A 55,229-nucleotide genomic window follows, 5' to 3' on the forward strand; every position below is an offset into this window, starting at 1 on the left:
AATTAATAATTAAATGGGGTCGCAAAATCAAAAATAAGGGTAATGATTGTATCACAGTTTAAATGTGCAACAGCTTACTAATTAGTATAAGTTGCCTGAGTGAGGTAATTCAGAGAGTTTTTAATAGATTTTTTGCAGGGACACGGTATTGCCGTGTCTTTGTTGTATACAGTTCAGAAAATTAGAGTTACAAGATTATGACACTTATATTTGCACAGAAACACATGAATTTACCAAAGGCGATCGCAGTTACTTGTTGTGCGATCGCCCTAGCATCATGTGGAAATAGACCTTCGGAGTTGGCCGCACAGACGCAACCGGGAAACAGTGTACGAACATTTGCCGATTGGTGTCGCCAAAAAGCTTCTTTGAGCCGTGAAGCTAAATATACAGTTGAGGTGCTGTTGAAGAAAGCAGGGGCTACCGAGTGCGATCCGGCTAATCAGAAACTTTCGAGTCTCGCGGGACTCGATCTCAGAAACAATCAAATCAGCGACATCCAACCCTTGGAATCCTTGACTAACCTGACTGCGCTTCTCCTCGGCGACAATCAAATCAGCGACATCAAACCGCTAGAATCCTTGACTAACTTGACTGGACTCGACCTCTTCAACAATCAAATCAGCGACATCAAACCGCTAGAATCTTTGACTAACCTGACTTGGCTCCACCTCGGATTCAATCAAATCAACGACATCCAACCCTTGCAACCTTTGACTAACCTGAGTCTGCTCTACCTCTTCAACAATCAAATCAGCGACATCAAACCGCTAGAATCCTTGACTAAACTGACTTCGCTCCACCTCGGATTCAATCAAATCAACGACATCAAACCGCTAGAATCCTTGACTAAACTGACTGAAATCCGTCTCGACTACAATCGAATCAGCGACATCAAACCGCTAGAATCCTTGACTAAACTGACTGAACTCGACCTCAGCTTGAATCGAATCAGCGACATTAAACCGCTAGAATCTTTGACCAACCTGACTGTGCTCAACCTCAGCGACAATCAAATCAGCGACATCAAACCCCTAGAATCCTTGACTAAACTGACTGCGCTCAAACTCAGGGGAAATCCGATCCCTCCCAAAACTTGCCCTATGAAGCCAGACTCTATTTGTGACTGGGGACATAGACTTTCCGCGAAGGCCTCCGAGACGCAACCGAAAAATAGTGGACGAACATTTGCTGATTGGTGTCGCCAAAAAGCTGATTTGACTCCTGAAGCTAAACATACTGTTGAGGTGCTGTTGCAGAAAGCAGGGACTACTGAGTGCGATGTGGCTAATCAGAAACTTTCGAGTCTCACGCAACTCGACCTCGACTACAATCAAATCAGCGACATCAAACCGCTAGAATCCTTGACTAACCTGACTTCGCTCTGGCTCCGCGGCCATCAAATCAACGACATCAAACCGCTAGAATCCTTGACTAACCTGACTCGGCTCTGGCTCAATAACAATCAAATCAGCGACATCAAACCGCTAGAATCCTTGACTAACCTGACTTGGCTCTTCCTCGGCAACAATCAAATCAGCGACATCAAACCGCTAGAATCCTTGACTAAACTGACTTCGCTCGAACTTAACAACAATCAAATCAGCGACATCAAACCGCTAGAATCCTTGACTAAACTGACTTCGCTCGAACTCAACAACAATCAAATCAGCGACATCAAACCGCTAGAATCCTTGACTAACCTGACTCGGCTCCGTCTCAACAACAATCAAATCAGCGACATCAAACTTTTGCAATCCTTGACTAAACTGACTTCGCTCGAACTCAACAACAATCAAATCAGCGACATCAAACTCTTGCAATCCTTGACTAACCTGAATGGGCTCGAACTCAACAACAATCAAATCAGTGACATCAAACCGCTAGAATCCTTGACTAAGCTGAATGTACTCACGCTCGACAACAATCAAATCAGCGACATCAAACCGCTAGAATCTTTGACTCACCTGACTTGGCTCTGGCTCAATAACAATCAAATCAGCGACATCAAACCGCTAGAATCCTTGACTAAACTGACTTGGCTCGGCCTCAGCGGAAATCCGATCGCTCCCAAAACTTGCCCACTAAAGCCAGAGTCTATCTGTAAGTGGGAACCCTGAAATTAAATGCTCAAACTTTACTGTTGGGGAAATTAGAGGTACAAGATTATGACACTTATAGTTGCACACAAACACATGAAGTTACCAAAGTCGATCGCACTTACTTGTTGTGTGCTTCTAGCATTATCTGCAAATGGAGTGTCGGCGAAAGCAGCAGAAGTGCGATCGGGAAACAAAACATTTGCTCAATGGTGTCGCGAAAAAGATTCTTTGAGTCCAGAAGCTAAACATACTGTTGATATGCTGTTAAAAATAGCAGGAACTACTGAGTGCGATGAGGGCGCTCGCCAACTTTCTAGTATCACAGGAATTAGCTTTACGAAGCAAGGAATCAGCGACCTCAAACCGCTAGCATCCTTAACTAACCTGAACGTTCTCCGGCTCATCAACTGTTCTATCAGCGACATCAAACCGCTAGCATCCTTGACTAACCTGACTTTGCTCAACCTCAGCAGCAATCAGATCGTTGACATCAAACCGCTAGCATCCTTGGTTAACCTGAAAGTGCTCAACATCGGGAACAATCAGATCCGCGACATCAAACCCCTAGCATCCTTGACTAACCTGACTGGCATCGTCCTCATCGAAAATCAGATCGATGACATCAAACCGCTAGCATCCTTGACTAACCTGAAAGAGCTTTTCCTCCGCAGCAATCAGATTGACGACATCAAGCCACTAGCATCTTTGACTAACCTGGCTAAGATTGATCTCAGCAGCAATCAAATTAGTGACATCAAACCGCTAGCATCTTTGATGCAACTGACTTTTATCGAGCTCAGTAGCAATCAGATTAGTGACATCAAATCACTAGCATCCTTGACTAACCTGGAAGGAATTAACCTCAGCTCCAATCAAATCGTTGATATCAAACCGCTAGCATCCTTGACTAACCTGGAAGGGCTATCACTTAACAAGAATGAGATCGCTGATCTCAAACCGGTAGAATTCTTGACTAAACTGGAGATTCTCTGGCTCAACAACAATCAAATCGTTGATATCAAACCGCTAGCATCCTTGACTAAGCTGACTTTGCTCTCACTCGAAAACAATCAAATTGGCGACATCGAACCGCTAGCATCTTTCACTAAACTGACTGAACTCTACCTCAGCGGAAATCCGATCGCTCCGAAAACTTGCCCACTCAAGCCAGAGTCTATCTGTCAGTGGGAACCACAAACTGAACCCTAAAAATTTAGTAGAATTACACCCGATCGCACTTAAATACTTACGTTACGATTGAAGGCGCCTTTTATATTACTATGCAACTCCAAAGCCTGTATGTTCCCGTGCATAAGTTGGCTGAAGTCCTAGCACAATATCCTCTTTGGGTACTCCCATTTCTACCAATTCCTCAGCAATCTGCCTGTCAGTTTGATTTCGCTGAATCCAGATTTTGCCATTTTTAATATCCAAATGAAACACACAGTTATACACGCGGCGGTGTCCGTCCCATCCTAAATCGACGGCTAGATAGCGATCTTTTTCTTTATCAAAAATTGTTTCTACCTCAATTTCTCCGTTAATTGGTGCTATCTTGCTATCTTCAATGAGGAGTTTTTGAATGCACTGACGGTAATGCTCTAGTCGATCCATTTGACTATTGCCTCCTGAACAGGGTTATACACAATAAGCTTGACTTGGTGTTGTCGAACCGACGCTTGAGGTAACTCCCGACTGAAAAAAGATTCGTAAGTCGCGATGGGAACTGCCAAATATAAAGTGCGATCTGGTTCGAGCTTTTCTAAGACTAAACGGTAATTTAAAAATTGTCCCAACGCAGTATGAAAATCAGAGAGAGCTGAAGCGCTTAAAAAACTCTTGACTTCTACTGCAATTTTTTTTCCTGATTTTTCCGCACCGATGAGTCGTTCAGCTCCCAAATCGATTTCGACTCTCTCATTCTCTGCAAATTCTAGCCTGAGAGGATCGTGAGTAACCACCCACTCAGATTTTTCAAGACCTCGCTTCACAGCATTATGAAATAGATCCTTAGCTGACACTGGTTATACCTCACCTCTAAACCTATTTTAACTGATTGGAGTCAACTTGTAGGGTGGGTCAGTGAAAAACGCCTGAAGTATTGAAAAAATAACGCCAACTGACGCACCCTACAGTTTGTATAAGAGCGCGATCGCCCGTTAGCGAAAGCGTTGCGATCCGAAGGAAAGCCCGCCCCTACGGGGGCTACGCCAACGAAGAGGATCGCACACCAACATCCTCCTACAAATCAGCAGCGTGCTGCTTCAATTCATCCAAAGAAACGTATTCCAAAGTCAAGGCGTGAGTCGCGGCCAAAACCACAGGCGGCGCAACTCCTGCATCCATTGCTTCCTTCCACCGAGAAGCGCACAAACACCAGCAATCCCCAGGCTTCAAACCGGGAAAGTTAAATTCGGGAACCGGAGTGCTCAAATCATTTCCATTCGACTTGGTGAATTGCAAAAACTCTTCTGTCAGTTGAGCACAAACAGTGTGAGCCCCAAAGTCGCCACCACCTGTATTGCATTTGCCGTCCCGATAATATCCTGTCATTGGCGAAGTGCAGCAAGTCTCTAACTTTCCGCCCAGCACATTTGTAGCTTCCGTCACCATCGCAACTCCTGAGTAAAACTCTTCAATCTAATTTTACACAAATCGTTGTTTATATATTTTTTTCCATGACAAAGTTGATGAATTTTTGTCCTCTGCGTTCTACTTCTTGTTTTGTAATCACAATAAATCCCTGGCTTTCAAAAAAAGGTCGAGCTGTAATGCTGGCTTCGGTAAATAACTTGTTAATTCCTAAGTCTTTGGCTTTTGACTCAATTTGTTTTAAAATTAGCCTGCCGACGCCTTGCCTTTGAAAATCTTGATGACAGTAAAAGCGATCGATATGGCCGCTTGCTTCTAATTCCCCAAAACCTGCAATTTTATCACCTTCTTCTGCTACGAAAGTAAATTTAATGCTTAAACTTTTAGTCCAACGTTCGATATCGATATCTGCTGGAGCCCAAGCATCTACTTGTGCTTTTGTATAATCGCGGATGTTTACTTCGTGTACCGTGTCGTAAAACAGTTTTACAATTTGTTGGGTATCACCGATTTCGTAGGTTCGTACTCTCATAAATTATCTCACTGCGATCGCTTCTTTAATATTAATTTGGGATTGTTAACCGCTTCGGAACGCCGATGGATGTTGGCTTTTACCATTTTGTCTCATTTCTTGCAGGGCGATCGGCAAAAAATTTCTCTCCCACCCCTTGACAAACTCTCTTACTCTGTGTTGTAGTAAATATAACGATTGTTCGATATAAATATCGACCCGTTCACCGACAGCAAAAAATCAATTGTGTAGTCGCTTATACTATATCGACCGTTCGATATAGGATTATCGAACCAATAAATTTTAGACTTTAGGTAATCTAAAATCTAAAATCTATTCACCCATGCCAAAAATAGTTGACCGCGATCGATACCGTAAAGAACTACTAAACAAATGCTTTGACATATTTGCCGAAAAAGGTTACTCATCAGTAACTATGCGGGAAATTGGGTCAGAAATCGGAGTTTCTACAGGAACCCTTTATCACTACTTCCCGAGTAAAGAAAGTTTGTTCGAGCAGTTAATTGAATACTTGAGCTATGAAGATACAAAAGAAGAAGCAATTTCCGAACTGGGAAATCCGCCAACTTTAGCAGAAAAACTTGAAAAACTGATGGATTACTTCAGCAAAAATGAAGATTACATCCTGAAAAGTCTGTTAATGATATTTGAGTTTTGCCAACAAAAAACTCGTCAAGAGATTGAGAGCAATCAAGCACTTCAGGAATCGGGAAAGCGTTACGAAGAGGCACTCAGTTGCTACTTAGGTATCTCCGATCCAGCAATCGCTAGATTTATTATCTGTTATGGTGACGGTTTGCTGGTAAGAAGGTTTTATCAAGGTGAAAGAATATCTGTTGCAGAACAATGGACTTTATTAAAAGAGATGTTGCTCGCTTATTTAGACAAAAATAGCTGCAAGTAGAGGACAAGTATGAATTTTCAATCTTGGATAGAACCTAAAAATAGATTAGTAATCGGAATGGCAATTGCTGCCAGCATCATTACCAGCGGTACAGCTTTTTACGGGATTTCTCAGTTTGCACCGTTGGCTAAAAATACGGAACCTTTGCCAGCAGAAATACCACCACCGAGGAAAATAACGGCATTAGGAAGATTGGAACCGCAAGGAGAAGTGGTTCGCTTGGGAGTATCGCAAACTTTAGATGGCGATCGCATTTCCCAGCTTTTAGTCAAAGAGGGCGATCGAGTCAAAGCAGGACAACTAATCGCGATTTTGGATGCGCGCGATCGGCTGCAATCTGTTTTAGATGAAACTCAAGAAAAAGTCAAAGTTGCTCAAGCCCGTTTAGCACAAGTAAAAGCTGGTGCAAAGTCGGGAGAACTTGCAGCACAATCTGCCACAATTGGCAAGCTAGAAGCGGAACTGCAAGGCAACAAAACTGCACAACAAGCAACAGTCGATCGCCTGCAAGCACAATGGCAAGGCGACAGAATCGCACAGCAGGCAACTATCAGCCGAATCACGGCTCAGTGGCAAGGGGAGAGGAAAGCACAACAGGCAACAATTAGCCGCATAGCGGCACAATGGCAAGGAGAAAAAACAGCACAAATAGCAGCGATCGACAAATTGCAAGCCGAGTTTAATAATGCTAAAACTGAAGATTCCCGACATCAGCAACTCGCGGGTGAAGGTGCAATTTCTCAATCCGTAAGAGATACTAAGCGGCTGGCATTAGAAACAAGTCGCCAGCAAATTAAAGAAGCACAAGCTAATCTCAGCCGAATCAATAATACGGCAAAGCAGCAACTTGAAGAAGCAGAAGCAAACCTGGATCGAATTAACAATACAGCCAAACAGCAAATTAACGAAGCAGAAGCAAACCTAACTCGCATTAACAGTACATCAATCCAGCAGCTTAACGAAGCTCAAGCAACACTCAAACGCATTCAAGAAACTGGCATCGAACAACTAGAAGAAGCGAAATCAACTCTTGACAAAATAGCCGAAGTGCGCCCCGTGGACGTACAAGCAGCCGAAGCTGAGATCGAAAGTGCGATCGCCCAAGTGAAGCGCGCCCAAACCGAGTTAAATCAAGCTTCCATCCGCGCGCCCAATGCTGGAAAAATCCTGAAAATTCATACTCGTGCTGGGGAAAAAATCAGCGATGACGGCATTACAGACTTAGGAAAAACTGACCAAATGGTAGTCGTTGCAGAAATTTATCAAACCGACATCAGCAAAATTAAGCTAGGACAAAAAGCAGCGGTGATCGGCCAAGCATTCTCAGGAGAGTTGCAGGGAACTGTCAAAGAGATTGCGTTAAAAGTAAGTAAACAAAATGTGTTTAGTAACCAACCGGGAGAAAACTTGGACAGCCGAGTAGTGGAAGTAAAAATTCACCTGAATCCTGAAGCTAGCAAACAAGTTGCGGGATTGACCAATTTGCAGGTACAAGTAGCAATTAAACAAAACTAAAGTCTTTACTAAAAACCTTGGAGGATTGAAAGTTATGGTAGAATTTGGCCCCGATCCGAACCGACCTTATCCGATGGCAGACCAGCGCAGGGTTTGCTTTATCAAAAACTTCATAAAATCCCCCAATATTATCGTCGGCGATTACTCATATTATGACGATCCAATCGAGCCAGAAAACTTTGAAAAAAATGTACTTTACAATTACGGAAGTGACAAATTAATTATTGGTAAATTTTGTGCGATCGCCACTAACGTCAAATTCATTATGAGCGGTGCAAATCACAAATTAGACGGCATTTCTACCTATCCTTTTCCCGTCTTTGGGAATGGTTGGGAAACAGCCATGAATCTATTAATCGAACTGCCAAGTAAAGGCGATACTGCGATCGGTAATGACGTTTGGATCGGCTATGAATCGGTGATTATGCCAGGAGTCAAAATCGGCGACGGTGCAATCGTTGCCGCCAAAGCAGTTGTAGTAAAAGATGTTCCCGCTTACACCGTTGTCGGTGGAAACCCCGCACGTTCAATCAAACAGCGTTTCAGCGATGCTGAAGTTGCACAACTATTAGAAATTCGGTGGTGGGATTGGGAAATTGACAAGATTTCTCGCAACATTAACTTAATTATGCAATCTGATATTAAAGCGCTCAGTAATGCTGAGTAAACTCGCAAATATAGCGATTTAAAATTAACAACCTGGAGGTTTTCCAATGCTTCAACTTGCATACTTAGTTCTCTGTATTCTGGGCACTGCTTTACCGTATTCCCAGTTTGTCCCGTTTCTGTTAGAAAAAGGGTTGAATATTAACGCTTTCTTCGGACAATTGTTTGCAAATCAAATTTCCGGCTTTTTTGGCATGGATGTAATCGTCTCTTCCGTGGTTTTTTGGTTTTTTGTATTTAGCGAAGGTTCGCGTCTGAGAATGAAAAACTTGGGGATTTATATTGCCACTAACTTACTGGTTGGTGTTTCCCTGGGTTTGCCTTTATTTCTTCTAATGCGGCAACGCAAACTTGAAGAAACAGCTTTAAATAACCAACAATAAATTCCCAATTCACAATTCCCATTTCCCAATTCCCAAAACTTATGTTTCGCAAAACACCCCTTGCGTGGTTGCAAGTAACTAGAGAAAAAACCCGCCTCGCTGTTGCTATAGCAGGAATTGCCTTTGCAGATATTCTGATTTTTGTGCAACTGGGATTTCAAGATGCACTATTCGATTCTGCCGTTAAGCCGCACCTAAGTTTACAGACAGATTTAGTTTTAATCAATCCTCAATTTGAAACTTTTGCTGCGGTAAAAGATTTTAACCGAGAGCGACTTTACCAAGCACAAGGAGTAGAAGGAGTAAAATCCGTTACTTCCTTATATATTGGTATGGGACAGTGGCGAAATCCCACAACCCGCACTACTCGATCGATTTTAATTTTTGGAATCGACCCCGGCAACATAACATTTAATTTGCCTGATGTCAATCAAAAATTACCTCAAATTCAAATGTTTAATCATGTGTTGTTTGACCAATCTTCTCGACCTGAATACGGCGAGATTGCCAATATTTTTCACAAACAATCTACCCTCGAAACAGAACTCAATAAACGCAATATTCAAGTAGGAGGAGTCTTTACTCTCGGTACTTCCTTCGTGGCTGACGGCAATGTCATTGCCAGCGATTCTACCTTCATGAACTTATTTCCCGATCGCACACCCGATCAAGTTGATGTCGGCTTAATCAACCTACAACCCGATGCCGATGTCAAAAAAACCCAGTCAATGCTCAAAGCTATATTGCCCGATGATGTCAAAGTTTTAACCCTAGCAGAATTTGCAGAAATTGAAAAAGCTTATTGGGCAAATGCTACTCCGATCGGCTTTATTTTCGGATTCGGTACAATTATCGGATTCGTTGTTGGTCTGATTATTGTTTACCAAATTCTTTACTCTGACGTTTCCGATCACCTAGCGGAATATGCGACTTTAAAAGCAATGGGATATAGCGATCGCTATTTAGTCGGAGTTTTAATTCAGGAAGCTCTGCTATTAGCTGTATTAGGTTTTATGCCGGGAATTGTTTTAGCCAACGGACTGTATTCGCTAGCACAATCTGCCACTTTACTGCCAATTTCTATGACCACAAATCGAGCGGTTGTAGTGTTAAGTTTGACGATCGTGATGTGTACTGGTTCCGGCGCCCTCGCCCTCCGCAAACTCCAATCAGCCGACCCCGCAGACATATTCTAATCTGCGTTCATCAGCGTCAATCTGCCTGCATCGGTCGGTCAAACTGATATTTTTAAGAACAGGCAAGATGCCTGTTCCACACAACTGATATTTTTAAGAACAGGCAAGATGCCTGTTCCACACAACTGATATTTTTAAGAACAGGCAAGATGCCTGTTCCACACAACTGATATTTTCTTGTGGGGTGGGCTTCTAGCCCGCCCATAAAAAGCTTCTTGATAATATAGCAATCCTAAGTGATTTTCTAGATATGTAAAATCTGAAAGTCTTGCTATATAAGAAGTCTAGGAAGACAAGAAGGCGTGGTGTTGTGAGACTCAGATCGGATTGCTATAGTGCAATATGTCATGTCAAAAAAAACTCCCGAAAATCACCATGCAAACCCTAAATTTTCCCGCTAACCCAACTACCGCAACCGAACCAGTAATTTCAGTCCAAAACCTCAACCATTACTTCGGTCAAGGCTCTCTCAAAAAACAAGCCTTATTTGACATAAATCTCGACATTAACCCCGGAGAAATAGTCATTATGACGGGGCCCTCTGGTTCCGGCAAAACAACTTTATTGACAATGTTAGGCGGGCTGCGTTCTGCTCAAGAAGGCAGTCTCAAAATTCTTGGGCAAGAAATACACGGAGCTAGCAAAACTCAGTTAACTAAACTCAGAAAGCAAATTGGCTATATTTTTCAAGCACATAACTTGATGACATTCTTGACAGCCAAGCAAAACGTGCGAATGTCTTTGGAACTGCACAAAGAAATGCTAAATCAGAATATGGATGCTTTGTCAATAGCAATGTTAGAAGCAGTTGGTTTGGGAGAGCGGGCTAATTATTACCCCGAAAATTTGTCGGGAGGGCAAAAACAAAGAGTTGCGATCGCCCGCGCGTTAGTTAGCCGCCCTAAAATAGTTTTAGCGGACGAACCAACCGCCGCTTTAGACAAAAAATCCGGGCGAGATGTCGTAGAAATTATGCAAAAACTAGCAAAAGAACAGGGTTGCACGATTTTGCTAGTCACGCACGACAACCGCATTCTCGATATTGCCGATCGAATTATCTACATGGAAGACGGCCGTTTGGCAACAAATCCGCGTCTGGTAATTAGTCCTTAGTCACTTTATTTGCCGGGCCCACAGCCTCCATCGCAGCTTCAAGAGCTATCGATACATGAGTCCAATGAGTCCCCCCCTGACAAAAAGCCACGTAAGGCTCCCGCAGAGGCCCGTCAGCCGAAAACTCCGACGTACTCCCATCAATAAAAGTACCCCCAGCCATCACTAACTGACTTTCATACCCGTGCATCGGAGCAGGCACCGGATCTAAATAGGAACCGACGGGGGAATTTTGCTGAACAGCCCGACAAAAAGCAATTAACTTATCAGCAGAACCGAATTCGATCGCCTGAATCACATCTCGTCTTCTAGCCAAAGGCATAGGATTCACTCGATAACCCAACTTATAAAAAACATAAGCCGTCAAATGATTTCCCTTCATCGCCTCCCCCACAAAACCGGGAGCCATAAACAAACCCTGAAACAGCAACCGATTCAAATCAAAAGTTGCGCCGCCACTGCTGCCGATTCCCGGCGCCGTCAAGCGACAAGTTGCCGCCTCCACTAAATCAGCCCTCCCAGCGACGTAACCTCCAGCAGGGACGATCGTACCCCCCGGATTTTTGATTAAAGAACCAGCCATCAGATCCGCACCCACAGCAGTAGGTTCGCAATCATCAACAAACTCCCCGTAACAATTATCAACAAAGCAAATTGTGCTAGGATTCTGATGTTTGACTATGGCGACGATTTTTTCAATCTCAGAAATAGACAAACTCGACCGCCAAGAATAGCCGCAAGAGCGCTGGATAAAAACCAGGCGAGTCTTTGCTGAAATAGTAGAGCTCAATGCCTGCCAATCCAAACTTCCTTCGCGAGTTAGAGGCAACTCACGGTAACTAATGCCAAACTCAACAAGTGAACCTTGACCTTGCCCCCGCAAGCCGATCACTTCTTCTAAAGTATCGTAGGGAGAACCAGCCACTGCCAACATTTCGTCACCAGGACGCAGGATGCCAAAAAGAGCACAGGCGATCGCGTGAGTACCCGAAACAAACTGTACCCGGACAGCCGCGGCCTGGGCCCCTACCACTTCGGCAAATAACCCGTCCAAAGTCTCCCGACCCAAATCATCGTGGCCGTAACCCGTAACCCCTGCAAAATGGTGGACTCCAACCCGGTGGCTGCGAAAAGCTTTTAAGACTCGTTGAAGATTTTGCTTGACTGTAGTGTCAATACCAGAAAAAATCTGAAAGAGTGCCTGTTCTGCTTCCTGTAGCCGTGAAACGCTATTCATCTATACCTCGCTCACCCTTTGCGTGCGCGCTGTCCATTATGGCGTAGATGCGGCCCCTAGTTTGTAAACATAATATATTCATGACGATTGCAACTTCCAAAAAAACTTCTCCTGATTGGCCTGTCGTAGGCTTTATGGCCTTTCTGCACATCGGTGCTTTATTTGCTTTGCTGCCGGGTAATTTTAGCTGGTCTGCTGTCGGGCTAGCAGTATTCCTGCATTGGGTAACAGGTGGTTTAGGAATTACTCTCGGATTTCACCGCCTCGTCACCCACCGTAGTTTTCAAACACCGAAATGGCTAGAGTATTTTCTAGTTATTTGCGGTACCCTTTCCTGTGAAGGTGGTCCGATCGACTGGGTAGGAATGCACCGGTTACACCACATACATTCCGACACCGAAACAGATCCCCACGATTCCAATCAAGGCTTCTGGTGGAGCCACATGGGCTGGATGCTCTCGGATCTCCCGATCAGAGTGGAAATCCCCCGCTTTACTAAAGACATCGGCGACGACCCAGTATACAAGTTTCTCCAAGCATATTTTATCCCCATCCAAGTTGTCTTCGGTGTGTTGCTTTATTTATTAGGCGGCTGGTCTTTCGTGGTTTGGGGTGTGTTTCTGCGGATCGTGGTGGTGTTCCACTGCACTTGGCTGGTTAACAGCGCTACCCACAAATTCGGCTACCGCACCTACGAGTCGGGCGATCGATCGACCAACTGCTGGTGGGTGGCTCTGCTTACCTACGGCGAAGGCTGGCACAACAACCACCACGCCTTTCAATACTCGGCTCGCCACGGTCTCCAATGGTGGGAAATCGACTTCACCTGGATGACAATTCAATTGCTGCAATCGCTGGGTTTGGCAACCAAAGTGAAATTAGCCGAAAAATAGCCATCGGCAATTAGTCATTGGTTGTAGGTCATCAGTTCTGGACTAATGGCTGGTGACCAATGCCTCATCCTGTTTTTGCGATGGTAGAGGTTGGGTTGAACAGAGATCGACTCCCCTGGTGCGATCGACCCAACCAAAACCAGAATCAGTTATAATATAATTGGGAACAAAAAAATTTGTTTGGCAGCCAAATTTTTTATTTTCAGAATACAACCGTAAATTTTTTTCAATCCTAATCCCAAATCTATCATTGATTCTTTATTAGTTTGGGCAAGAGTGCAGCAAAAAAGTTCACTGCTCAATCCAAACTATTATGCGTGAATCTAGCTCGGCATCTCATCAGAAATCAAAAAGAGAATGACAATTGCAACGCAAGAAAAACTCCAATACAATTGGAAGCACGTTATTAGTTTAGCAGGACTTCATATCGGCGCTTTGTTCGCACTGCTACCCAGTAACTTCAATTGGACAGCAGTTGGTTTAACAGTATTCATGCACTGGATAACCGGCGGTTTGGGAATAACTCTCGGATGGCATCGTATGCTCACCCACCGCAGTTTTCAGACACCAAAATTCGTAGAATATTTTCTAGCATTTTGCGGAGCCCTTGCCTGTCAAGGAGGAATAATTGATTGGGTTGGGCTGCACCGATTGCACCACACCAACTCTGACCAAAATGCGCTCGACCCTCACAATGCCCAAAAGGGTTTTTGGTGGAGTCACATCGGCTGGATGCTATATAAAGGTCCAGCTCACGCTGAAATTGCCCGCTGCACAAAAGACATTTCGAGCGATCCATTTTACCAATTTTTGCAAAACTACTTTCTCCCGATGCAAATCGTCTTTGGCGTCTTGCTTTACTTAGCAGCAGGCTGGCCGTTTGTAGTGTGGGTAATTTTTGTACGCTTAGTTTTGGTGTATCACTGCACCTGGTTTGTTAACAGCGCCACTCACAAATTTGGCTACCGCACCTACGAAACAAACGATAGTTCTACTAACTGTTGGTGGGTGGCTGTCCTGACTTACGGCGAAGGCTGGCACAACAACCACCATGCTTATCAATACTCCGCTCGTCACGGGATGGAAAAGTGGGAAATTGACTTCACTTGGATGACAATTCAAGTCTTGGAAGCACTAGGTTTGGCTACTAAGGTGAAATTACCTGCCAAGTAGCAGCATGGGGCATGGGGCATGGGGCATGGGGCATGGGGCATGGGGCATTGGGCATGGGGCATTGGGCATGGGGCATGGGGCATGGGGCATTGGGCATTGGGCATTGGTAACAACTCACAAATAACCAACTGTCAACTGCCCACTGTCAACTGCCCACTGTCAACTGCCAACTGCCCACTGCCAACTGCCAACTGCCCACTGCCTAATGAGTCCGTTTTTGCTCGCCCCGGCCGCGCAAATATTCCGCTAAAAACGCCAATCCTCCCGAACCTACTATCAACAGCACGCTGAGAGCATTAATATCCGGTTTTACCCCAGTCCGAATCCGGCTAAAAATTTCCATCGGCAGAGTTGTAGTCCCGCTACCTGCGGTAAAACTCGCAATCAAAAAATCGTCCATGCTGAGGACAAAAGACAGCAGACAACCCGAAACAATTCCGGGTATTAATTGAGGGAGCAAAACCTGAATAAAAGCTTCAACAGGCGTTGCACCCAAATCCAAGGCAGCCTCTTCTAAATACGGGTTTAAATCTGCCAATCTAGTAGAAACAGCTAGGGCGATGTAAGCCAGACAAAACACAATGTGAGCGGCGACAATTGTCCACAAACTCAGAGGAATAGCCAGCGCCGCTAAAAATACCAGAGTAGCAACTGCGGTCGCAATATCTGGAATAATAATCGGCAAGTAGGAGACTCCCTGATATAAACTCTTGCCTGGAAAGCGGTAGCGGGCTAAACCAACGGCCATCAAAGTGCCAAGTACAGCCGAGATTGCAACTGCACAAACAGCCACTGTTAAACTGTTTCTCAGGGCAATTAAAATCCGCGTATCGCTAAATAATTTAACGTACCAATCTAAAGTAAATCCTTCCCAACCGGCGCTAAAACGCGATTTGTTAAAGCTGTAAAATGTGAGTACCAGGATAGGCAGGTACATATAAAAAAACATCAAAACGGCAAATATTACCTGCCAAGAAACCTTAAATTTAGGTTTTAAGTACATATCGGCTTGTATTTCCTCCTGTGGATTGTCGGCGGTATTTTCCATTTCTCGGTAATCGGTAATTAGTAATTAGTAATTGGAACAGTCACCAGTCAACAGTCAACAGTCAACTAACTTAGATTGCATTACGATCGCCATATTTGAGCAAAAGGGCAATTCCGATACTCACTACAAAGATTAATACCATACTCAAAGCCGAACCCAGACCCCAATTTTGAGTCGCCCCCAAAAACTGATTGTAAATTAAACGAGCCGCGGTCATGCTCGAAGCTCCACCGAGCAACTCTGGATCGACAAAATCGCCCAAACAGCTAATAAATACTAGCAAAGAACCCGCAGCAATTCCCGGCATCGTCTGAGGTACTGTCACTTTCCAGAAAGTTTCCACTGGGTTCGCACCCAAATCCTGAGATGCTTCTAGCAACCTGCGGTCTAACTTTTCCAAAGAAGCGTAGAGAATTGTCACGATATAAGGCAAATAACTGTAAGCCATGCCGATTAGAACGGCGGAACTTTGATTGAGCAATTCCAGAGGAGGAATGCCTACAAGTGCCAGCAGCGAGTTGAGAACCCCCGTAGGACGCAGAATTGTAATCCAAGCATACGATCGCAACAGTGAAGAAGTCCACAGCGGCAACACAAAGCCTAACAAAGTTAAATTCCGCCACTTTTTCGAGACATTGAGGGCGATCCAGTAAGCCACTGGAAATCCCAGCAGCAAACACAGAATAGTAGTCCCCGTTGCGAAAAAGAGCGATCGACCCATCACCTGCAAATTCAGCGGCTCAAACACTCGCAGGTAATTGCCGATTCCCGAAGGATTCACCAAATCTCCCGGCTTAATATTCGGCACCAAACTAAGCTGAAAAATCACCAAAGTTGGTATTACTAATAATAACAGCAGGAACAAGCCAGAAGGGCCCAGCAATGCCAGTGGCCCAGCCCACGCAGACCACGGGGAAACAGTTTCAGCCTTCAAAGAAGAATTGGGAGGAATAGGAGGGGGAGTTCTAGTTGAAACAGCCATAAATAAATAGTGTTGAGTTTTGAGTTGTGATTGGTACGGGCGGGTTTCACCAACAACAATCTATGCGTAAAATAAACAATCTTCTAAACCCGCCCCCACCCCACGGTAAATCGAAATGTAATGTAGGGGCGGGTTCACCTACAATCATCGCCTAAAATAAACAATCTCATAAACCCGCCCCCACCCCACGGTAAATCGAAATGTACATGAAATTTCTGGCAAAAATAAGATTAGCCGCTGGTTAATTTAGTCCAATAGCGATCGTACACGTCTATAAATTTTCCTACCGGAGCAACACCTTCGCAATTTTTCAAAGTTGCCTCCGAAGGGAAAAGAATTTCATTTTCGCGGACTTCCGGCGTCAGCAAACTAAAAGCATCTTCCGAAGGAGTTGAGAAACTGAGCCGTTCTACTAAAGAAGCAGCGACATCCGCTTGCAGCATAAAGTTAATCCACTTATAAGCTGCTTCTGGATTGGGAGCACCTTTAGGAATTACTAAAGTGTCAGTCCACAGAGAAGAACCGCTTTTTGGCACAACATAGCGCAATTTGTCATTATCTGGAATTACCTCATTCGCATCAGAAGAATAACACATAGCTACCTTCAAATCCCCCGTCAGCATTTGCGGCCGCCAAGCATCAGTGGTAAAAGATGCGATCGCCGGTTTGAGTTCCACCAACTTTTCGTAAGCTTGTTTCACTTGCTCTTGGTTCGTAGAATTGAGAGAATAGCCCAACATCCGCAGCGCAGCACCCATCACTTCTCGAACATCATTTGCCAGCGTCATTCGCCTTGCTAACTCCTGTTTGTGCTGCCACAAATACTCCCAATCTTCAGGAGCTTCTTTGAGCTGTTCGCTGTTGTAAATTAAGCCTGTGGTTCCCCAACTCAAAGGGACGCTGTAGCGGTTTCCTGGGTCATATACGGGGTTTTGAAACTGTTTTTTTAGTCGATCGAGTCCGCCCAAAATCGAGTGGTCTAATGGGCTCAACAGCCCCAGTTCCGTCATCTGAATCACCATGTAGTCAGACGGGTAAATGATGCTGTAGGCCCGGCCACCGCCAGCTTGAACCCTAGCCAGCATCGCCTCATTGGAGTCAAATACGTCTGCAACCACGCGAATACCGGTTTTTTCGGCAAAGCGATCGAGCAAAGCTTTATCGGTATAGCCTGCCCAAGTATAGATGAAAAGTTGGTCGGCATTACCTTTGACGGGAGGAGCAGATTGTACGTCTGCAAGCCGCCAGCCGCAACTCGAAACAGCTAAACCGGAAATTGTCGCCGCCGAATTTTTTAGGAACTGACGGCGTGTAGAATTAGCCGGGAAAATCCTGGAAATTGGTAAGTTAGTCGGAGGCACAGTTCTATTTTGGATTTTAGATTTGGGATTTGGGAATTAGCTGATTTTAGATTTTCGAGCCAACGCAGATCAACGCAGATTAATACTGATGCTATGAGATGCTGGTTAGTTTTGTCCAGTAGCGATCGTAAACATCTGCAAATTTGCCTAGGGGTGCCACGCCTTCGCATTTTTTTAAAGTAGCCTCAGAAGGAAAAATAATTTTGTTTTTGCGAACTTCTGGAGTCAGCAAATTAAAAGCATCTTCTGAAGGAGTTGCAAAACCGAGTCGTTGGACTAGGGAAGCGGCAACATCGGCTTGCAGTAGGAAATTAATCCATTTGTAAGCTGCCTCTGGATTGGGTGCTCCCTTAGGAATTGCTAACGTGTCAGTCCACAGGGACGAGCCACTTTTCGGCACGACATACCGCAATTTGTGGTTGTTTGCAATTACTTCATTGGCATCAGAAGAATAGCACATTGCTACTTTTAACTCTCCTGTCAGGATTTGCGATCGCCAAGCATCAGTAGTAAAAGATGCGAGCGCCGATTTGAGCTCTTCTAATTTTTCATAGGCTTTTTTTACTTGTTGTTTGTTTGTAGAATTGAGAGAATAACCCAGCATCCGCAGCGCCGCGCCCATGACTTCTCTAACGTCGTTTAGCAGGGTCATTCGCCTTGCTAACTCTTGTTTGTGTTCCCACAAATAACTCCAATCTTCTGGAGCTTCTTTGAGCTGTTCGCTGTTGTAAATCAATCCTGTTGTCCCCCAACTCAAAGGCACGCTGTAGCGGTTTCCTGGGTCATATACAGGGTTTTGGAACTGTTTTTTGAGCCGATCGAGTCCGCCTAAAATCGAGCGATCTAATTGAGCCAGCAGCCCGATTTTTTTCATCTGCACCACCATGTAATCGGAGAGGTACATGATGCTGGCCCGGAAACCACCGACTTGAACTCTCGCCAGCATCTCTTCGTGGGAGCTACTAAACACGTCGGCCACGACGCGAATACCGGTTTTTTCGGCAAAGCGATCGAGCAAAGCTTTATCGGTATAGCCTGCCCAAGTATAGATGAAAAGTTGGTCGGCAGAACCTTGGACGGGAGGAGCAGATTGCACGTCTGCAAGCCGCCAGCCACAACTCGAAACAGCTAAACCGGAAATTGTCGCCGCCGAATTTTTTAGGAACTGACGGCGTGTAGAATTAGCCGGGAAAATCCTGGAAATTGGTAAGTTAGTCGGAGGCACAGTTCGATTTTAGATTTTAGATTTTAGATTTTAGATTTTGAGATTGAAGATTGAAGATTGGGGAATTGGGAATTGGGAATTGGGAATTGGGAATTGGGAATTGTCCTATGTTATTTGTTAGGAGAACGAACCACCAACAAATAACCAATGACTAATGACTAATACCAACTACCAACTGCCAACTGACTAATTCCGATCGGTCAAAGCGAGACAATCAGTAGTTCCCCAGTAAGCGTAAATCGGCGTGTGCGGATCTGGGAAAGACCCGCCGGTATTTGGCTGGCGCACTGTAATTTTATCGCCCGACGCCAACTCAACCACGTAATGAACGTGCGTGCCCATGTACATAGTATTTTTGAGTCGCCCCTCAAAACAGTTGACCGACACTTCCGGCTGGTAGAGATTCAAATATACTTTTTCCGGCCGGACGCTGACGACAACAGAGTCGCCTGTGACACCATTCCACATATCCGACTGCTGAACGATTATTTTCAGATTGGCTGATGTGCGAACTGTGATAGTCGATCGGTCGATCGATTCTACCGTACCCGCAAACAAATTCGTATCGCCAATAAAATCCGCCACAAAAGCCGTCTGCGGGCACTCATAAATTTCTTCAGGAGAGCCAATTTGCTCAATCCTGCCCTCGTGCATCACCGCAATCCGGTCAGACAGACTCATCGCCTCTTCTTGGTCGTGAGTCACCATCACAAAAGTCAAACCCAATTCTTGATGCAAATTCGACAGTTCCAACTGCATCTGCTTCCGCAACTTCAAATCCAGAGCACCCAGGGGCTCGTCCAACAGCAGAACCGCCGGTCGATTTACCAGAGCTCTCGCCAAAGCCACCCGCTGCTGCTGGCCGCCCGACATTTGACCGGGAAACCTGTTGGCGAAAGATTCCATTTTCACCAATTGCAAAACTTCCCGTACCCGTTCTTCAATTTCTGCTTTCCCCAGCTTTTTGATCCGCAATCCAAAAGCGATATTGTCCCAGACGTTCATGTGTCCGAACAAAGCATAGCTTTGAAACACAGTATTTACCGGGCGGCGGTAAGCTGGAGTGTTGGTCATCGACTGGCCGCGAATCATCAATTCGCCCGCCGAGGGAGTCTCGAACCCAGCGATTAAGCGCAGCGTCGTAGTCTTGCCGCAGCCACTGGGCCCGAGGATGCTAAAAAATTCTCCTTGGCGGATGTTGAGGTCAACTCCACGGACTGCGGTTTCGCCGTTAAATACCTTAAAGACCTTGCGGAGTTCAACGTCAAGCGCTGTATCCGTTGCTGTCGTACCTTGGTTGAGTGCTGTCTGAAACATATTCGCCCTTTCCTGGGGGTAATGCACGCCACTTAAATACAGTTTAAGTTTAGACTTTTCTGTATTTTAGGTGAGGAATGTTGGATGTAACAGGTTTTGGGATTTTTTCTTTAAATTCTATCCCAGAGTGCACCATTGTCAGCAACAGGCAAGATGCCTGTTCCACAAAGAGTAAATTTTATTGTGGAACAGGCATCTTGCCTGTTCATAAAAGCCTTATTGAGAATGGTGCAACATCGAGGAGCGACCGGCCATCTATTTATTCTCAGGACTTGGCGTGGGAGAGGGTTTTTGCGGTTTCTCTGTTTTGGGTGCTTCTGCTTTTTTCCATTCTGACAAAGGTCGTTGGACGGCATTTTTAAAGTCAAAAGGCACTAGCAGCACGGGCAAATTTTGGGCGGAATTTTGAGGGGGCGCTTCCGGCGGATTGGCTTGAGCGTACAAGAAGCGGCCGCTAAAGTCTGTTTTGCCTAAAACTAGGCGGTGAGTTTCCTGGTTGTCCAGTTTTACTGTGACTGTAGCTTGGGGTTGGTCGAGACCGAATTCGGGCAGTTGAGCTGCAGTAATATTAATCGTGCGATCGCTCTTTCCTGTTGCCAGCCTGTCTAGCAAAAAATCCACCGATGCCTGACTTGCGTGTGCTTGCACTGGCAATTTCATTTCCCAGCTAGACTTGCCTCCTTTTGTAGCATAAACACGTTCAAAAGTCAATATTTTTTCAGGAGTTTTGACTGTAAAGAATTGTACGCGATCGGACTTAAAAGCAAAAATTTTCTGTTTTTCTTCCTTAGCGGCTTCCTGTTTCGGAGACACTTGCATCTCGAACAAAGCAACCAACCCAGTCATGCTAAGCGCGACGGCTATCAATACTAATGTATTTTTCTGCAATTTCATAATAACTGAGAATTGGGCATTGGGAATTGGGCATTGGGAATTGGGCATTGGGAATTGGGCATTGGGAATTGGGCATTGGGAATTGGGGAGTTTGTTATTAATAACAACTGACAACTGACAACTGACAACAGTCAACTGACAACTGCAAACTGTCAACTGACAACTGACAACTGTCAACTGTCAACTGTCAACTGTCAACTGACAACTGTCAACTGTCAACTAACTTATCTTCTCTTCCACCAAATAGCGCCACCAATTCCCAGTCCGAGTAAAGGCCACATTAGCCAAGCTAAAACCAGCAATCCTACTTGGATGGCCGTCATGTTAATGCGGCGGTTGGTAGCTTTTTTCGGACTGATAGAAAAGCTTTGCTGGTCTGGTTTACTCAACCAACTGACTGAATTGAGAAACACGTCGCTATTGAGTTGTTGGTCAAACCAACCGTTAGTCACAAATTGAGATGTGCCAATTACTACCATTCGCGATGTTTTTCTAGGAGTTGAAGGCGCAGAAGGAGTTGCCGTTGGGCTGGGAGATGCTGTGGGAGAGGTTGTGGGTGTTGGCGAACTTTCTGGAGATGCTGTGGGAGATGCTGTGGGAGATGCTGTGGGTGTTGGCGAAGTCGTGGGTAATGCTGGCGGCGTAGCTTCTTGCGAGACAATCACCGAATAGCTGATTGGGGAAGCTGTTGGTGAAGTTGTCGGCGACGGTGATGTTGTCGGTGATGGTGAATCTGTCGGTGATGGCGAAGTTGTCGGTGATGGTGAAGTTGTCGGTGATGGGGAAGTTGTCGGCGATGGCGAAGTTGTCGGTGATGGTGAAGTTGTCGGTGAGGGTGAAGTTGTTGGCGATGGTGAATCTGTCGGTGAGGGTGAAGTTGTTGGCGATGGTGAATCTGTCGGTGAGGGTGAAGTTGTTGGCGATGGTGAATCTATCGGCGATGGTGAATCTATCGGTGATGGCGATGTTGTCGGCGATGGGGAAGTTGTCGGCGATGCTTGGGGTGAAGGCGAGGGCGAAGTTGGTGTTGGTGAAGGGGAGGGCTTTAAGGGAGTGCTGTCAGTGGACGATCGAACTAAAGCTACACCTAATAATAGCGGTCCTTGTCGATCGGTCTTTTGATCAAACTCCAATTTCTTAGTCGTCAAATCGCTTTCGGCCCAACTTTCCTGACTCGTCCAAATCAGCGGTTTTTCCTCTATCCCTTCTACTGGCGAGGTTTCCAAAGCACGCGCAAACGGATAAAATGAAATACCGTTGCCAAAACTTTGAGTAATCGGATGTTCGCCGTAGCGCCTGACTGTAGGAACCGTGGGGCCCAGGCCAAATCTTTGACCAGTGCCCGAAGCATCGATGGCCAAACGGCTGTCTAGTTTGACGCCCCATTCTTGCAGCAATTTGTCCAATCCCGTATCAATTGCCGGGTCTACCATTAACAATAAACTGCCGCCGCGATCGAGATAAGCTTTTAGTGCTTTAATTTCTGTATCGGAAAACGGTTTGTCCGGCCCGGGAACGATTAAAGCATCTGCATCTTCTGGCACTTCTTTGCGTTCGGTCAAATTCAGCGTTTGGGCGTTGTAGTATTTATCTTTCAAAGCTTTTTCAGCTTGCTGAATTCCGCCTTGACCTTCCTGTAGCGGGCGGGCTCCTTTGCCTTGCAAAAAGTAAACTGTAGCAACGCGAGTGCTCAGGATTTCTTCTAAGCCATTGGTAAGTTTTATCTCTGAAAGACCTTGATTTGGGTCGCTACCAAAAGCAGTGCCACCTTTTTGCAGAACTTGTTTTTTGTCCCCGGATTGCAGGTAAACTTCTCCGATGCTGGTAATGCTAAATTCCCGCGCTTTTCCCGGTTGCGTCTGCGGGTCAACAAACTCGAATTGGAACTTTTCGCCTCCCTCGCGTTTGTAGCTTTGCAGCAATTCTTTAATTTGGGGGTTTTGGATGGGGTCAAATACCCAAACTTTGACTGTTTGTTGCAGGTTTCGCAGTATTTGTTGAGTCTGCGGGGCAAGGGTAAATTGTTGGCTTTCGGTTAAGTCGATGCGGACGGGATAGCGAACGGCTATGAAGTTAATTACTCCGAGAATCACAAAGACGGCCAGGGTAGCAATCAGGGCGTTGGTGCTGGCTTGAGTGGAACGCTGCCCCCAAAAGCTTTGTTCGTAACTCAAATATAGCAGCCAAAGTGCGATCGTCACTGCTCCGGCAATAACTAAACCGACTGTCAATGGTTCCCATACTCCGGATACAAGTGCTGCTGTTACCCCCGCTGCGATGAGGAGGGGGCCCAGCAAAAAAACGTATTTCCAATTTGTTTTGCTAATTTTCATAACGTAAATATTGAGGGAAAAATTTCCGGGTCGAGGATGTTATTCTATATCGCATTAGCCTGCAACCATGCTGTTAAATCTGACGGCTTGTTGAAATCGATCACGGCATCTCCTAGTTCTTCTAATTGCTCTACGCCTAATTGACGGATGCTGTTTTCAGTTTCCGGTTGTATTGTGCCTAAGCGCTTCACTAGCTGACGCAATATTAACGAGAGTTGAGCGGTTTTTGTAACCTGTTCTCTTGCTACATCTATGGCAATCTGCTGGTCTTGAATCCACAGTTCTTGCTTCTGCAATTCATTTAATTCTTCCTGATTGAAATTTTCCTCGCTGGCAATTTTAAAAGCTTTCTGAATTTCGGGAACTGCACTGAGTGTTTCTGGTACTGTCTCCAGAGTGCTGGCTTTTTCGAGAAAGTAAATCCATTGCTCTGCTGTTGTTGCTAATTCTGCTAATTCCTTGGTAAATTTTGGCAGTTCGATAAATACTAATTCTATTGCAGTATCTGGACACTCAAACTGTTGCTCTTTTTCTTGAAAAACAAACCGTGACAAAAATTCTGGCTGATTTTCAAACATTTCAAAGTCGGCAATTTTCAAGGAAATTACTGTTTTTAGTCTTTCGTAGCGTTCTTTTCCTGTTAATTGCTGGCTGTAGCTTTTGGCAGCGTTGTACAAAACTCTGTTCCCAAAGGAAGGCACGTTGATCAGTTGAATTTCAACTAGGGCGATTCTGCCGCCGTTAATTGTGGCTTTGACATCTAGGTGTGTGTCTTGGGTTGCGAGAGTTTGAGGTTCTGGTTGGGAGTCGATTATTTCTAAGTCTTCGATGACCGGCTGTGCTTCATAAAGGATGGCGTTTAAAAAATTAATCAGGATGTCTTTGCTGTCGCTGGAACCGAATATTTTTTTGAACGCAAAGTCGATTTTGGGATTGATAAATCTCATTATTTCAAGAAATTAGTGGAATAACTAACATTAATTGGGGATGGGGAATGGGGAATGGGGCATTGGGCAAACAGGGCATTGGGCATTGGTGGTGTGTCCTTTAATGTGCAATTCTCCAAATCTCCTACTTTCCCCATCTTTCCTCTTTATTCCCCGAAGCCTTCCCTGATGTTTTTAAGAACGCTGATATCGCAAGGCATCGATAGATTGGGCGGTCAGAAATACTCCTAAAATGATGTAACTGGCAAACATAATTAAACTGCTGGTATCGAAAACTCCCTTGACAAGATTGGTATAATTTGTTAGGAGCGACAAATGTCCTAATGCTGTTCCGAAGGCGCCACCGATAGCGACGGCGGCTGCATCGATCACCCAGAGAAATAATACTAGAGCGAAGGTGAGGATGGCTGATAAAATTGTGCTGTCGGTGAGGGAGGAAATAAACATTCCGAGGGATAATACTCCTGCTGCTAGTAAGATTAAGCCGGCGTGTCCTAGCAGAAGAACTCCGGGGGGTACGGGTGGGGTTGAGGAACTGAGGGCGATCGCCTCGCAGAACAGCAGGGGCAGCAACATGGTGGTATAAAATGTTAAAACTCCCAGGAGTTTGCCGGTAGCAACTGCCCAGTTTGTTAAGGGCGATGTGGCTAATAGTTCTAAGGTGCCGCGTTTGCGTTCTTCTGCGTAAAGTCCCATTGAGAGTGCAGGTAGTACGAACAAGGAAAGGGAACCCATGATTCGCAGAAAGAGTTGCAGGAATTCGTAAGCAACGTCGATGGGAGGTTCGGTAATTCCCATTTGGTCTCGCTGGCCGATTTGGGGAATTAACCCGTCGGGGGCTAGGAGGATGGCTATTAAAAAGTAGCCGGTGATTAGCCAAAAGACTGCTGCAATGGCATAGGCTAATGGCGATGCAAAATAGCTTTGTAGTTCTTTGCGGTAAATTGCGACAATATTACTAATCATTACTAACATTTAGGAATTGGGAATGGGTAATTGGGCATTGGTAAGTGGTTCATTCTGAGTCCCCTGCAGGTGGTGTTTGGCTGTCGTCGCTATCCTGTTTTTTTCTTTCTATTTGTCGCTTTTTGGTCATAGGCGACTGTTCGGGCCGAGAATCGCTACTCGGTTGTGGCTTTTTTTTAATTGGCCGATTTTTTACAACAGGTTGGGATTCTGGTTGAGAACGTTCGATCGACTTTGGCGCATCTAAAATCGGTTCGGGTTCTGGCTGAGAAAGTTCGATCGACTCTACTGTTTCTACAATAAGTAGATTTTCGACAACCGGTTCGGGTTGAGAAGGTTGGCTCGACTTTGGTGTTTCTGAAACTTCGAGATTTTCGACAACCGGTTCGGGTTGAGAAGGTTGGCTCGACTTTGGTGTTTCTGAAACTTCGAGATTTTCGACAATCGGTTCTGGTTGAGAAGGTTGGCTCGACTTTGGTGTTTCTGAAACTTCGAGATTTTCGACAACCGGTTCGGGTTGAGAAGGTTGGCTCGACTTTGGTGTTTCTGAAACTTCGAGATTTTCGGCAATCGGTTCGGGTTGAGAAGGTTTGCTCGACTCTACTGTTTCTACAATAAGTAGATTTTCGACAATCGGTTCTGGTTGAGAATGTTGGCTCGACTCTACTGTTTCGACAATAAGTAGATTTTCGACAACCGGTTCGGGTTGAGAATGCTCGATCGACTCTACTGTTTCTACAATAAGTAGATTTTCGACAATCGGTTCTGGTGGAGAATGCTCGATCGACTCTACTGTTTCTATAATGAGCTGATTTTCGACAATCGGTTCTGGTTGAGGATGTTCTAGCGACTCTATTGTTTCGACAATCAGCAGATTTTCGACAATCGGTTCTGGTTGAGAATGCTCGATCGACTGTATTGTTTCTAGAATGAGTAGATTTTCGACAACCGGTTCTGGTTGAGGATGTTCGATCGACTCTTGCCTTTCTACAGTTTCCAGAAAATCTGCCACTGGTTGCATTTCAGATTCTAAATCGCTTATTTCCTCCGGTGTTTCTGTAATTGGTTCGGATTCGGGTTGAGAATAGTCGATCGACTCTTGCCTTTGGACAATCGGTTCTGGTTCATTATGCTCGATCGACTCTACTGTTTGTGAAACTTCTAGATTTTCGACAATCGCTTCTGGTTGATGATGTTCGATCGACTCTGGTGTTTCGACAACTGGTTCTGGTTCTGGTTGAGAATGCTCGATCGACTCTGGTGTTTCTGGAATGAGCAGATTTTCGACTATCGGTTCTGGTTGAGGATGCTCGATCGACTCTACTGTTTCGACAACTGGTTCGGATTCTGGTTGATGATGCTCGATCGACTCTAAGGTTTCTGAAACTTCTAGATTTTCGACAATCGGTTCTGGTTCATGATGCTCGCTCGACTCTTGCCTTTCGACAACTGGTTCTGATTCTGGTTGAGAATAGTCGAGCGACTCTACGGTTTCTGAAACTTCTACATTTTCGACAATCGGTTCTGGTGGAGAAGGTTCTATCGGGAGTCTCTCACTTTTATAAAAAACATTTTTTACAAAAGTGAGCATCCTGCTTGCTTGTTTAGATATCTGTAGCGAGTAATATCCTCGGGTTTCTGTGACACCCAAACTGAGATGCTTCGCTTCACTCAAATCTACCGTTTCTGCAACTGGTTCTGATTCTGGTTGAGGATGTTCACTCAAATCTACGGTTTCTGCAACTGGTTCTAATTCGGGTTGAGGATGTTCACTCAAATCTACGGTTTCTGCAACTGATTCTAATTCGGGTTGAGGATGTTCAATCAACTCTGCGGTTTCTGCAACTGATTCTAATTCTGGTGGAGAAAGTTCTATCGGCTCTACGGTTTCTGCAACCGGTTCCGATGCGGAATGAGAATCATCAAGCAACTCTTCAGTTTCTGCAACTGGTTCCGATGCTGAATGAGAATCATAGAGAGACTCTGGTTTATTTGAAACGGGCAGATTGTCCGGGATGATCGTCGGTTGTGATTCCGATTGATGAGAATCCGCGATCGAGTTTTGAATTTCTGCCGCTTCTTGCAGATTTCGATCGACCTCCGGTTCGCTGTGAACCAGATTTTCTTCCGGTTTCTTTTCAGCCGCTGTCAGCCTTAAAAAGACATCTTCGAGAGTAGCGCGAGACCGGCGCATTTCGCACAGCCCAAATCCAGAGGCGACGATAGCTGTAGCAATTTCTCGTCCGGGTTCTCTTTCCGGTTCGCACAAGGCCCGCAGGCGGTAGCGATTCACTAAAAATTGCTGGCTTGGAATCAATTCGATCGATCGAACTCCCGGCAAATTTTCCAAAGAAGGCAACAGCAGACTGTTTACCAAATCCGCCTCGCCTTCAACTTCGAGTTCGTAACCCTCTCCGACAGCCAACTCTCCCATCAAATTTTCGGGAGTACCCGCAGCGACGATTTTACCGCGATTGATGATGGTGACGCGGTTGCAAGTCATGCTGACTTCCGGCAGAATGTGCGTGGAAAGGATGATTGTGTGCTGGCCGCCAAGACTTTTGATTAAATTGCGGACTTCGATGATTTGTCGGGGGTCGAGACCGACGGTTGGTTCGTCTAAGATAATGACCGGCGGGTCGTGGACGATCGCCTGCGCGATACCGACGCGCTGCCGAAATCCTTTAGAAAGCTTGCGGATTAAAACTTTGCGTTTATCCACCAGGCCGCAGCGTTCGATCGCGGAGGTAACTCGTCGCGCGCGATCGCCCGCAGGTACTTGCTTAATCCGGGCCACAAAAAACAGAAACCCTTCCACAGTCATTTCTGGATACAGCGGCGGGTTTTCCGGCAGATAGCCGATGCGCTGTCTGACTGCCATCGAGTTTTCGTGAACGTCGAGGCCGGCGATGCGGGCCGTACCGCTGGATGCCGGCAAATATCCCGACAAAATCCGCATGGTTGTGGTTTTACCGGCACCGTTGGGTCCCAAAAAACCCAGAATTTCTCCTGATTCGACCGAAAAAGACACGTCCGCGATCGCTGCGGTCGAACCGTAATTTTTGCTTAAGTCATCTACTTCAATCATTTGTCAGAAGTGACGCGATTTTAGGTTTGAGATTTTAGATTTACTTTGCCAACCACAGGCGGGACGCCTGTTCCACGAAGTGGAGAGTCCCGCCCGATCGGCGGGTTGATCGAATTTATGGCTCAAATGCTAATTTGATTTTGTTTCCCAGTGTAGTCTGGCAAGAACCAAATCTATCATAAGTGTCGATCGGACTTTGAAGCAAAATGCTAGGTAGTAGGGTGCCAAGCCCGGAAATGAGTAGCCGATGTACATCGAATCGCTACCAACCGACGCACCCTACCAGTAGAGTCCGTGCCTACCCGAACCCTCAACTAGCTGCCTTCGATGTTGTTAGGCGCTGTTTCTAGGTTGATATCGGCATTAAAAACAATCACAAATTGAGCCTTGGGGATTAACTGCCGGACGATCCGCAGATAGCCGTCAGCATCGGAATGCCTGAAAAAGTGGGCCACAGTGATTCGCTGCATATTGGGAAGCAGGCGAACAACCAACCACCTGTTAAGGCGCTGTTTGTAGGGCATAATTAAGTTTGTCTCCATTCAGTGTTGGAGCAAAAGCCAGTTCAATGCTTGTCTAGGGCGCGGACTGGCTTTTGACCTTTGTTAGACTTTGTGTCTATATCTAGGTTATGACACGAACTACATATAGTCAACTGAATAAATAGAATAAACTGAACTAAGTACGGGATAGATAATGACGCTGGGGCAAAAGCTAAGAGAAAGACGTGAAAGTCTAGGTTTGACTAGAATACAAGTGGCAAGAGCGTGTAATGTGGTGGAATCCACAGTTATCAACTGGGAAACCGACAGACACGTCCCCAAGCTATACCCAGCACAGATGAAAGCCCTGTGCGACTTATTGAAATTCTCGATCGAAGATTTAGTCGTGTAGCTTCGGGAGTTAAAATAAAGTAGGTTGGACAATCGCGCTTTTTTGCAGAGAGGGCGATCGCTTTCTATTTAGATTACTGCTGAAATTGAGCCAGCAACCAAGCCCCTACCTGTGCTTGATCTTCAGTGCGACTCCGCCGCAAAGCCTCTTCCAACACAGCAATAGTTAATCCCGGCAAAACTTCCGATCGCACAAGCCGCCGACTGCCATTATCAGCAATAATAGCAAAGGCAATAATTTGAGATTTCTGCACGTCTACTACCCAATATTCAGCGACTTTTAACTCTTCGTAAAGCAACCGTTTTTCACCAATATCATCAGCCAAAGTTGAGTCCGCAACCTCTATCACTAAATCTGGCGGTGGGGTAACATCAAGACTTGCGATCGAACTTCCCCTCGGTGCTAATTGCGCTCTTTCTCCAATATAATATGATACATCCGGTTGACACTCTCGCACTCCAGTTTTCCGGTAGCTACAGTTATCCAATCCGTTAAGAGAAATACCTTTGATAGTACAAAATAGATTAATTGCGAAAAGTGCGATCGCATTATCTCGTGAATGATCAGGCCCTACTGACATAGTTTCAATCCTCATTTGTCCATTGCGGTAATAGCATTTTGCTTTACTGTAAGCTGGGTCATCTGCCATCGCGATGAACTCTTCCCAGGTTGCTACCACCCAGATATCAGTTGGCAATTTAGTCTTTAGTCCACTCATTTTTTTATCCCAAATATCTCGATCGTATAACACCACTCAATCAAACGCAAACCCTGTTCTCTCTACTCTTCCTCTGCGCCCTCTGCGCCCTCTGCGGTTAAATAAAAAAAATCTCAACTCCTTTTCCAAATCTTAATTTCCCCCAACCAACCCGCACTAACAATAGTCTTCCCATCGCTGCTAATAGCCACAGCACTAACATAGCCAGAATGCCCGCTCAAATTACCTCTCAAATCCCCCGATCGCACATCCCAAAGTCTCACACTCTTATCCCAACTCCCAGTAACCAGCGTAGTGCCATCCCGACTAAAAGCCACCGACCAAACCCCGTCAGTATGCCCGCTTAAACGCCGAATTAACTGCCCGTTTCCGGCATTCCACAACCCAACAGTGCCATTGCTGTTTCCCGCCGCTAAACTTTTGCCGTCGGGAGTAAAAGCTAGCGACAAAACAGCCAAGTTTTTGCCGCCAATCGTGCGAATTGCTTGACCGCTAGCTAAATTCCACAACCTAATTGAACCATCTTTGCTGCCGCTAGCTAAAGTTTTGTTGTCGGGACTAATTGCAACAGCATTCACCAACCCAGAATGCCCGGTCAAAGTCCGCAGCAATTCCCCCGTTTTCGGGTTCCAAATCTTAATCGTTTTGTCCCAACTACCGCTGGCTACAAATTGACCATCAGGACTAACGGCAACGCTCGAAACAGCATTGGAATGCCCGCTCAAAGTGCGTACAACCGCGCCAGTTTCTAAATTCCAAATTTTCACAGTTTTGTCGTCGCTGCCACTAGCTAACACCTTGGAGTCCGCACTCGCGGCCAGTGCGTTTACGGCTTCCGTGTGACCTTGCAGGGTAGTTTTTAATTGCCCGCTGGGGAAATTCCAAACTGAGATAGTGCCGTTGCTATTTCCTGTAGTAAAATAAGCTGAAGCTAGGGCAAGGGAACTGACAACTTCGGAAGGCCCTTTGAGGGTATTTGTAGCAGCAAAGGCGATCGCACTTGCGGGCGTGCGGGGCGCATTATTCGCTGGAGTTTTAGGGTTTCCGGCAGTAGGAGATTGGGGAACGACTGGCAGCGAAATAGTCGATCGCCATTTCATGAAAGTATTAATTTCTATTCCCGCCGCCACTATTTTATCCGAGTTCTCCTCTAACCTGACAATGCCGTTAATTGCGACAACTCGCCCCGCATCGTCGAGCACCGGCCCGCCGCTCATGCCCGCTCTCACTAAGTTGTTGTATACCAAAGTATAACCGTTCCACGGAGTTTGGCGGCCGGTAAGCTGACCTTCCGTGGCGATGAAAATCGGCTGTCTCAGGGAACCGCCGGATATCGGCCAGCCGGCGACATAAGCCTTGTTTCCCTTAGTTGCTGCGGAATTGGCTAATTGAGCCAGGGGGTAGCTTTGAGTGCTGCTGAAGGGCACGATCGCCAAATCCGCACCGGGCATTCGCCGCACGAGGCTATAGTATACAGAGTGAGCTTTGCCGTCGGGAGTTACGACCTCGTAATCGCCGGCTTTATCGACAACGTGCCAGTTTGTGAGAATATAGTATGTGCTGCCCTGCTTCTCTAAAATTACTCCTGAACCGCCTTTTGCCCCCTGGATGCGAACAGTAATTTGTTGGGCAACGGTTTTAACTTTGTCGGCGGTTAATGCGAGGGCGATTTGAGGTGATGTCAGTGGGATGAGGGCGATCGAACTCAGGGCGATCGTAGCACTCAAAATAGCCGGAATTGTTCTGCTGTAATTCATTATTGTGTCAATTTAACATACCCACATATCAACTGACGGAAAAGTTATCCGGTTTGTGGCATATTTACAACGCGAAAATGCCTGCGCGATCGAACTTTCGACATTCGCACAAGCCTCACAATATTTGACACAGCCCTCTGGCTAGCAGAAAAATTTAGAATTGGGAACCACAAATAGACTCAACCATAGCAACTGGCTTATCTTTATTTTGATCTCGGCAAATGATACTTTGAGCCCTACGCTGCCGCGAATATTCCCCATTAGCCATCCAGCCGAGGGGTGCGCCTGCGATCGCGCCGACTGCTAAACCAGTGAGGAGGCTCCAAACAAGATGCTTTCTGGCGATCGGGTTTTGTTGCATAAAAATTTATCCTAAAGACTCACCCTTAGAAAAAATATCACAAATAAAATTTACTTTCTTCCTCCTATTTACTTATTTCCTAAGTAGTAACCCACCCTAAGTAGGGTGCGAATTACGCACCTTACTGAGTATGTAGGCTGCCCAATTTTATGCTAAATCAAAAAGCAAAATTTCTGCATCTGCTGCCGCTTCAATCACCACCTCATACTCACCGCTAACCGCCGCAGCGTCGCCATTTTTCAAGGTCAAACCGTTCAGCAAAACCGAGCCGCGAGCCACTTGCACCCAAGCATGGCGATTCGGCTGCAAAGCATGAGAAACCCGCGATTCTTTATCCAAAACAGCCGCATACAAATCAACATCTTGATGCACTTTCACAGCACCATCTCTCGCATCTCGCGCCGCCACTAAGCGCAGTTTTCCGTGCCTTTCTGCTAGGGGAAATTCGCGCTGCTCGTAACTCGGCTGCAAGCCTTTTGTATCGGGTAACAGCCAGATTTGCAGCAAATGAACCGGGTCTGTTTGCGAGTTATTGAACTCGCTGTGCTGGATACCCGTACCTGCACTCATCCGCTGCAATTCACCGGGTTTAATCACTGCACCGGTACCCAAACTATCCTTGTGTTCTAATGCTCCTTCTAATACATAAGTAATGATTTCCATGTCGCTGTGGCCGTGAGTGCCGAAACCTCTGCCGGGGCTAACGAAATCCTCATTAATTACCCGCAAAGAGCGAAAATTCATATAATTTGGATCGTAATAGCCGGCAAAAGAAAATGTGTGGTAACTGTCCAGCCAACCATGATTAGCGTGTCCTCTTGCTTCACTTTTTCTGACGGTAATCATCTTGTCCTCCTAATTTAAAAACAATCAAAACTATGGTGTTTGTTTAGCAGTCCTGGACGTAGAAACCGGGTTTTTTAGGATAATAGTGCATCGCAGCTTTAATATCGGTGAAAAACCCGGTTTATTTGGTATTGATGCCTAAGTCCTATTTAGTTGTAAAATCAAACCCAAAGCGGTGGGTGCACGATGGGTTTCTCCTCGATTATTGCTGCCTTTAAAGTTTGCTATGAGCGCCGTCGCAAAATGGAGAATTTGCGGTATACTTGCAGTTGCACATCGCCACAGTTTTTTTCTCAGTTACTTCAAAAGCTAACGGCACAAATTCGCTACCTTTATGGGAACCGTCACAAAAAGGCTGATTCTTAGCTTGACCGCAGGTGCACCAGTAGTAAGTACCGGGTTCAAGTTCCATAACGGCGGGTTTTTTATCAGCAATCACAGGTTGGCTCATCGTGTTCTCCTTTTTGATTGATGCCAGATGCAGGAATATATCTATTGGTTTAGTTTGTTTGATTTCTGCGATGTTTCTACTTTAAACCGAGTCAAGCTATTATGGGAAGTACGCACTTAAAAGTGCGGTAGTTACCAAAAAGATACTATGCAAGTCCAAGAAGTAAACGCCGATCGAGCAAATTGCCCTGTAGAACGCACTCTAGAGGTGATTGGCGGGCGCTGGAAAGTCTTAATTCTGCGAGAGTTGTTTCAAGGAGTGAAGCGCTTTAACGAGCTGCAACGAGCTGTCAACGGCATTACTCAGAAGATGCTGACGCAGCAACTGCGGGAAATGGAATCAGATGCGATCGTGCACCGGGAAATTTACCTGCAAGTGCCGCCAAAAGTTGAATATTCGCTAACGCCTTTGGGCGAAAGTCTCAAACCGATTATTAATGCCATGCACGAATGGGGAATTCAGCATATTAGCGAAGATCGAGAATGAGCGGTTTCTAGATATTTTTTTCCGTCTTCCGACAGATTTCAAATTTTCAACCTAGTTCAACAATAATAATATGAACAACATAGAGCGTCTCGCCACCCTCAACCGCATCCGCAAACTCAGCCGCCTGATGGATACCGCCATTGGCATCCCCGGCACTAAATTTCGCATTGGTTTAGATCCCATTATCGGTTTAGTTCCGGGTGCTGGGGATATCGTAGATACCGCGTTTTCCGCCTACCTAATTTATTTAGCAACTCGATTCAACATTCCCCAAAAAACTCTAGGGAAAATGGTTTACAACATCGGTCTAGAAGCCGTTGTGGGATCAGTACCTTTAGTAGGAGATATCTTCGATGCTTTTTATAAATCAAACATGAGGAATCTGGCCCTTTTAGAAGCACATCTCGAAGAGGCTGAACCCGAACTAGCCGCAGTTGCCGAACCTGTTCCTCAATCTATTAAATTGTAGGGCTGGTGTCACAAACAATAATTGTAAATAACACACAATCTCTCAAACTCGCCCCCACCCAACGAGAAATCCCCGCGCCTATTTTTTGCATTTAAAATGTAGGGGCGGGTTTCACCAACAATAATTGTACATAACCAACAATCTCTCAAACCCGCCCCCACCCAACGAGAAATCCCCGCGCCTATTTTTCGCATTTAATATATAAATCAAGGTTGATGTGGATTATTTGTGAGTGGGGGCGGGTTTCTTAGATGGTTCATAGCTGGCCGGTATTATTTGTAAAACCCGCCCCTACATTTTAATCATTGATGTCGTTTAACCGCTTCCACGAAAGCAATAACATCCGCTTCCAAAGTATTAAAAGCCGTTACCAGTCTAACAGTACATTCATCCCACCGATAAAACAGAAAGCCCTCAGCTAAAACCGCTGTAATTACCGATTCGGGAAGTTGAAGAAAAATCTCGTTTGCTTCAACCCGATGGCAAAACTTCGCTCCCTCAACTCCCGCCAAACCTTCGGCTAATTTTGCTGCCATATTATTTGCATGAGCCGCATTCTTCAGCCACAAATCATCCGTTATATACGCTTCCAACTGTGCCGACAAAAACCGCATTTTCGAGAAAAGATGCCCGCTGCGCTTGCGGTAAAAAGGGAAAGTCTTTGCTAATTCTTGATTAAAAAAAACTACAGCTTCCGCAGCCATCGCCCCGTTTTTTGTCGCTCCAAACGATAGAATATCTACACCGGCGCGCCAAGTGATATCCGCAGGAGAACAGCCTAGATTCGCGACAGAATTGGCAAAGCGAGCTCCATCCATGTGCAGGTGCAAATTGTGAGCGCGAACTACTTCCGAAATGTGGGAAATTTCTGCTGGATTGTAGACTGTGCCAGCTTCCGTTGCTTGAGTGATGCTGACGGCTGCGGGCTGTACGTGGTGGACGACACCTGCACCAGCGCGATCGAGTATTTTTCCTAAAGTCTCTGCCTCTATTTTAGCATGATTTCCTGTTACTGTTACTAACTTTGCACCGCCTGTAAAAAACTCCGGCGCGCCGCATTCATCTACATTAATATGAGATGCCGCGTGACAGTAAACAGCGCCGTAAGGAGGAGTAACAACCGCAAGGGCCAGAGCATTAGCAGCAGAACCAGTTGCTACCGGAAAAACAGTCACCGATGTCTCGAACAAATCCGAAAATTTAACTTGCAAACGCTGTGTATATTCATCATCTCCGTAAGACATCACAGCACCGCAATTAGCCGCTGCAATCGCAGCCATAATCTCCGGCGAAACCCCGGTTGCATTGTCGCTACAAAAATTCATTAGAATAATTGGTAAATAGAATCTATAATATAACTCAACACTCAAGAGTCAACACTCAAGCATTAAACCACGAGGCAGAATTATGGCAGAATACCGCCAAATAGAATACCGCATCGGCAAAGACGGCAAAATTACCGAAACCGTCCTCAACGCCACAGGTTCGAGTTGCACCGAAACCACCGCCGGAATTGAAAAAGCCCTCGGAAAAGTAGAATCTCAAGACTTGCTGCCAGAATACTACCAAGGCGAAGAAAATTTGGTCGTTGAACAAACGCAGACTTTAAAACAAGTTTAGAAGAGTTAAAGATGTTTGATATCCTGGGTGCAACAGTTGATGTAACAACAGTGCCTGCCTTCAGCTTCGCGCTAGCTATCGGGGGCATTTTTCTAATTTTAGTGTACGTTTATGCTGCATCTGAGGCGGGAGATGCGATCGAGTTTAAGTACGATACAATTCTGCGGGAACGCATGAATCAGCTAGACATTCTCGATTGGCAAGATTTAGGCGAAAAAGCAGGCTTAAGTCGCTTTGGGGTGCGCTTAGTGCGGCAGGGAGACGTGGGAAAACTCACCCTAGACCAACTGAGGCGGCTGGCAACAGTGCTGAATTTGAATTTTCAAGAGTTCGATCGCACTTTGAGCGCGCTGCCAATATCGGCTACAATCACAACTAATCCCAGCGAAATAGAAGAATTGAGGCAGCAGTGTTTCCGGCTGCGAGAAGAATTGCAGCAGCAAAAAGCTCAACTAACTGCCGATTTTCGCCGCGCTACCTTTGAACAGTTGCAAACTTTGTTAACCAACTATCCCGCCGCCCGCAAAATGGCAGAAGCCAAGCCGGATATGCCCGCCAAAAATCTCTCAGCTTTGTTTACTCCCTTAGAAAACCTGTTATCAAGCTGGGATTTTCAAACAATCGGTTCTGCGTGGGAACAAACTCCTTACAATCCGCAGTTGCACCAGCCGGATGTTGAGGATATAACAGAAGGAGAATTAGTTTATATTCGGTTTGTCGGCTATCGCGAGGGAGAGCGAATTCTTACTCCTGCTAAAGTTAGTCGCACCCTGCCAGCGGGAATGAAAAATTAAATTTTAAATTTAAAATCACCATGACTACAGTTGCCATTGACTTCGGCACCAGCAACACGGTTGTCTGCATTCTTAACCCGGATACGCAAACACCAGAAACTTTGAGATTGGGCGAGATGTCCCGCATTTTTAAAACCAAGAATTCGAGCGGAGATGTTCGAGAAATATCTGTAGTGCCGACTTTAGTCTTTGTGAACAAGGCGGGAGAGTTGGTGTTAGGAGAAAAAGTGCGATCGCAGCGTTTGGGACAATCCCAGCCCGACCGTTTTTTCAAAGCTTTTAAACGCAATTTAGCTGCCGATTTTCAGCCGCCGCCCCGCAATATCGACGGCGAAACCTACACAGTCGAATCAGTAGCTGAACAGTTTATCAAAACTATTTGGAAACAATTATATTTACAAAATATACAGGCAGACAAAGTAATTTTTACCGTCCCCGTTGGATCATTTGAGCGATATCTAGATTGGTTTCGCGACTTAGGAGAAAGTTTGGGAGTTGCGGAAGTTCAGGTAATAGATGAATCCACAGCCGCCGCCCTGGGATATGCAGTAAAACGCCCCGGCTCTCTAGTTTTAGTAGTTGATTTTGGCGGCGGAACTTTAGATTTAAGTTTAGTTCGCACTGCTGTAACCCCCCCCTTACCCCCCCTTAGCAAGGGGGGGAGAAATCTCGATTCCCCCCTTAGTAAGGGGGGGCTGGGGGGGGTGCGTGCCGAAGTGTTGGCAAAATCCGATGCTTATGTAGGCGGCGAAGATATTGACATCTGGATTGTCGAAGATTATTTGCGGCAAATTGGTTCGTCGCGGGCAGAAGTCGGCTTAGTTGGCTGGCAAAACTTATTAGAAATAGCGGAAAAATTAAAAATTCAACTTTCTCAAGTTAATGAGGCGAAGGAAAGCTGGTTTGACGATGAAAATTTTATGTCTTACGACTTGCAGCTAAACCGAGAGAAGCTTGAAGAAATTATGGAATCTAGGCAGTTGTTAGAACAGTTGCGGGAAAGTTTAGATGAAGTGCTGAGTATTGCACAGGGAAAAGGTATCGGCAAAGCAGATATCGAACAGGTTTTGCTGGTAGGAGGAACTTCTTTAATCCCGGCTGTATCTAATTTAGTGGTTTCGTATTTTGGGCGGCAAAAAGTCCAAAGAGACAAGCCTTTTGAAGCCGTGGCGCACGGTGCTTTAGCATTGACACAATTAGCGAGTGTTGACGATTATTTGCGCCACAGCTATGCAATTCGCCTCTGGGAACCTTATGCTAAAGCTTATGCTTATTCGCCGATATTTAGCAAGGAAATGAAGTATCCCTGTCAAAGTTCCGAAGAGTTGACGTTGCAAGTGGCAATTGAAGGGCAAAGGGAAATTCGGTTAGATATTGGGGAAGTTGCGGAGGTATTGCAAGCGGAGGTTATTTTTAACGAAAAAGGGCAAATGATGAGCAGCTTACTCAACAAACAAACGGATTTTCGCTCTCTGGAAAGCCACCACCAGCAGGTTTGCGTAGCGCATTTGAATCCGCCTGGGGTATTGGGAATTGACAGGGTTTCGGTGAGTTTTGAGGTGGATGAGAGGCGGGTTTTGTTGGCGACGGTGCGGGATTTGGTGACTGGTAAGGTGTTGGTGGAAAAAGGGGCGATCGCCAAACTGCAATAATGCTAAAATCTCAAGTATTATCGGTATTTTTTAGTTAACTTAAGGACTTTTAAAATGTCATATAGTGAATTTACTACCATCACCAAAGTGCGTGCAGCATTTAACCTCACTGTTAATGAAAAAACTGTTTTGTTTGCAGATGTAGAATCAATTGCACCTAGCGAATATCTCAAAACAACCCTAGCAGAATATATCCCTCTCGCCAATGCTATCAATACTGAAAAAGCTCGATCCGAGTTAATTATTGCTCCCGTATTATTAGAAGTACGGCGCATTTTAAACTTCCAAATCGGCTTTTTTTCCGGCACGGAATTTAATGCCGATCCAGAAAGTGGACTTAACGGGTACTGCGATTATATCCTCACCGCATCCAGCGATTTGTACGAAATCCGAACACCAGTTGTCACCTTAGTAGAAGCCAAAAATGAAAACATTAAAAACGGATTAGGACAGTGTATTGCTGAAATGTTGGGAGCCCAGCGATTCAATCAACAGCAAAATGATGAAATTGAGGCGATTTACGGAGGTGTTACCACGGGAAATGCTTGGAAGTTTCTCAAATTGGTAAATCAAACAGCTTTTATTGACTTGAACGATTATTATATTAACCAAGTTGACAAAATTCTCGGAATTTTAACAAAACCTTTACGTAAAGACTAAAAACAACGATTGACATCAAATTTCTGCCATGAAAAAGCAACAAAATAAATTCAGCCACCTGACGGCAATGGAAAGAATTTCCCTGTCCTTTCCGGCCAGATTTTTATTAGATAAAAACTTGCTGCAAGGCAAAGTCTTAGATTTTGGGTGCGGCTTGGGCAGCGATGTGAGATTGTTGCAGCAAAAAGGGTTCGATATTACGGGTTATGACCCTTATTATTTCCCGGAATTCCCGGATGATAAATTCGACACAATCATTTGCTTTTATGTTTTGAATGTTTTGTTTCCTGAAGAACAAGCTAATGTCCTGATGGAAGTGTCGCACCTGTTGAAACCGGGAGGAAATGCGTATTTTGCGGTGAGAAGGGATATCAAAAAAGAAGGCTTTCGAGAACATTATGTCCACAAAAAACCTACATATCAGTGCATTGTCAAACTTCCATTTAAGCCAGTTCACCTAGATGAGTCTTGCGAAATATACAAATACGTGCATTACAACCATCAAAGAAATTCAACTAATAACTGCATATTCTGTAATCCGTATAAAAACCTAAGTTTGCTAACTGAATCAGCAACAGCTTATGCGATGTTTGACGGTTATCCCGCCAGCAAAGGTCATGTTTTAATCATCCCCAAGCGTCACGTTGCCAATTATTTTGAACTGCCGTTTCGAGAGCAATCCGCTTGCTGGTTTATGGCTAATAAGGTGCAAGAAATGTTAAGTAAAGAGTTTCAGCCAGACGGTTTTAATGTGGGAATCAATATTAATAAACAGGCTGGTCAAAGTCGCAGTCACGCGGCTATTCATGTTATCCCCCGCTACAATGGCGATGCGGCTGGGAATAAAGGCGGAATTAGGTATGTGATTCCCAAGAGTGAAAAATAAAAGTTAGCCAATTGTGAAAGGAATTCTTTTTTACCGCAGAGGCGCAGAGAACACAGAGGAATAGAGAAGAGAGGAATTCATAATTTTTGTAAGGATTGTTATATTTGAGCAAACGGCGAGCAAAATAGAGTTAAAATGTGTTGGCAAGGTCTAAAACTACACATTAGCAGCAATTTGGTGTTCTGTTTATGTCTAAGCGCAAAAAGCAAGCATGGCTCAAGGAAACTCTAGAACTCAAAGAAGACCACAATTGGAAGTCAAAGCCGGGAACGCGAATTTTTGTAGCAGGAAGAGGTGCAGTCCGCTTTGATGTCCCGGAAGATTGGCATTTTGAACCGGATACTAATTCGTTCCGGTTTACGGATAAAAAGCCGCCGGATGATGATTGTCGTTTGGAGGTTTCGTTTAATTTGCTACCACCTAATAACTGGGCAGATTTTCCGCTGGTGCCGCTATTACAGAAGGTAGTTGAAGATGATACGCGAAATCCGATCGCTTTTGGGGAAATTATCCAATTGAAGCGGCAAACTGCCCGCGTTGTTTGGACTGAATTTAAGTTTATCGACCCTCCAGAACAGCGGGAAGCTTATTCGCGAATCTGTATTGGATTGGGTTCTAATGTTCAGTGTTTGATTACTTTTGATTACTGGGTTGACGATGCAGAGCGTTTGACTCCTGTCTGGGATACGGTGATGGATTCGTTAGTTCTGGGTTTGTTTATCAGCGACCCTCGAACGGGGTTCGCACGTCCAGACTAGACCGATTTTCTGGGAAACTTTCAACAACTAATTTTGCTAAGTGTTGAATTGGCAAGCCACCAGTCAGTAAATTTAGAACCTACATTAAACTTTACAACCGCTTTGCCATGTAAATATCTGGCTTGCCAATTCCGTTCGCGTCGGGCATCACTCCCACGATCGCAAAACCCATCTTTTGATAAAATTCGTAGGGATGACCGCGCAAATTTCTAATTTTGGCGACGTGTTCCCAAACGTTAGGATAAAGATTGATGCCTGAAAGAGTTGTTTGATTGTCTTCGTCGTCGGTACCCACCCACAGCACGATCCCTCCCCGGTTTTTAGCTTCTGCTGCTAAATCAGCTACGAGCGATCGACCAACTCCTTGTCTGCGAAATTCTGTTCCCACTACCAGCGGGTGCAGTTCCCAAACATTACCGTCATACTGTTTAATCCCGCCAATCCATCCCAAAACTTGATTGCTGTCGCCGACAGCAATTCGACTGATGCGATCGGCTGCTAAAGATTCTTGTACTTCTTGCAAAGCAGATTTTATATCGGGCCAAGCATCGGGCCAATGCTCTTTAAAACCTTCAACTATTAATCTAGCTACCTGTTGGATTTTTGGCTCGTCAACCGCACGCAAATCTGTAATTTGTACGTTCATGAATTTACCGACTAAATCAAGGATTACGGGCTAATACGCTCACAAACCGGATTTTATAACCGGGGTAAGCGGCAAAAACGAAATATTATTAATAGTCTTCACGCTCCTTATGTTCCCAAAGGGAAAAGTTATTATTGGAAAGTTGCGATCGCCAATTCCCCGCAAAATACTAACACAAGTGCCGTACAATTAACCCACCATCCGGCATCAACCAACCTGCTAACCCCATGCTTTGCGATTACCTGGTACAAATCCTCACCGCCCGCGTCTACGATGTTGCTCAAGAAACAGCACTAGAATGCGCCCCGAATCTATCAGCACGGCTCAACAATAAACTTTTGCTGAAGCGAGAGGATATGCAGTCGGTGTTTTCCTTCAAACTGCGGGGTGCATACAACAAAATGGCGCAACTGTCGCCGGATTTGCTAGCACAAGGTGTGATTGCAGCTTCCGCCGGCAACCACGCCCAAGGAGTCGCCCTCGCCGCCCGCCACCTCGGCACTCGCGCGATTATCGTCATGCCCGTAACGACACCGCAGGTGAAGGTAAATGCGGTGATAGCCCGTGGTGGAGAGGTAGTCTTGCATGGGGATGCTTACGATGATGCCTACGCCTTTGCGCGCCAATTAGAGGCCGAAAAAGGTATGACTTTTATTCACCCTTTTGATGATCCCTACGTGATTGCTGGACAGGGTACGATCGGCATGGAAATTCTGCGACAACATCAAAAACCAATTCATGCGATTTTTGTGGCAATTGGTGGCGGCGGATTGATTTCGGGAATTGCGGCCTATGTCAAGCGGTTGCGGCCGGAAATTAAGATTATTGGCGTCGAACCGGTGGATTCCGATGCAATGAATCAATCCCTGAAAGCGGGTAAACGGGTGCGTTTGTCGCAGGTGGGTTTATTTGCTGATGGCGTTGCTGTGCGGGAAGTTGGGGAGGAAACTTTTCGGTTGTGTCAGGAGTATGTGGATGAGATTATTTTGGTGGATACGGATGATGTTTGCGCGGCGATTAAGGATGTTTTTGAAGATACGCGATCGATCTTAGAACCTGCTGGCGCTTTGGCGATCGCAGGTGCGAAAGCTTACGTGGAACGGGAACAAATCGCAGGAGAAACATTAATTGCTGTTGCTTGTGGCGCGAACATGAATTTTGATCGGCTGCGTTTTGTAGCAGAAAGAGCCGAGTTTGGCGAACGCCGCGAAGCCATTTTTGCAGTCACAATTCCCGAACAACCGGGAAGTCTCCGCAGGTTTTGCGAATGTCTGGGCAAGCGCAATTTAACTGAATTTAGCTATCGAATTGCGGATGAAAAAGAAGCACATATTTTTATCGGCGTGCAAATTCAAAACCGTGCGGATGCGGTGAAGATAGCCGCAAGTTTTGAAGATTGTGGCTTCAAGACTTTGGATTTAACTGATGATGAATTAACGAAATTGCACGTGCGGCATATGGTGGGCGGGCGTTCGATGCTGGCCAATCATGAATTGTTTTATCGCTTTGAATTTCCCGAACGTCCCGGTGCGTTGATGAAGTTTGTCGGTTCGATGAGCCCTAACTGGAATATCAGCGTTTTTCACTATCGCAATAACGGCGCAGATTACGGGCGAATTGTGGTGGGAATTCAAGTCCCGCCCGATGAGATGCAGGAGTGGCAGGCTTTTTTGGATACGCTGGGCTATCAGTATGGGGATGAGAGTCAAAATCCGGCTTATAAGTTGTTTTTGAGGTAGGGTTTATGACTCGGCGGTTTCAACCGCTTCTTGTCAAACGAAGTCCGCGCAACGCGAGACTAAGAAAATGGACGCGAACAAAGTCATGTCTGGTTTTCGACGCATCAAACTTCCGATCGCAAATTCCGCACATCCTCTATACTGAGTCCGGTTGTTTGACTGATAGTTGCATCATCCAGGCGATCGAGCAATTGCCGCGCGATCGCCAGCTTTTCTGCTTGAACGGCTTGGATTATAGCTCCTTGTTGGTCGTAAATAAACATTTCTCTGCGTTCGATATCTGCCAATTCATCAAGGGTTAAATTCACTTGATTTGCGATGCCAAAGGCTTGATGAATCTCTGGAACGCTATCCATTACTGGCGGGACATCCGTTATTGTCCTCGCATATTTCATGAAATATATCCATTTATCCGCAAGGGTTTCTAGCTGGTCTACTTCTTTGGTGAATTTAGGAAGTTCTACAAATACCAACTCGATGTTATTATCGGTATATGGGAGATTGCTCGTTACTTCTTTGTAGACAAATCTCGAAATTAGTCGAGCGCTATTTGCAAACATCTCGAAATCAGTCAGTGTTAATGCTATCACTGGTTTGAGCATTCGGTAGCCTTCTCCTTTTTGCAATTGAAAGGCGTAAGTTTTGGCTGCGTTGTACAAAACTCTCTTGCCGAAAGACTCTACGTTTAATACCTGCATTTCAATAATGACTAGCCTACCATCAATTAGTTTGGCTTTGACATCTAAATAAGTATCTTTCAAGCCTTCGACTTTGGGCGGTAAGTTAGGGTCGATAATTTCTAAGTCTGCAATGGTAGGATTGCCATCGTAAATCATGGCGTTGAGAAAGCTGATGAGAATGTCTTTGCTTTCTGAGGAGCCAAATATTTTTTTGAAGGCGTAATCGGTTTTGGGGTTGATGAATGTCATGGTTGGAATCGGGAATCACGATCGCTATTTCGATTTTATCATCGGTGCTCTTTTTGAAATAAATCTCATTCCGATCGCAAATTCTGCACGTACTCAACGCTAAGTCCGGTTATTTGAGCGATTGTTGCGTCATCTAGGCGATCGAGTAACTGCCGTGCGATCGTCAGCTTTTCTTCTTGTCGGCCTTCTTGTCGGCCTTCTTGTCTGCTTTCTTGTCTGCTTTCTTGAACAGCATCTTTAACAGCTTTAATTATCGCTCCTTGCTGGTCGTAAATAAACATTTCTTGCCGTTCGATATTTGCTATTTCCTCCGGGCTTAAATTCACTCGATCTGCGATGTCAAAAGCTTGATGGATTTCGGGTACGCTATCCATTACTGGCGGGATTTCCGTTATCGTTACCGCGTATTTCATGAAATAGAGCCATTTATCTGCTAGAGTTTCTAGTCGGTCTACTGTTTTGGTAAATTTTGGTAATTCTACAAATACTAACTTTAGATCGTTATCGGGATAGGGTAAGTTAGAAATCTCTTCTTTGTAGACAAATCGCGAAATTAAGTTGTTGCTGTTTTTAAACATCTCGAAATCAGTTATTGTTAAGGCAATTACTGGTCTGAGCATTCGATATCCTTGTCCCTTTTGCAATTGAGATGCGTAGGTTTTGGCGGCGTTGTACAAGATTCTTTGTCCGAAAGATTCGACGTTTAATACCTGCATTTCAATGATGACTAAAGTACCGTCGGCTAGTTGGGCTTTGACATCTAAAGAGGAGTCTTTTAAACCTTCGACTTTGGGCGGGAGGTTGGGGTCGATAATTTCTAAGTCTTCAATGGTAGGATTGCCCTCGTAAATTATGGCGTTGAGAAAGCTGATCAGAATGTCTTTGCTTTCTGAGGAACCAAATATTTTTTTGAAGGCGTAATCGGTTTTGGGGTTGATGAATGTCATGGTGGGAATCGGGAATAACGACCGCTATTTCGATTCTATCATCGGCGCGATGGGACTTGATGGGCGATCGCCCTTTTTGAAATAAATCTCATTCCGAGCGCAAATTCTGCACATCCTGAACGCTAAGTCCGGTTATTTGAGCGATTGTTGCGTCATCTAGGCGATCGAGTAACTGCCGTGCGATCGCCTGTTTTTCTTCTTGTCTAGCGTCTCGATCGGCATCTTTAACAGCTTTAATGATCGTGCCTTGCTGGTCGTAAATAAACATTTCTTGCCGTTCGATATTTGCCAGTTCATCCGGGCTTAAATTCGCTTGATCGGCGATGCCAAAAGCTTGATGAATTTCGGGGACGCTATCCATTACTGGCGGTACTTCCGTTATCGTTATTGCGTATTTCATGAAATAGAGCCATTTATCTGCCAGAGTTTCTAGTTGGTCTACTGATTTGGTGAATTTCGGCAATTCTACAAATACCAACTTGATGTCATTATCGGGATATTGTAAGTTAGACTTTTCTTCTTTGTAGACAAAGCTCGAAATTAATTTGCCGCTATTTTTAAACATCTCGAAATCAGTAATCGTCAAGGCAATTACTGGTTTGAGCATTCGATATCCTTCTCCTTTCTGCAATTGAAATGCGTAGGTTTTCGCTGCGTTGTACAAGATTCTTTGTCCGAAAGACTCGACGTTTAATACCTGCATTTCAATGATGACTAGAGTTCCGTCGGCAAGTTTGGCTTTGACATCTAAAGAAGAGTCTTTTAAGCCTTCAACTCGGGGCGGGAGGTTGGGATCGATAATTTCCAAGTCTTCAATAGTCGGATTGCCTTCGTAAATTATGGCGTTGAGGAAACTGATGAGAATGTCTTTGCTATCTGAGGAACCGAAGATTTTTTTGAAGGCGTAATCTGTTTTGGGGTTGATGAATGTCATGGTGGGAATCGGGAATGGCGATCGCTATCTCGATTGTATCAATAGGGCGATGGCTACGCCCCGGCCCCGGCCTACGAACTTGACGGGCGATCGCACGATTCCGAAACATCAGGTTTATGAAATGCGATCGCCCTCCTCGTCAGTTGCGTCAATTCTTCTGCAACCATTTGGTGAGCACGCGCATCCACTGGCCGGTATTCGGTGCACGCTGCAAGTCGCTCCAGTCTGCCATTTGGGCAAAACCTAGTCGCACCAGCCAATTTACTACGGCGGTTATGCCTTGGCGGGAGCCAACAACCATGATACGCACGGGTTCCCGGTTTTCTCGATCGTCCGTGGGTTCTGCCTCTTGTTGGGTGTCCTTGGGCGGTTCGATTGGAAAGTCTTTAGCCATTGGGAAGTCCTCATCTTCAAAATCAACCTATGACTACATATGTGTAGTTACCAATATCATACCGCAATGAATACATATATGTAGTCATTTACGGTTGGGGCATCCCTTGGCATCATGGGGTGCATGGGGAAAGCTGGTCGAGTTTTGAGAGATGTGCTGAATACCTATGGCATTAGCCAAAACAAATTGGCGATCGCAATGGGCGTGCGACGTTCCGTTGTCTATCGTTGGTTTAATGAGCTCATCGATCCAACGGGAGACACGCTTGTGAAGATGGTTGTGGCGTTAAAGTTGCTAGATATAGATGCAGCGCGGGAGTTTGTGCAGCGCTATTTGGGTGAAGTTTTGGAGGATGAGGGTGAGGGTGAGGTCGATCGATCTACAAACACAGAATAGACTTATTGTTCAGAAGGTCGATCGAACTTGACGGGCGATTCCCTTCCCGATAGCTTCGCTCGCCCGCACTTTTCCAGATAGACGCGATGGGAAGTACAATAAAGTTGAAGTGTAAAAAAGGGAAAAATGGCAGCACGAGACCTGTTTCATGAATCTGTTAAGATTGCCCTTCAGAAAGAGAATTGGGTGATTACCGACGATCCGCTGAAGGTGGAAACAGGTGGAGCAAAGTTTGAAATTGATTTGGGTGCAGAGCGCTTACTGGCAGCACAACGGGAAGGAGAGAAAATCGCCGTAGAAATTAAAACATTTTTGGGTGACTCCCCGATTACAGATTATCATGCGGCATTAGGACAGTTTCTGAATTATCGGCTTGCATTAGAACTTAAGGAACCCGATCGCAAGCTTTATTTAGCAGTTCCTGTTGCGGTGCACGAAGCTTTTTTTCAGCGGGAGTTTTTGCAAATTTCAGTAGAGCGGCATCAAGTTAACCGCATTGTTTACGATCCAATAAATGAGGTGATTGTGCAATGGATAAACTAGAGCATTACCGTCAGTCGATTCAAGCATTATTGACCGAATATGCGGCAATTCCGGTCTCCAACGGTGCGATCGAGTCGCAAATAATTTTTGATACGCAGCGGGATCATTATCAGGTGACGAATGTTGGTTGGGATGGGCATCGGCGGGTGTATGGATGTGTGATCCATTTGGATATTAAGGATGGCAAGATTTGGTTGCAGCAGAATACAACGGAGATGCGAGTCGCGCACGAGTTGGCGGCAATGGGTGTGGCAAAGGATGATATTATTTTGGGATTTCAAGCGCCCTATGTGCGCGAATATACGGGATTTGGGGTGGCTTAGCCCTTGCCAAGGCTCCGGCGATGTTTTTTTCAAAGTTGTACAACGAAATAACACTAAATTTTGATGTTTTTATGCAAACACCACAAACTGGAAAAATACCGGAAAACTTAATACAAAGTCTTTATGAAACTGATTTTTATGCTTGGACTCAGGAACAAGCAAAACTCCTCAAACATCGAGAATGGAGTCAAATTGACCTACCTAATTTAATCGAGGAGATTGAGTCATTGGGAAAACAACAACGCGCCGAATTAAGAAATCGATTGAGTATTTTGATTGGACATTTGCTTAAATGGGAATATCAAGTATCAAAAAGAAGTCGCAGTTGGGTGAATAAAATTTGCATCCAGCGTATCGATATCTTAGAGTTACTCAAAGAGAATCCAAGTCTCAAACCTTACCTACAAGAAGCCCTCCAGACAGCTTACATCAAAGGAATGGCATTAGCTTCTGGAGAAACAAATCTGCCGCGAAAAACTTTTCCCGAGAATTGTCAGTATACGTTAGAAGAAATTTTTAGCGATGCTTTTTATCCTGGTGAACCTGCAACAGATGATGTGATGGAATAAGATCGATCTTAGGCTGTTGATGAGGGCGATCGGGCTTTTAGTGCGGCAAAGCTAAATTAAACGGTTGCAACTCATCATAAAGGGAGATACTGAATTTGTCCTGCCAATTCTCCCTCAAGACTGCACTCCAGAAGGATCAGAATATCCTCAATTACCCTACCAATTGGTGCATCGAAGGTAACTTCAACAACTCCTGACATTGGCTTACCTGCGGCCATACGTTCATAGGCATAGCGCGTAATCGTAGCCACATCATGAGTCAGCAAAATCCGATCTTCTCTTCTTGGGCGGCCCATTCCAGCACTGTTGGGTCATCTTCACCGGATAAGCCAACGTCTTGGACGCGAACAATGTCAATGTCTGATTGGCGACGCATCAAACCTCTAACAATTGTATTGTCAAAGTTTTCATCAGCTAGGAATTTCATGCCGATTTCTCTGCCTTGCGGGCCAGCAATCTGTCACGCAATCCCTGCGGATCAAACCTTGCCTCATTCATTTTGCGAATCTCTTGTGCTTGTTGCTGTCTTTGCTGCAAATACGTTTCGACTTCCTGCTGATGATTGAGGTAAAAGGCGATGGTGGCATACACATCTGCCAACCTCAGTGACGGATAACGATAAACTATTTCCTCTGCTGTACTTCCCTGCTTAAACACTGCAATCACGGTATCCAAAGTCACGCGAGTTTTACCCACTCGCACCACACCGTCAGCATTAGTTTGCAGGGGTGCAGGTTCAGCTACAACTACTAATGTCATGGCAACCTCAACGTTCGCTGTCTTAATTGTATCAGAAGGTCGATATGACTTTGAGGGAAAATTTCAGTTAGAGGGGTAATATCGCCAGCAGCGATTTCCTGACGTACTATCTCAGCTAAACTATCCCACTGAGCGTCTGTTGTCGCTTCAAATTGATCCTTCCACACCTGTTCATCACTGATATCCTCTTCCGCCATTAGAATGCGGATTAACTCTCGTTTCTCGATCGCAGACAGTTGTCTAATGGTAGGGAGTAATTCTGTTAGTGTCATCAGTTGTTTTCCTACGATGCGTCTATGTTAACGGTAGCAGCTTAGCGTAGTAATTGCAACTTCCAGGGGAGCTTGACAAAGATAGGCGCGATCGCATTTTAGTAGCGATCGCGCGGCGGTATGATATTCCTAATGTTGAAACGATTTGGTAGTTGCGGGCGATCGCACTTGGGTTTTCTGGTTAGGGCGATCGCTCTTCGCACACCAGAATCTATTCTGGTTTTATCCAACCTTTAACGATCGCCTTCCCGACATTGACATAAGGATTGTCTAAAAACTCTTCGATCGCAGCTTCACCACCAGCCTGCAATGCACCAACCGCACGACGCTTGAAACTTGGAGTAGTTTCATCATTAACGTGAGCAATCTTTTCAGCCTCAGTAGCGGTGGGATTAGTTACCTCTAACTGTTTGAGAAGTTCTTGAATTTCTTTTGCTGAAGCAGCAAGAGTTTGTTTCTGTTCTGATTGTTGGACAAAAGTGGTGTTGTCAGCTCTGGCATTCTCACCCATAGCTCCAACCTGACCCTGATTATTATTATAGGAAGTTTCTGACACTGATTTACTCTCCGATACGGGTTTATACTCTACATTTCCACCGACGTTTCCTTGAACCAAGTTGCCCTTAAAGCTACTGTTATTCATATCTACAGATTTCCGTTCCATAGCTGATCGCATCTTCAATTGCTAATGTTTACTTTTAGTCCGATATTCGCTCAATCCTCATGAAAATACGAAGTGTCTCCCCCAGCATTTCCCTGTATAAAATTACCACTCACCTCACTATTACTAATGGATATTTGGTAAGTAGCTTCCTTGTCAGCTTCAATGAAATCATATATTTGTATAATGATTACCTTGAGATTTTTCGTTTTAGTTGTAGTAAAAAGCGTCTTATCACCAGAATTGAGAGTTATTAATAAACCGTAGTGTTTGGGCTTAATCAAGTTCCAACCTAGACCTACAATTCCGGGATAAAATAAATACTGACCTCCGGCCCAGTTGTCATATTGCGTAATCATCACGAATGAATAGCCAAGAGAAAGTATAATAATCCACCAAGGAATCATTCCTATTTCTACTTCTCCTTCACTAAAACCTGTTATATTGTGAGTCTGGTAAACATTATTTGAAAAACGAATTGTTCTTTTAGTTAACGTAATAACTTGATCGCGTACTAAAGTAATACCCTTATTACTTTTAAATGGGTTTAGTGTTGTCATTGATTATACCTAGAGAATAATTGATGGTTTAGACTATGTATCAGCACCCTTTTTAGCACTAAAGCGCAAACCTAACCTAAAAGTTAATGTCCTTGATTATTGCTGCTAAAACTTTATTCTTTATACGATATGCCAATCCGGGAAGAATGAAAATTGGAAAAAGTTGGATCTTCCGAAAATTGGGGCGCGAGGCAAAAAAGTTACAAAAAGTTGGGGAAAGTTGGTAAAAGTTGGGTATAGTTACTACAGCCATCTCATCATCCCACCTATGGACATTCCTCAGACAGTGCAATTTGTCGATCGAGCTGTCTATACCAACACAGGTAAACGTCTAAATAACTTGCAGCGAAAAATTATTTCGGGAATACTGAATCGTCAAAAATATGCTGACGTTGCCGAAACTTATGGTTATAGCTCCCAGCACGTTAAAAAGGCTAGTCACGAACTTTTACAAATGTTATCTGAAGTGTTTGGCGAACAAGTAAAAAAAAGTAATCTTGAATCCGTTATAGAAAGACAGATAAATCAGAATATAAATCTTGGTAATAATACTACTATTAAAAATAGTAGCAATATTAGCTACATTAACAACTGTTCTAATTCCTCTACTCCTACGCCCGATCAAAGTCAGCCGGAAACTCCCGACTTGCAGCAGAAAACCAAAAATCAAACTAAGATTGAAACAATTGATAAATTACGGCAGTTTGGCTTGAGCGACGAGCAAATTGCAGAAGCGCTAGATATACCTTTAGAGCAGGTTAAACAGGTGGACTTGGAGGAGTAAAGTCTGCTACAGTAATGAAGAGGTAAATTTTGAGAATAAATTAGGAGAATCAATTGAAAATCAAAATTATCATTCACGAAGCAGAAGAAGGCGGATACTGGGCAGAAGTTCCTGCTATTCCTGGCTGTGCAACTGAGGGAGAAACTTTTGAGGAATTGCTGCAAAACCTCTATGAAGCGATCGAAGGTTGCCTTGTTGAAGTAAGATAAAATATCCCCAGATTTTTTCAGCTATGAACACAAAACTCATTGAATCCTTAGTACAAATCATCCAGACACTCTCAGAAGACGAGCAATTGCTAATCAAAGCAAAACTATTTAATAACATCCCCTATCCTTCTACTGTGGAAATAACCCAGTTAGCCCAAAGCGGAGGAGTATTTCAATTCCTGCACGACGAACCTGATATTTACACCCTTGAAGATGGAGAGCCAATTTAGTGAAGCTAAAAAAAGGAGATATTGTTTTAGCTGAATTTCCCTTTACAGATTTGAGTCAGAAAAAGTTACGTCCGGCTTTAGTGCTGTGGGCAAGTTCAACCATAGATGAAATTACGCTCTGCTTCATTTCTTCGCAAAATGTCACTACCCTAAGTTTAGATGAATTTGCTTTAAATGCTTCAGATCCAGAATTTCCCAGCACGGGATTAAAAGTATCTTCTAAAGTTAGAGTGACTCGGATTGTCAGTCTTGAACAGAGATTAATAGTGAGAAGATTGGGCGAGTTAGGAAGTCAGAAAATGCAGGAATTGAATGCAACTATCATACAAGCATTTCAATTAGTATAGCCTTGTTTTCTCTCGCGTACTTGCCGGAAACGATCCAAAATCCCTGCAATAAACGTTTCGCCATCAATCGGTGGAGTATGTTCGGACATGGCAACAGCAGCATCTATCTTAACTCGTACACCCTCGATCCACTGGCGATCGGCGAGAGCTGCTTGAAACTCATCAAGCCATTCGAGAAACTCTGCGAGTTCATTTTCTGGAAGTTCCCTTACTGCTGTCTTGAGTTCTGAAATGTTCATGGGTAATTAACTTTTTTTGCTAATAGCCGTTTACCTGTGTACTCTAATTATCAGATTGTTCCCATGAAATAGGGGAGAAAATCTCAGACGCAACCGACAACACAAACTATAGCAATCCTAAATCATTTGCATAATTATTGTAGGGGCAATCCGACCCCTACTCCCCGTGGTTGCCCGATAGATAAGGGGTAGGCACGGGGAGTAGGGGTAGCACTACCCCTACAAATTTATCTGAATCATTTAGGATTGCTATAGAATCATCGTGCAAACTCATAGGCAATATTCGTGATGCGGCCACGCCAGTAGGGCAATAGCGAGCCATCAGGCAGTTGCCACGCCACCTCACCGCAGAGGGGAATCCGCATACCGTCTCGCAATTCGTAGTCCCAGAAGCGGCCCTGCCAGGGCGCAAACAGCAGCCCCCCGTTAACTGTACGGGCCCGGGCCTCGGCGCGGATACTGGCGATTAGCCCTGCTTCATCAAAGCGGAAATCCAGGGAAACAGCGGTGTCGCCATCCTGTAGCGTTGCTCTGGCCGAAGAATTGTCGATCGCCTCCCAGCGAACACCCTGACTCGGCAAGAGTTTCGTCGGATACCAAGCCGCCTCCGCGAAAAAGCGCATTAGTTCCCCTTGTGCCGCTTCTGGAGTGCCACGAATATCCGCCAGAGTCACCAGGCCCAGCAGCGCTGCATGGAGGATGCCTTCGCCAGAAATGTAGGCATCATGAACAAACGCATTGATACCGGGCATCATCGCAATTCGCCCCTCCCAGTCAAAGCCAGGGCGCTGAGTAATTACGAGTTGAGTTGAGGTGAAGGCGCTCCATTTTTCTGCGGTTTCGCTCATGTTAAAAGTGCCTTCGTGGGAAACCCGCGCTGCTACAATTAGCGGTTGTCCATCCTCGATCACCGCGCGAAAGTAGCGCTGCACGGGCTGGGGTAAATCGGCGATTTCCCGCGCATCAAATGTGAGAGGTTTAATCGGCCTTCGCGCAGCTTCCAGATTGGCTCGCAGTTCCTTGGTACCGAGATGCCAGCGGTATGCTCCAAGGGCGATCGCGCCAACAATGCCAACTACAAGCGCCAGGATAATTAGTACGATCGCCACATGATTACTCCTCTTGATATTTCAATAAGCTGTCGCCCATTTAATTTTTAAGCTAGGGTTTACTTAAACTTTTGTGGCGCGGGCATCCTGCCCGCGCTCCATCTTCAATTTAAATGCCAAATAGCTTACCAGTTAATCCAGAGCGAGTCTTAAACCCATCTACCCACTACAACTCTCAGGGTTCCATCTGCCAAAGTTTCCTCTTCTTCAACATGGAAACCCTCTGACTGCACCGCCGCCATCAAAGTTTTCCGCGCGTATTTTTGACTAATTAAATTGACAAATTCCTGCTGATTAATTCGAGCGCCCCAAAAATCCGCTACCAATTCGTAATCCTCTCCGCTGCGGCGAAAACCCAAATCGTAACCATTAGATTGCCGAATCACGTACTCGGCATTAGTTTTGTCACCCCGATAACCCCGTACCTGCACATTGGACTCTACTTGATAACCCAACTCTTCCAACACTTGATGCAGCAGTTCGCCGTTCTTGATCTGAACCTTGATAGTTGTGAAGTGTGACATATCACTTTCGGATTTTTGTGTAAAACGCTGATTTGATTATAATAGCATAAACAGCAAGAGTCAAGAAGTTAGAAATTGTGTTCTTAAACCCGGTTTTAGCGTCACAGAAAGCAGCCAGGGTACAAGCCCCCGGATTCATCTGTGCAGAAATTAAAAACATAGTATCCGATAACAATTGCCCCGATTTATCCGTGCGTGAGTTCGCTTTCTTCAATCCTCCAATTCTTCAAATCTAAAATCCAAAATCTAAAATCTAAAATCGTATGATGGCCGACAATCCTAACCAACCCAGAGAATATGATGCCGTCCTCGGCGGCCAAAGTCAAATCCCGATCGCCGCGGCAGTTTTGGGAGGCATCGCCGGAGTCAAGCAGCGCTTCAACAGTCCTAGTATCGAGGCTCGGATTGCCGCTGTTAAAGACGCTCCTAAATACGGAGGCGCTGGTTTAAATTTAGCAATTGAGGCGCTGCTTGACCCCGCAGCAGAAGTGCAGCGAGTTGCTTATTTAATTTTGCGATCGAGGACAGAACCGCTAGTGCGCCAAGCTTTAAAAGAATTCGTGCCTTACAAGCTTTTTGACTGCATCCGCACGGTCAAAACTGGGACAAATGTTGCAATTAGTCCCGGAGGATCTCGCACCGCGAGTTTGCACGGGAAAATAATTAGAATTTGCGATGTAGATACAGGAGAAATACTCTATACTGTTGACAAGTATCCCCGCGCTCAAGAAACTTTTGTCCTTTGCCAAGAAAGCGAAGTTTTTGTGAGGAGCAGAAATACTCCGAAACATCGTGCGATCGAAATTTGGCAGGGAGGAGAATTGCGGCATACTTCCCTCGGACATGAAGGGGAAATTAGCGCAATTGTTATCAGTCCCGATAGTCAAGTTATCGCCACAGGTTCGGCAGATACTACTATCAAAATTTGGAATTTAGAGACGGGAAAGTTAATCTGTACTTTTGGCAGTCTTTTAACTTGGGGAGCTCATAAAGCAGGAATTGTTAGTCTTGCTTTTAGCCCGATCGCACAAACTCTCGCTAGCAGCAGTTCTGACGGTACAATTAAACTGTGGAACCTCCGCAGCAGAGAATGCTTCCAAACAATTAAGGGTTACGCGAATTGTCTGGCTTTCAGTCCAGACGGGCAGACTTTGGCTACTGGCGGCTGGGACAGAAATATTCAACTGCGGCCGCTATCGAATCCAGATAGTTCAATCACTTTGGCCGGGCATTTTAACTCGATAAATGCGATCGCCTTTAGTGCCGACGGACTCACTGTTGTCACTGCTAGTGCCG

At 45.1% G+C, this 55,229-nt stretch carries 64 protein-coding genes and 1 pseudogene (1 of these 65 running past the window's edge); 29 read left to right on the forward strand and 36 right to left on the reverse strand.

What is annotated here, in order from left to right:
• Positions 1-197 precede the first annotated feature (197 nt).
• Together QUA00_RS13185 and QUA00_RS13190 are read left to right on the forward strand one after the other, a co-directional pair.
• Positions 198-2,120: a leucine-rich repeat domain-containing protein gene (locus tag QUA00_RS13185; protein WP_333142545.1), complete on the forward strand. Its 1,923-nt coding sequence runs from the start codon at positions 198-200 to the stop codon at positions 2,118-2,120.
• Positions 2,121-2,168: 48 nt separating this feature from the next.
• A complete protein-coding gene (locus tag QUA00_RS13190; protein ID WP_333409897.1) occupies positions 2,169-3,311 on the forward strand; it encodes a leucine-rich repeat protein in 1,143 nt (380 codons plus the stop codon).
• Between the two features lie 69 nt (positions 3,312-3,380).
• Here the strand turns inward: QUA00_RS13190 and QUA00_RS13195 are convergent, their stop codons facing one another.
• From QUA00_RS13195 to QUA00_RS13210, 4 genes are all read right to left on the reverse strand, one after another.
• Positions 3,381-3,716, reverse strand: a complete 336-nt coding sequence (locus QUA00_RS13195; RefSeq protein ID WP_333142547.1) for a XisI protein — start codon at positions 3,714-3,716, stop codon at positions 3,381-3,383.
• Positions 3,704-4,123, reverse strand: a complete 420-nt coding sequence (locus QUA00_RS13200) for a XisH family protein (RefSeq protein ID WP_333109179.1) — start codon at positions 4,121-4,123, stop codon at positions 3,704-3,706. The genes QUA00_RS13195 and QUA00_RS13200 overlap by 13 nt, the downstream gene beginning before the upstream one ends.
• Positions 4,124-4,343: 220 nt before the next feature.
• Complete coding sequence (locus QUA00_RS13205) at positions 4,344-4,715, reverse strand: DUF2237 domain-containing protein (RefSeq protein ID WP_333041417.1); 372 nt, start codon at positions 4,713-4,715, stop codon at positions 4,344-4,346.
• Positions 4,716-4,764: 49 nt separating this feature from the next.
• Positions 4,765-5,226: a GNAT family N-acetyltransferase gene (locus tag QUA00_RS13210; protein ID WP_333409898.1), complete on the reverse strand. Its 462-nt coding sequence runs from the start codon at positions 5,224-5,226 to the stop codon at positions 4,765-4,767.
• A 322-nt stretch (positions 5,227-5,548) separates the two neighbouring features.
• Here QUA00_RS13210 and QUA00_RS13215 point away from each other — a divergent pair, with 322 nt between their 5' ends.
• The 6 genes from QUA00_RS13215 to QUA00_RS13240 all read left to right on the forward strand — a co-directional run bounded on the left by QUA00_RS13215 (position 5,549) and on the right by QUA00_RS13240 (position 11,003).
• Entirely contained in the window at positions 5,549-6,130 is a 582-nt protein-coding gene (locus QUA00_RS13215; RefSeq protein WP_333142549.1) for a TetR/AcrR family transcriptional regulator, read from the forward strand.
• 9 nt (positions 6,131-6,139) lie between these two features.
• The gene (locus QUA00_RS13220) at positions 6,140-7,645 is read left to right on the forward strand and encodes an HlyD family efflux transporter periplasmic adaptor subunit (protein WP_333409899.1); all 1,506 of its coding nucleotides are present in this window, start codon (positions 6,140-6,142) and stop codon (positions 7,643-7,645) included.
• Positions 7,646-7,679: 34 nt separating this feature from the next.
• The gene (locus tag QUA00_RS13225) at positions 7,680-8,312 is read left to right on the forward strand and encodes a Vat family streptogramin A O-acetyltransferase (protein ID WP_333409900.1); all 633 of its coding nucleotides are present in this window, start codon (positions 7,680-7,682) and stop codon (positions 8,310-8,312) included.
• Positions 8,313-8,358: 46 nt separating this feature from the next.
• The gene (locus QUA00_RS13230) at positions 8,359-8,694 is read left to right on the forward strand and encodes a DUF2834 domain-containing protein (protein WP_333409901.1); all 336 of its coding nucleotides are present in this window, start codon (positions 8,359-8,361) and stop codon (positions 8,692-8,694) included.
• 41 nt (positions 8,695-8,735) lie between these two features.
• Entirely contained in the window at positions 8,736-9,890 is a 1,155-nt protein-coding gene (gene devC / locus QUA00_RS13235; protein WP_333409902.1) for an ABC transporter permease DevC, read from the forward strand.
• Between the two features lie 375 nt (positions 9,891-10,265).
• Complete coding sequence (locus QUA00_RS13240) at positions 10,266-11,003, forward strand: DevA family ABC transporter ATP-binding protein (protein ID WP_333409903.1); 738 nt, start codon at positions 10,266-10,268, stop codon at positions 11,001-11,003.
• Here the strand turns inward: QUA00_RS13240 and QUA00_RS13245 are convergent.
• Entirely contained in the window at positions 10,993-12,240 is a 1,248-nt protein-coding gene (locus QUA00_RS13245; RefSeq protein ID WP_333409904.1) for a methionine gamma-lyase family protein, read from the reverse strand. The two genes, QUA00_RS13240 and QUA00_RS13245, sit on opposite strands and share 11 nt — an antisense overlap.
• Positions 12,241-12,320: 80 nt before the next feature.
• Between QUA00_RS13245 and QUA00_RS13250 the strand changes: the two genes are divergently transcribed.
• Entirely contained in the window at positions 12,321-13,133 is an 813-nt protein-coding gene (locus tag QUA00_RS13250; protein WP_333142557.1) for an acyl-CoA desaturase, read from the forward strand.
• 357 nt (positions 13,134-13,490) lie between these two features.
• On the forward strand, positions 13,491-14,306 hold the full coding sequence (locus QUA00_RS13255) for an acyl-CoA desaturase (RefSeq protein ID WP_172187906.1): 816 nt from the start codon (positions 13,491-13,493) through the stop codon (positions 14,304-14,306).
• Between the two features lie 202 nt (positions 14,307-14,508).
• Here QUA00_RS13255 and QUA00_RS13260 read toward each other — a convergent pair whose 3' ends face one another.
• The 11 genes and pseudogenes from QUA00_RS13260 to QUA00_RS13310 form a co-directional block, all read right to left on the reverse strand.
• The gene (locus tag QUA00_RS13260) at positions 14,509-15,354 is read right to left on the reverse strand and encodes an ABC transporter permease (RefSeq protein ID WP_333409905.1); all 846 of its coding nucleotides are present in this window, start codon (positions 15,352-15,354) and stop codon (positions 14,509-14,511) included.
• A gap of 70 nt (positions 15,355-15,424) precedes the next feature.
• Entirely contained in the window at positions 15,425-16,336 is a 912-nt protein-coding gene (locus QUA00_RS13265; protein ID WP_333409906.1) for an ABC transporter permease, read from the reverse strand.
• 230 nt (positions 16,337-16,566) lie between these two features.
• The gene (locus QUA00_RS13270) at positions 16,567-17,697 is read right to left on the reverse strand and encodes a spermidine/putrescine ABC transporter substrate-binding protein (RefSeq protein ID WP_333409907.1); all 1,131 of its coding nucleotides are present in this window, start codon (positions 17,695-17,697) and stop codon (positions 16,567-16,569) included.
• A 91-nt stretch (positions 17,698-17,788) separates the two neighbouring features.
• The gene (locus tag QUA00_RS13275; protein ID WP_333409908.1) at positions 17,789-18,922 is read right to left on the reverse strand and encodes a spermidine/putrescine ABC transporter substrate-binding protein; all 1,134 of its coding nucleotides are present in this window, start codon (positions 18,920-18,922) and stop codon (positions 17,789-17,791) included.
• Between the two features lie 186 nt (positions 18,923-19,108).
• Positions 19,109-20,239 (reverse strand): ABC transporter ATP-binding protein, encoded by a 1,131-nt coding sequence (locus QUA00_RS13280; RefSeq protein ID WP_333161790.1) that lies wholly within the window; start codon positions 20,237-20,239, stop codon positions 19,109-19,111.
• 255 nt (positions 20,240-20,494) lie between these two features.
• Complete coding sequence (locus QUA00_RS13285) at positions 20,495-21,310, reverse strand: DUF4340 domain-containing protein (protein ID WP_333409909.1); 816 nt, start codon at positions 21,308-21,310, stop codon at positions 20,495-20,497.
• Positions 21,311-21,357: 47 nt separating this feature from the next.
• Positions 21,358-23,466: a Gldg family protein gene (locus QUA00_RS13290; RefSeq protein ID WP_333409910.1), complete on the reverse strand. Its 2,109-nt coding sequence runs from the start codon at positions 23,464-23,466 to the stop codon at positions 21,358-21,360.
• 44 nt (positions 23,467-23,510) lie between these two features.
• On the reverse strand, positions 23,511-24,413 hold the full coding sequence (locus QUA00_RS13295; RefSeq protein WP_333409911.1) for an Rpn family recombination-promoting nuclease/putative transposase: 903 nt from the start codon (positions 24,411-24,413) through the stop codon (positions 23,511-23,513).
• 174 nt (positions 24,414-24,587) lie between these two features.
• Positions 24,588-25,388 (reverse strand): ABC transporter permease, encoded by an 801-nt coding sequence (locus tag QUA00_RS13300; protein ID WP_333409912.1) that lies wholly within the window; start codon positions 25,386-25,388, stop codon positions 24,588-24,590.
• Positions 25,389-27,441: 2,053 nt separating this feature from the next.
• A pseudogene (locus QUA00_RS13305) lies at positions 27,442-28,467 on the reverse strand (ABC transporter ATP-binding protein); the annotation flags it as partial.
• A gap of 314 nt (positions 28,468-28,781) precedes the next feature.
• A complete protein-coding gene (locus QUA00_RS13310; protein ID WP_332999805.1) occupies positions 28,782-28,991 on the reverse strand; it encodes a hypothetical protein in 210 nt (69 codons plus the stop codon).
• 172 nt (positions 28,992-29,163) lie between these two features.
• Between QUA00_RS13310 and QUA00_RS13315 the strand changes: the two genes are divergently transcribed.
• Positions 29,164-29,361 carry a helix-turn-helix transcriptional regulator gene (locus QUA00_RS13315; RefSeq protein ID WP_332970604.1) on the forward strand — a complete coding sequence of 66 codons (198 nt, stop codon included), beginning with the start codon at positions 29,164-29,166 and terminating at the stop codon, positions 29,359-29,361.
• A 73-nt stretch (positions 29,362-29,434) separates the two neighbouring features.
• Here the strand turns inward: QUA00_RS13315 and QUA00_RS13320 are convergent, their stop codons facing one another.
• The 5 genes from QUA00_RS13320 to QUA00_RS13340 all read right to left on the reverse strand — a co-directional run bounded on the left by QUA00_RS13320 (position 29,435) and on the right by QUA00_RS13340 (position 33,494).
• Positions 29,435-30,079, reverse strand: a complete 645-nt coding sequence (locus QUA00_RS13320) for a Uma2 family endonuclease (protein ID WP_333052734.1) — start codon at positions 30,077-30,079, stop codon at positions 29,435-29,437.
• A gap of 113 nt (positions 30,080-30,192) precedes the next feature.
• Complete coding sequence (locus tag QUA00_RS13325) at positions 30,193-31,836, reverse strand: trypsin-like peptidase domain-containing protein (RefSeq protein WP_333409913.1); 1,644 nt, start codon at positions 31,834-31,836, stop codon at positions 30,193-30,195.
• A 154-nt stretch (positions 31,837-31,990) separates the two neighbouring features.
• The gene (locus tag QUA00_RS13330; protein WP_333409914.1) at positions 31,991-32,197 is read right to left on the reverse strand and encodes a hypothetical protein; all 207 of its coding nucleotides are present in this window, start codon (positions 32,195-32,197) and stop codon (positions 31,991-31,993) included.
• Positions 32,198-32,344: 147 nt separating this feature from the next.
• Positions 32,345-33,043 carry a pirin family protein gene (locus QUA00_RS13335; RefSeq protein WP_333409915.1) on the reverse strand — a complete coding sequence of 233 codons (699 nt, stop codon included), beginning with the start codon at positions 33,041-33,043 and terminating at the stop codon, positions 32,345-32,347.
• Positions 33,044-33,257: 214 nt separating this feature from the next.
• Complete coding sequence (locus QUA00_RS13340; protein WP_333340413.1) at positions 33,258-33,494, reverse strand: CDGSH iron-sulfur domain-containing protein; 237 nt, start codon at positions 33,492-33,494, stop codon at positions 33,258-33,260.
• Between the two features lie 147 nt (positions 33,495-33,641).
• On the opposite strand from QUA00_RS13340, the gene QUA00_RS13345 reads away from it, so the two are divergent.
• Positions 33,642-33,980 (forward strand): helix-turn-helix domain-containing protein, encoded by a 339-nt coding sequence (locus QUA00_RS13345; protein WP_333409916.1) that lies wholly within the window; start codon positions 33,642-33,644, stop codon positions 33,978-33,980.
• 70 nt (positions 33,981-34,050) lie between these two features.
• Positions 34,051-34,449 (forward strand): DUF4112 domain-containing protein, encoded by a 399-nt coding sequence (locus tag QUA00_RS13350; protein ID WP_333142571.1) that lies wholly within the window; start codon positions 34,051-34,053, stop codon positions 34,447-34,449.
• 302 nt (positions 34,450-34,751) lie between these two features.
• Here QUA00_RS13350 and QUA00_RS13355 read toward each other — a convergent pair whose 3' ends face one another.
• Positions 34,752-35,774, reverse strand: a complete 1,023-nt coding sequence (locus QUA00_RS13355) for a beta-eliminating lyase-related protein (protein WP_333409917.1) — start codon at positions 35,772-35,774, stop codon at positions 34,752-34,754.
• An 82-nt stretch (positions 35,775-35,856) separates the two neighbouring features.
• Here QUA00_RS13355 and QUA00_RS13360 point away from each other — a divergent pair, with 82 nt between their 5' ends.
• The 6 genes from QUA00_RS13360 to QUA00_RS13385 all read left to right on the forward strand — a co-directional run bounded on the left by QUA00_RS13360 (position 35,857) and on the right by QUA00_RS13385 (position 40,819).
• Positions 35,857-36,069, forward strand: a complete 213-nt coding sequence (locus tag QUA00_RS13360; RefSeq protein WP_006633566.1) for a DUF2997 domain-containing protein — start codon at positions 35,857-35,859, stop codon at positions 36,067-36,069.
• A gap of 11 nt (positions 36,070-36,080) precedes the next feature.
• The gene (locus QUA00_RS13365) at positions 36,081-36,863 is read left to right on the forward strand and encodes an XRE family transcriptional regulator (RefSeq protein ID WP_333142573.1); all 783 of its coding nucleotides are present in this window, start codon (positions 36,081-36,083) and stop codon (positions 36,861-36,863) included.
• A gap of 20 nt (positions 36,864-36,883) precedes the next feature.
• Positions 36,884-38,515 (forward strand): Hsp70 family protein, encoded by a 1,632-nt coding sequence (locus QUA00_RS13370; RefSeq protein WP_333409918.1) that lies wholly within the window; start codon positions 36,884-36,886, stop codon positions 38,513-38,515.
• A gap of 54 nt (positions 38,516-38,569) precedes the next feature.
• Complete coding sequence (locus tag QUA00_RS13375) at positions 38,570-39,175, forward strand: hypothetical protein (protein ID WP_333409919.1); 606 nt, start codon at positions 38,570-38,572, stop codon at positions 39,173-39,175.
• 28 nt (positions 39,176-39,203) lie between these two features.
• On the forward strand, positions 39,204-40,061 hold the full coding sequence (locus tag QUA00_RS13380) for a bifunctional class I SAM-dependent methyltransferase/HIT family protein (RefSeq protein WP_333409920.1): 858 nt from the start codon (positions 39,204-39,206) through the stop codon (positions 40,059-40,061).
• Between the two features lie 188 nt (positions 40,062-40,249).
• Positions 40,250-40,819: a hypothetical protein gene (locus QUA00_RS13385; protein WP_333085073.1), complete on the forward strand. Its 570-nt coding sequence runs from the start codon at positions 40,250-40,252 to the stop codon at positions 40,817-40,819.
• Between the two features lie 91 nt (positions 40,820-40,910).
• On the opposite strand, the gene QUA00_RS13390 is transcribed toward QUA00_RS13385, so the two are convergent.
• On the reverse strand, positions 40,911-41,465 hold the full coding sequence (locus tag QUA00_RS13390; RefSeq protein ID WP_333409921.1) for a GNAT family N-acetyltransferase: 555 nt from the start codon (positions 41,463-41,465) through the stop codon (positions 40,911-40,913).
• A 206-nt stretch (positions 41,466-41,671) separates the two neighbouring features.
• Between QUA00_RS13390 and ilvA the strand changes: the two genes are divergently transcribed.
• On the forward strand, positions 41,672-43,204 hold the full coding sequence (gene ilvA, locus QUA00_RS13395; protein ID WP_333083310.1) for a threonine ammonia-lyase, biosynthetic: 1,533 nt from the start codon (positions 41,672-41,674) through the stop codon (positions 43,202-43,204).
• A 104-nt stretch (positions 43,205-43,308) separates the two neighbouring features.
• Here the strand turns inward: ilvA and QUA00_RS13400 are convergent, their stop codons facing one another.
• The 4 genes from QUA00_RS13400 to QUA00_RS13415 form a co-directional block, all read right to left on the reverse strand.
• Positions 43,309-44,133, reverse strand: a complete 825-nt coding sequence (locus QUA00_RS13400; protein WP_333409922.1) for an Rpn family recombination-promoting nuclease/putative transposase — start codon at positions 44,131-44,133, stop codon at positions 43,309-43,311.
• Positions 44,134-44,198: 65 nt separating this feature from the next.
• Complete coding sequence (locus QUA00_RS13405; RefSeq protein ID WP_333142581.1) at positions 44,199-45,080, reverse strand: Rpn family recombination-promoting nuclease/putative transposase; 882 nt, start codon at positions 45,078-45,080, stop codon at positions 44,199-44,201.
• Between the two features lie 88 nt (positions 45,081-45,168).
• Positions 45,169-46,014 (reverse strand): Rpn family recombination-promoting nuclease/putative transposase, encoded by an 846-nt coding sequence (locus tag QUA00_RS13410; RefSeq protein WP_333409923.1) that lies wholly within the window; start codon positions 46,012-46,014, stop codon positions 45,169-45,171.
• Positions 46,015-46,162: 148 nt separating this feature from the next.
• Positions 46,163-46,408 (reverse strand): hypothetical protein, encoded by a 246-nt coding sequence (locus tag QUA00_RS13415; RefSeq protein ID WP_333142582.1) that lies wholly within the window; start codon positions 46,406-46,408, stop codon positions 46,163-46,165.
• Between the two features lie 123 nt (positions 46,409-46,531).
• On the opposite strand from QUA00_RS13415, the gene QUA00_RS13420 reads away from it, so the two are divergent.
• From QUA00_RS13420 to QUA00_RS13435, 4 genes are all read left to right on the forward strand, one after another.
• Complete coding sequence (locus QUA00_RS13420; RefSeq protein WP_333032399.1) at positions 46,532-46,804, forward strand: helix-turn-helix transcriptional regulator; 273 nt, start codon at positions 46,532-46,534, stop codon at positions 46,802-46,804.
• Between the two features lie 126 nt (positions 46,805-46,930).
• Entirely contained in the window at positions 46,931-47,347 is a 417-nt protein-coding gene (locus QUA00_RS13425; protein WP_333409924.1) for a XisH family protein, read from the forward strand.
• Complete coding sequence (locus QUA00_RS13430; RefSeq protein ID WP_333409925.1) at positions 47,335-47,670, forward strand: XisI protein; 336 nt, start codon at positions 47,335-47,337, stop codon at positions 47,668-47,670. Before QUA00_RS13425 ends, QUA00_RS13430 begins: the two co-directional genes overlap by 13 nt.
• A gap of 71 nt (positions 47,671-47,741) precedes the next feature.
• The gene (locus tag QUA00_RS13435; RefSeq protein ID WP_333409926.1) at positions 47,742-48,239 is read left to right on the forward strand and encodes a DUF29 domain-containing protein; all 498 of its coding nucleotides are present in this window, start codon (positions 47,742-47,744) and stop codon (positions 48,237-48,239) included.
• A 74-nt stretch (positions 48,240-48,313) separates the two neighbouring features.
• Here the strand turns inward: QUA00_RS13435 and QUA00_RS13440 are convergent, their stop codons facing one another.
• The 6 genes from QUA00_RS13440 to QUA00_RS13465 form a co-directional block, all read right to left on the reverse strand.
• Positions 48,314-48,535: a hypothetical protein gene (locus tag QUA00_RS13440; protein WP_333409927.1), complete on the reverse strand. Its 222-nt coding sequence runs from the start codon at positions 48,533-48,535 to the stop codon at positions 48,314-48,316.
• Positions 48,499-48,666 carry a DUF5615 family PIN-like protein gene (locus QUA00_RS13445; protein WP_333409928.1) on the reverse strand — a complete coding sequence of 56 codons (168 nt, stop codon included), beginning with the start codon at positions 48,664-48,666 and terminating at the stop codon, positions 48,499-48,501. The genes QUA00_RS13440 and QUA00_RS13445 overlap by 37 nt, the downstream gene beginning before the upstream one ends.
• Positions 48,663-48,998, reverse strand: coding sequence for a DUF433 domain-containing protein (locus tag QUA00_RS13450; RefSeq protein ID WP_333409929.1), 336 nt, complete (start codon positions 48,996-48,998; stop codon positions 48,663-48,665). Before QUA00_RS13450 ends, QUA00_RS13445 begins: the two co-directional genes overlap by 4 nt.
• On the reverse strand, positions 48,995-49,270 hold the full coding sequence (locus tag QUA00_RS13455; RefSeq protein WP_333409930.1) for a hypothetical protein: 276 nt from the start codon (positions 49,268-49,270) through the stop codon (positions 48,995-48,997). Before QUA00_RS13455 ends, QUA00_RS13450 begins: the two co-directional genes overlap by 4 nt.
• Before the next feature lie 211 nt (positions 49,271-49,481).
• A complete protein-coding gene (locus QUA00_RS13460) occupies positions 49,482-49,946 on the reverse strand; it encodes a hypothetical protein (RefSeq protein ID WP_333409931.1) in 465 nt (154 codons plus the stop codon).
• 38 nt (positions 49,947-49,984) lie between these two features.
• Entirely contained in the window at positions 49,985-50,491 is a 507-nt protein-coding gene (locus QUA00_RS13465; RefSeq protein WP_333409932.1) for a hypothetical protein, read from the reverse strand.
• Between the two features lie 268 nt (positions 50,492-50,759).
• On the opposite strand from QUA00_RS13465, the gene QUA00_RS13470 reads away from it, so the two are divergent.
• From QUA00_RS13470 to QUA00_RS13485, 4 genes are read left to right on the forward strand one after another with little or no spacing between them, the layout of a single operon-like run.
• A complete protein-coding gene (locus tag QUA00_RS13470; protein ID WP_333409933.1) occupies positions 50,760-51,275 on the forward strand; it encodes a hypothetical protein in 516 nt (171 codons plus the stop codon).
• A gap of 53 nt (positions 51,276-51,328) precedes the next feature.
• On the forward strand, positions 51,329-51,484 hold the full coding sequence (locus QUA00_RS13475) for a type II toxin-antitoxin system HicB family antitoxin (RefSeq protein ID WP_333142591.1): 156 nt from the start codon (positions 51,329-51,331) through the stop codon (positions 51,482-51,484).
• Positions 51,485-51,507: 23 nt separating this feature from the next.
• The gene (locus QUA00_RS13480) at positions 51,508-51,714 is read left to right on the forward strand and encodes a hypothetical protein (RefSeq protein ID WP_333106969.1); all 207 of its coding nucleotides are present in this window, start codon (positions 51,508-51,510) and stop codon (positions 51,712-51,714) included.
• Complete coding sequence (locus QUA00_RS13485) at positions 51,714-52,061, forward strand: type II toxin-antitoxin system PemK/MazF family toxin (RefSeq protein WP_333409934.1); 348 nt, start codon at positions 51,714-51,716, stop codon at positions 52,059-52,061. Before QUA00_RS13480 ends, QUA00_RS13485 begins: the two co-directional genes overlap by 1 nt.
• Here QUA00_RS13485 and QUA00_RS13490 read toward each other — a convergent pair.
• From QUA00_RS13490 to QUA00_RS13500, 3 genes are all read right to left on the reverse strand, one after another.
• Entirely contained in the window at positions 52,049-52,300 is a 252-nt protein-coding gene (locus QUA00_RS13490; RefSeq protein ID WP_333409935.1) for a hypothetical protein, read from the reverse strand. The two genes, QUA00_RS13485 and QUA00_RS13490, sit on opposite strands and share 13 nt — an antisense overlap.
• A 257-nt stretch (positions 52,301-52,557) precedes the next feature.
• The gene (locus QUA00_RS13495; protein ID WP_333409936.1) at positions 52,558-53,409 is read right to left on the reverse strand and encodes a DUF6920 family protein; all 852 of its coding nucleotides are present in this window, start codon (positions 53,407-53,409) and stop codon (positions 52,558-52,560) included.
• A gap of 149 nt (positions 53,410-53,558) precedes the next feature.
• A complete protein-coding gene (locus QUA00_RS13500) occupies positions 53,559-53,933 on the reverse strand; it encodes a DUF1257 domain-containing protein (RefSeq protein WP_333409937.1) in 375 nt (124 codons plus the stop codon).
• Between the two features lie 263 nt (positions 53,934-54,196).
• Here QUA00_RS13500 and QUA00_RS13505 point away from each other — a divergent pair, with 263 nt between their 5' ends.
• On the forward strand, positions 54,197-55,229 hold the 5' portion of the coding sequence (locus QUA00_RS13505; protein ID WP_333409938.1) for a WD40 repeat domain-containing protein. Its footprint extends 158 nt past the window's final position; 1,033 of the gene's 1,191 nt are visible here — the first part of the coding sequence; it begins with the start codon at positions 54,197-54,199; its stop codon lies off the right edge, out of view.

This window comes from Microcoleus sp. T2B6 (genome assembly GCF_036700475.1).
Classification (GTDB): Bacteria; Cyanobacteriota; Cyanobacteriia; order Cyanobacteriales; family Microcoleaceae; genus Microcoleus.

Bases quoted from the DNA above. Each gene is read 5' to 3' on its own strand.
- QUA00_RS13290 (WP_333409910.1), bottom strand. From the start codon at position 23,466: ATGAAAATTAGCAAAACAAATTGGAAATACGTTTTTTTGCTGGGCCCC.
- QUA00_RS13295 (WP_333409911.1), bottom strand. From the start codon at position 24,413: ATGAGATTTATCAATCCCAAAATCGACTTTGCGTTCAAAAAAATATTC.
- QUA00_RS13240 (WP_333409903.1), top strand. From the start codon at position 10,266: ATGCAAACCCTAAATTTTCCCGCTAACCCAACTACCGCAACCGAACCA.
- QUA00_RS13280 (WP_333161790.1), bottom strand. From the start codon at position 20,239: ATGTTTCAGACAGCACTCAACCAAGGTACGACAGCAACGGATACAGCG.
- devC (WP_333409902.1), top strand. From the start codon at position 8,736: ATGTTTCGCAAAACACCCCTTGCGTGGTTGCAAGTAACTAGAGAAAAA.
- QUA00_RS13410 (WP_333409923.1), bottom strand. From the start codon at position 46,014: ATGACATTCATCAACCCCAAAACAGATTACGCCTTCAAAAAAATCTTC.
- QUA00_RS13455 (WP_333409930.1), bottom strand. From the start codon at position 49,270: ATGACACTAACAGAATTACTCCCTACCATTAGACAACTGTCTGCGATC.
- QUA00_RS13215 (WP_333142549.1), top strand. From the start codon at position 5,549: ATGCCAAAAATAGTTGACCGCGATCGATACCGTAAAGAACTACTAAAC.
- QUA00_RS13315 (WP_332970604.1), top strand. From the start codon at position 29,164: ATGACGCTGGGGCAAAAGCTAAGAGAAAGACGTGAAAGTCTAGGTTTG.
- QUA00_RS13260 (WP_333409905.1), bottom strand. From the start codon at position 15,354: ATGGAAAATACCGCCGACAATCCACAGGAGGAAATACAAGCCGATATG.
- QUA00_RS13480 (WP_333106969.1), top strand. From the start codon at position 51,508: ATGAACACAAAACTCATTGAATCCTTAGTACAAATCATCCAGACACTC.
- QUA00_RS13470 (WP_333409933.1), top strand. From the start codon at position 50,760: ATGGACATTCCTCAGACAGTGCAATTTGTCGATCGAGCTGTCTATACC.
- QUA00_RS13190 (WP_333409897.1), top strand. From the start codon at position 2,169: ATGACACTTATAGTTGCACACAAACACATGAAGTTACCAAAGTCGATC.
- QUA00_RS13400 (WP_333409922.1), bottom strand. From the start codon at position 44,133: ATGACATTCATCAACCCCAAAACCGATTACGCCTTCAAAAAAATATTT.
- QUA00_RS13350 (WP_333142571.1), top strand. From the start codon at position 34,051: ATGAACAACATAGAGCGTCTCGCCACCCTCAACCGCATCCGCAAACTC.
- QUA00_RS13325 (WP_333409913.1), bottom strand. From the start codon at position 31,836: ATGAATTACAGCAGAACAATTCCGGCTATTTTGAGTGCTACGATCGCC.
- QUA00_RS13365 (WP_333142573.1), top strand. From the start codon at position 36,081: ATGTTTGATATCCTGGGTGCAACAGTTGATGTAACAACAGTGCCTGCC.
- QUA00_RS13195 (WP_333142547.1), bottom strand. From the start codon at position 3,716: ATGGATCGACTAGAGCATTACCGTCAGTGCATTCAAAAACTCCTCATT.
- QUA00_RS13335 (WP_333409915.1), bottom strand. From the start codon at position 33,043: ATGATTACCGTCAGAAAAAGTGAAGCAAGAGGACACGCTAATCATGGT.
- QUA00_RS13465 (WP_333409932.1), bottom strand. From the start codon at position 50,491: ATGACAACACTAAACCCATTTAAAAGTAATAAGGGTATTACTTTAGTA.
- QUA00_RS13450 (WP_333409929.1), bottom strand. From the start codon at position 48,998: ATGACATTAGTAGTTGTAGCTGAACCTGCACCCCTGCAAACTAATGCT.
- QUA00_RS13460 (WP_333409931.1), bottom strand. From the start codon at position 49,946: ATGCGATCAGCTATGGAACGGAAATCTGTAGATATGAATAACAGTAGC.
- QUA00_RS13415 (WP_333142582.1), bottom strand. From the start codon at position 46,408: ATGGCTAAAGACTTTCCAATCGAACCGCCCAAGGACACCCAACAAGAG.
- QUA00_RS13385 (WP_333085073.1), top strand. From the start codon at position 40,250: ATGTCTAAGCGCAAAAAGCAAGCATGGCTCAAGGAAACTCTAGAACTC.
- QUA00_RS13390 (WP_333409921.1), bottom strand. From the start codon at position 41,465: ATGAACGTACAAATTACAGATTTGCGTGCGGTTGACGAGCCAAAAATC.
- QUA00_RS13210 (WP_333409898.1), bottom strand. From the start codon at position 5,226: ATGAGAGTACGAACCTACGAAATCGGTGATACCCAACAAATTGTAAAA.
- QUA00_RS13320 (WP_333052734.1), bottom strand. From the start codon at position 30,079: ATGAGTGGACTAAAGACTAAATTGCCAACTGATATCTGGGTGGTAGCA.
- QUA00_RS13250 (WP_333142557.1), top strand. From the start codon at position 12,321: ATGACGATTGCAACTTCCAAAAAAACTTCTCCTGATTGGCCTGTCGTA.
- QUA00_RS13265 (WP_333409906.1), bottom strand. From the start codon at position 16,336: ATGGCTGTTTCAACTAGAACTCCCCCTCCTATTCCTCCCAATTCTTCT.
- QUA00_RS13345 (WP_333409916.1), top strand. From the start codon at position 33,642: ATGCAAGTCCAAGAAGTAAACGCCGATCGAGCAAATTGCCCTGTAGAA.
- QUA00_RS13445 (WP_333409928.1), bottom strand. From the start codon at position 48,666: ATGAAATTCCTAGCTGATGAAAACTTTGACAATACAATTGTTAGAGGT.
- QUA00_RS13355 (WP_333409917.1), bottom strand. From the start codon at position 35,774: ATGAATTTTTGTAGCGACAATGCAACCGGGGTTTCGCCGGAGATTATG.
- QUA00_RS13440 (WP_333409927.1), bottom strand. From the start codon at position 48,535: ATGGGCCGCCCAAGAAGAGAAGATCGGATTTTGCTGACTCATGATGTG.
- QUA00_RS13300 (WP_333409912.1), bottom strand. From the start codon at position 25,388: ATGTTAGTAATGATTAGTAATATTGTCGCAATTTACCGCAAAGAACTA.
- QUA00_RS13375 (WP_333409919.1), top strand. From the start codon at position 38,570: ATGTCATATAGTGAATTTACTACCATCACCAAAGTGCGTGCAGCATTT.
- QUA00_RS13310 (WP_332999805.1), bottom strand. From the start codon at position 28,991: ATGCCCTACAAACAGCGCCTTAACAGGTGGTTGGTTGTTCGCCTGCTT.
- QUA00_RS13500 (WP_333409937.1), bottom strand. From the start codon at position 53,933: ATGTCACACTTCACAACTATCAAGGTTCAGATCAAGAACGGCGAACTG.
- QUA00_RS13490 (WP_333409935.1), bottom strand. From the start codon at position 52,300: ATGAACATTTCAGAACTCAAGACAGCAGTAAGGGAACTTCCAGAAAAT.
- QUA00_RS13230 (WP_333409901.1), top strand. From the start codon at position 8,359: ATGCTTCAACTTGCATACTTAGTTCTCTGTATTCTGGGCACTGCTTTA.
- QUA00_RS13370 (WP_333409918.1), top strand. From the start codon at position 36,884: ATGACTACAGTTGCCATTGACTTCGGCACCAGCAACACGGTTGTCTGC.
- QUA00_RS13220 (WP_333409899.1), top strand. From the start codon at position 6,140: ATGAATTTTCAATCTTGGATAGAACCTAAAAATAGATTAGTAATCGGA.
- QUA00_RS13430 (WP_333409925.1), top strand. From the start codon at position 47,335: ATGGATAAACTAGAGCATTACCGTCAGTCGATTCAAGCATTATTGACC.
- QUA00_RS13420 (WP_333032399.1), top strand. From the start codon at position 46,532: ATGGGGAAAGCTGGTCGAGTTTTGAGAGATGTGCTGAATACCTATGGC.
- QUA00_RS13405 (WP_333142581.1), bottom strand. From the start codon at position 45,080: ATGACATTCATCAACCCCAAAACCGATTACGCCTTCAAAAAAATATTT.
- QUA00_RS13330 (WP_333409914.1), bottom strand. From the start codon at position 32,197: ATGCAACAAAACCCGATCGCCAGAAAGCATCTTGTTTGGAGCCTCCTC.
- QUA00_RS13205 (WP_333041417.1), bottom strand. From the start codon at position 4,715: ATGGTGACGGAAGCTACAAATGTGCTGGGCGGAAAGTTAGAGACTTGC.
- QUA00_RS13425 (WP_333409924.1), top strand. From the start codon at position 46,931: ATGGCAGCACGAGACCTGTTTCATGAATCTGTTAAGATTGCCCTTCAG.
- QUA00_RS13185 (WP_333142545.1), top strand. From the start codon at position 198: ATGACACTTATATTTGCACAGAAACACATGAATTTACCAAAGGCGATC.
- QUA00_RS13340 (WP_333340413.1), bottom strand. From the start codon at position 33,494: ATGAGCCAACCTGTGATTGCTGATAAAAAACCCGCCGTTATGGAACTT.
- QUA00_RS13225 (WP_333409900.1), top strand. From the start codon at position 7,680: ATGGTAGAATTTGGCCCCGATCCGAACCGACCTTATCCGATGGCAGAC.
- QUA00_RS13360 (WP_006633566.1), top strand. From the start codon at position 35,857: ATGGCAGAATACCGCCAAATAGAATACCGCATCGGCAAAGACGGCAAA.
- QUA00_RS13245 (WP_333409904.1), bottom strand. From the start codon at position 12,240: ATGAATAGCGTTTCACGGCTACAGGAAGCAGAACAGGCACTCTTTCAG.
- QUA00_RS13380 (WP_333409920.1), top strand. From the start codon at position 39,204: ATGAAAAAGCAACAAAATAAATTCAGCCACCTGACGGCAATGGAAAGA.
- QUA00_RS13435 (WP_333409926.1), top strand. From the start codon at position 47,742: ATGCAAACACCACAAACTGGAAAAATACCGGAAAACTTAATACAAAGT.
- QUA00_RS13255 (WP_172187906.1), top strand. From the start codon at position 13,491: ATGACAATTGCAACGCAAGAAAAACTCCAATACAATTGGAAGCACGTT.